The sequence below is a fragment of the Pseudomonas sp. MIL19 genome (assembly GCF_028680365.1).
GTDB classification, from domain to species: Bacteria; Pseudomonadota; Gammaproteobacteria; order Pseudomonadales; family Pseudomonadaceae; genus Aquipseudomonas; species Aquipseudomonas spirodelae.
Map to the genome: position 1 here is coordinate 54,191 of NZ_JAPPVG010000009.1, position 54,763 is coordinate 108,953.

Sequence of the window (54,763 nt, forward strand, 5' to 3'; positions counted from 1 at the left end):
ACCGGTGAGCGTGAGATCAAGTCGCTGGTGCTCGGTGAGTTGGTCATGGGGGAGCTGCAGAAGCTCGATGAAGTGGCCTATATCCGCTTCGCCTCGGTATACAAACGCTTTCAAGACCTCAACGAGTTCCGCGAGGAAATCGACCGTCTGTCCCGCGAGCCCATCAAAGGTTGATGATGAATTCCGATCACGCCTTTATGGCCCGTGCACTGGAGCTGGCCCGTAAAGGCCTGTACTCCACCCACCCCAATCCCCGTGTTGGCTGTGTAATCGTTCTGGATGGGCGCATCGTCGGTGAAGGTTGGCATGCCCGTGCGGGCGAGCCGCATGCTGAAGTGCATGCGCTGCGCCAGGCCGGTGACAAGGCCCGTGGTGCAACGGCCTACGTCACGCTGGAACCCTGCAGCCATCACGGGCGCACGCCGCCCTGTGCTGATGCGCTGGTCAATGCCGGTATCGCTCGTGTAGTGACGGCCATGCAAGACCCCAATCCACAAGTCGGCGGCAATGGTCTGCTGCGGCTGATGCATGCGGGTATCGCGGTGCAGAGCGGCGTGCTGGAGGTTGAGGCGCGCGCGCTAAATGCCGGCTTTATCAAGCGTATGGAGACCGGCCTGCCGTTTGTGCGGGTCAAGCTGGCAATGAGCCTGGACGGGCGTACTGCCATGGCCAGTGGCGAGAGCCAGTGGATTACCGGCCCTGCGGCGCGGGCGGCGGTACAGCGATTACGCGCCCGCTCCAGCGTGGTGCTGACGGGTGCCGACACGGTGCTGGCTGATGAGGCCCGCTTGACCGTACGCCCCGATGAGTTGGGCCTCGGCGCTGAGCTAAGCGCTTTGGCGCAGGCGCGGCCGCCGTTGCGCGTGCTGGTTGATGGCCGTTTGCGGGTTCCGCTGAGTGTGCCGTTCTTCCAGGCAGGCGCGGCCATGGTGGCGACCTGTGCGGCGGCGTCTGCGCGAGATCGCTATCTCGACGATGGACACGAACTATTGGCCGTGCCGGGCAGCAACGGGCATGTTGACCTGCGCAAGCTACTTGTTGAATTGGCTGCGCGTGGTGCTAACGAGGTGTTGGTTGAAGCCGGTCCGCGTTTGGCCGGGGCGTTTGCCCGCTTGGGGCTGGTGGATGAGTATCAACTGTTCGTCGCGCCCAAACTGCTCGGCTCCAGCGCGCGGCCGCTACTTGACCTGCCGTTAGCGCGGATGGCCGATGCGGCTGCGCTGAAAATTGTCGAGATGCGTGCCGTCGGTGATGACTGGCGAATTATCGCGGTGCCGCAGCCGGCAGCGTGATGAGTGGCCCTTGATGATGGCCCGTGATTAGCCATGGCACGCCATTCAGGCTGTCGCTTAGCCATGCAGGGTGGCGGCAATTGTGGTAAAACGCGTCTCGGCTACGCAGGTGGTCGTAACGTTCTCAGGGCGGGGTGTAATTCCCCACCGGCGGTAATGACGCGCAAAGTGTCTAGCCCGCGAGCGCTTGTCCAAGGCGGTATAAGCCCCGGGACAAGGTCAGCAGACCCGGTGTGATTCCGGGGCCGACGGTTAAAGTCCGGATAAAGAGAGAGCGGGATTGCCTCAATAAGGCGCATTTAGGTGCGCCTTGAAATCCCTATCGATCAAACACGCCCTGTTTTTTATAAAACAGGAGTTGGTCTAGATGTCTGATTTATTTTCCGTGCCACGCGCATCTGGCGTTTTCCGCCAGTGCTGTGCCGTGGGCGCTAAACAGGGGGTGGCATGTTTACCGGCATAATCGAAGCCATTGGCAGTATTCGCGCATTGACGCCCAAGGGCGGCGATGTGCGGGTGTATGTAGAAACCGGGAAGCTTGACCTCGGCGACGTCAAACTGGGCGACAGCATTGCGGTTAACGGCGTATGCCTGACCGCTGTTGAGTTGCCAGGCGATGGTTTCTGGGCTGATGTCAGCCGCGAAACCCTAGCGCGTACCGCGTTTATCGATTTCAAGGCTGGCAGTAAGGTCAACCTGGAAAAGGCCCTGACACCCACCAGCCGTCTAGGTGGCCACCTGGTCAGCGGGCATATTGACGGCGTCGGCGAGATCGTCTCGATGGCGGAAAATGCCCGTGCTTGGCAGTTCACCATCCGCGCCCCGCGTGAGTTGGCCAAGTACATCGCCCATAAAGGCTCGATCACCGTCGATGGCACCAGCCTGACGGTCAACTCGGTCAACGGTGCTGAGTTCGAGCTGACTATCGTGCCGCATACCTTGGCCGAAACCATCATGGTCGATTACCGCCCCGGCAAGCAGGTAAACCTTGAGGTGGACCTGCTGGCCCGTTACCTGGAGCGTCTGTTGCTCGGTGACAAGGCTGCTGAGCCCGCTGCCTCGGGCATGACCGCAAGTTTTCTCGCCGAACACGGCTACCTGAACAAATAAGGAATCGCCCGCATGGCTCTTAACAGTATCGAAGAACTGGTCGAAGACATCCGCGCCGGCAAGATGGTCATTCTGATGGATGACGAGGACCGCGAGAACGAAGGCGACCTGATCATCGCCTCCGAGTGTGTCACCGCCGAGCACATCAACTTTATGGCGCGTTTCGCGCGCGGCCTGATCTGCATGCCGATGACCCGTGAGCGCTGCGAAACGCTCAAGTTGCCGCTGATGGCGCCGCGTAACGGTTCCGGTTTTGGCACCAAGTTCACCGTCTCCATCGAAGCCGCCGAGGGCGTCACGACCGGTATCTCCGCCGCCGACCGCGCGCGCACCGTGCAGGCAGCGGCCGCGAAGAACGCTCAGGCCGACGATATCGTCAGCCCAGGCCATATCTTCCCGCTGATGGCGCAAGCCGGCGGCGTGCTGGCGCGTGCTGGCCATACCGAGGCCGCTTGCGACCTGGCGCGTATGGGTGGCTTTGAGCCGAGCGGGGTGATCTGCGAGATCATGAATGACGACGGCACCATGTCGCGTCGCCCTGAGCTGGAAGTGTTTGCCGCCGAGCACGGCATCAAGATCGGCACCATTGCTGACCTGATCCACTACCGTTTGATGCACGAGCGCACGGTTGAACGTGCCAGCGAGCAGGTGCTCGACACCGAGCTGGGTCAGTTTAACCTGGTGACCTACCGTGATGGCGTGGAAGACACCGCGCACATGGCCCTGACACTGGGCACGGTGTGTGCTGAAGAACCGACCTTGGTGCGCGTGCACAACATGGACCCGCTGCGCGACCTGTTTCTGGTCAACCAGCCGGGCCGTTGGAGCCTGCGTGCGGCCATGGCCGAGGTGGCTAAGGCCGGTAGCGGCGTGGTGCTGCTGCTGGGCAATCCGCTGACTGGGCCAGAACTGCTGGCGCTGCTGGATCGTCAGCAACCGGCCAGCCCGGCCACGTACAGCACGGTCGGTGCAGGCTCGCAGATTTTGCGTGACCTCGGCGTGCGTAAGATGCGCCTGATGAGCTCACCAATGAAGTTCAATGCGATATCCGGCTTTGACCTAGAAGTTGTAGAATACCTGCCCGCTGAATAACGACTGCCGCGCTATGCGCTGTTTCGTTGGGCTATTCATTTTTTGCCCCTGGCTCTTTAACGCTATATGAGAATTGTTCCATGACCCTGAAGACCATCGAAGGTACTTTCATCGCCCCGCAAGGCAAATTCGCCCTGGTCGTCGGCCGCTTTAACAGCTTTGTTGTCGAAAGCCTGGTAAGTGGCGCCGTTGACGCCCTGGTTCGCCATGGCGTGAAGGAAGACGACATCACCATCATCCGTGCGCCGGGTGCCTTCGAGATCCCGCTGGTGGCACAGAAAGTCGCCCAGCGTGGTGACTTTGACGCGATCATCGCCCTCGGTGCAGTCATCCGTGGCGGCACCCCGCACTTCGAATACGTGGCGGGCGAATGCACCAAGGGCTTGGCCCAGGTGTCCATGGAGTTCGGTGTGCCGGTCGCCTTTGGCGTACTGACTGTCGATTCCATCGAGCAAGCCATTGAGCGCTCCGGCACCAAGGCCGGTAACAAAGGTGCAGAAGCTGCATTGTCTGCCCTGGAAATGGTTAGCCTGCTGGCGCAGTTGGAGGCCAAGTGAGCCAGACCGACGGTAACGGGCAGCCACCGCAAGCGCCGAAAAAAGGCCCTAGCACCAAGACCCTGGCACGCCGTCAGGCGCGCACGCTGGCCATGCAAGCACTGTATTCCTGGCACATGGCTGGGCAGCAGTTGAACGAAATCGAAGCGCAGTTCCGCGTCGATAACGACTTCACGGCAGTCGACGGTGCTTACTTTCACGAGATTCTGCACGGCGTGCCGCGGCAGAAGAGTGAGATCGACGGGGCTTTTGCGTCGTTGCTGGATCGCCCGCTGGATGAAATCGATCCGGTTGAGCTTTCGATCTTGCGTCTGTCGACCTTCGAGCTGAAAAACCGCATCGATATCCCTTATCGCGTGGTGATCAACGAAGGCATCGAGTTGGCCAAGGTGTTTGGTGCAACCGACGGGCACAAGTTCGTTAACGGCGTGCTGGACAAGCTGGCGCCGCGTTTGCGGGCCGATGAAGTTCGCGCCCACAAGCGCTGATCTGGCTTGAGTGCCTTGGGTGAGTTCGAGCTGATCCGTCACTACTTCGCCGCTGCGTCCTGTGCGCAGGCTGGCGAAGGCGTGGCTTTAGGTATTGGCGACGACTGTGCCCTGCTGGAGTTGCCAGCTGGCGAACAGCTGGCCATCTCCACTGACACCCTGGTTAGTGGGGTGCATTTTCCCCTATCACCTGACCCTTATCTGCTCGGCCAACGCGCGCTGGGTGTCTCGGTCAGTGATTTAGCAGCGATGGGCGCGACGCCTGTCGGCTTTACCCTCGCCTTAACCTTGCCTGGCGCCGAGCCCGATTGGTTGCAAGCTTTTGCTCGCGGTTTGGACCACATGGCGCAACGCTGTGCGATTCGACTGATTGGCGGCGACACCACTCGCGGTCCGCTGAGCCTCACCCTGACGGTTTTCGGCCGTGTGCCTACCAGTATGGCGCTGACGCGAAAGGGCGCCCAGGTTGGCGATCTACTCTGCGTGGGCGGCGAACTGGGCGATGCTGCGGGTGCGTTGCCGCTGGTGCTGGGGCAGCAGCAGGCTGAGCCAGCAGTGGCCGCTGCGCTGTTGGCGCGTTACTGGTCGCCCATGCCGCAGCTTGAATTGGGCCTGGCCCTGCGCGGCAAGGCCAGCGCCGCGCTGGATATCTCCGATGGTTTACTCGCTGATTGCGGGCATATTGCCGCCGCGTCTGGCGTGGGGCTGATTATCGAGCAGGCGCAGGTGCCGCTTTCCGCCGCCTTGCGGGCCTTTGCCGGAGAGTCGGTGGCGCGTCAGTGCGGTTTAAGCGGCGGCGATGATTATCGGCTGGCCTTTACCTTGCCGGCGCACTATCTCCCTGAGTTACAGCAGACCGGCTTGCCGGTGCAGGCGATTGGCCGGGTCGTGGCCGGCCAGGGCGTTACCCTGCTGGATCCACACGGTCAGCCCGTTCAGCTGCCCCGTAGCGGCTATCAACATTTTGGAAGTGTCCGTGACTGATCATCCCAAGCAAGTTCCTGCCGAGTTCGTACCGCCTTCGGTGTGGCGCAATCCCTGGCATTTCCTGGCCTTCGGTTTCGGCTCTGGCACCTTGCCGAAAGCGCCGGGTACCTGGGGCTCGCTGGTGGCATTGCCGTTTATCCCGCTGCTTCAGTTACTGCCGGACTGGGGTTATTGGCTGATGCTCGGCCTTACCATGCTGTTTGGCTTCTGGCTGTGCGGCAAGGTGGCCGATGACCTGCGGGTGCATGACCATGAGGGCATCGTCTGGGACGAAATGGTCGGCATGTGGATTACCCTTTGGCTGGTGCCGGACGGCTGGGGCTGGCTGCTGCTAGGCTTTCTATTGTTTCGCCTGTTCGACATTCTCAAACCATGGCCGATTCGCTGGATCGATCGGCATGTGCATGGTGGTGTTGGCATCATGCTCGATGACGTACTCGCGGGCGTATTCGCCTGGTTGGCGCTGCAACTGATTGTTTGGGGGTGGGCCAACGGGTTGGCTGCTGCGCTGGGTTGGTGACGCGTAAGAGGTAGGGCAATGGAGCGCTGCGTTTATTGGATGCTGTGGGCTGTAATCAGCGTTGCCAGTACATTGGCCAGTGCTGTCGAGCTGACGCAGGTACGCATTGCTGCCGAATCTTGGCCGCAGCACACCGATGCCGATGGTGGCGGGCTGGCTTGGGATATCCTGCGTGCGGTCTATGAGCCGGCAGGCGTAGAGCTGCAGATACACAGCGTGCCCTATACACGCTCGATTGGTCTGGTGCAGCGTGGCGTAGCCGATGCCTGGGTAGGCGCCTACCTTAATGAAATCGCTGACCGTGTGATTTACCCGCGTTGGCACTATGACGCCGACAAGATTGTGGCGCTGGGGCTGGCCAGTACGCCTGCGCCGACCCTTGAAAGCATCGGCTCGTTTCGCCTGGCGTGGGTGCACGGCTATGAATACCAACGTTATCTGCCAAATTTGCACCAGTACCGCGAAGTGCTGCGCCGCAGCGGTATCCTCGGCATGCTGGATCAGGGGCGCACGGATTTCTATCTCGATGCTCAAGATGAAATTACATTTATTTTGCGTGATGCCCGCGTGCCGTCGCGTTACCGCGTATCCCCGTTGATTGATCTGCCGCTGTATTTGGGCTTTGGCGATAACCCGCGTGGCCGTGCCCTGGCCGAGCTGTTCGATAAGCGCATGGACGAGATGGTCGCAGATGGCCGTTTGCGGCCGATATTCATGCGCTGGAAGCAGCCTTACCCGTTTGATTAACCTGTGCGAGGCCGTCCATGTACGCCCTGAAATTAATCCTATTGAGCGCGCCGTTGCTATTGAGCAGCTGGGTAATGGCGGCCACTCAGGTGCGCGTCGTCGGCCTGTTCCCCGGCGCTGCAGTCTTGAATGTCGAAGGGCAGCGCAAGCTGGTCAAAGTCGGCCAGGTTGGCCCGCTTGGCGTCCAGGTGGTCAGTGCGGATAGCCGTGGCGCGGTGTTGCGTGTCGACGGTATTGAGCGCAGCTATAGCCTCAGCCGTGAGTACAGCAACGGTTTTGCCGAAGCGCAGAAGAAACAACTCAGCGTGGCCAAAGGTATCGGCGGGCATTACTGGGTCGCCGGCTCGGTGAACAGTCAGTCCATCCAGTTTCTGGTCGATACCGGCGCCACCTCGGTGGCACTTAATGATGAGCATGCCCGCCGGTTGGGTATCGATTACCGGGTTACCGGCTCACCTTTGCAAGTCAGCACCGCCAGTGGTACGGCACGCGGCTGGCGCGTGACGCTTGATCGGGTCAAGGTCGGTGAGCTGGAAGTATTGGGCGTTGATGCCGTGGTGCTCGAAGGCAGTTCGCCTCGCGAAGCCTTGCTCGGCATGAGTTTTCTCAGCCGGGTTGGCTGGAAGGTGGAGCAGGATATGCTGGTGCTGGAGTCCAAGTACTAAGCGCTTGCTAACGGCCTGCTGCGCGTCGGCCCTACGACGTTAAAAATAGGACCCCAGCTCGTAAGAACAGAAACAAATGCTAGGCGGCTCGATCTTTATCATCAGTAATTCAGGCTGACCGGCTGCTGGGGCCTGCTGTTACAATGCCGGCCTGATTATTCCCTGCCCATTTCCTTTAGGAGTATCCGGTGTCCGTCGTGTTTGTCGCCGCCTCCCAGTTGCCTACGCCTTTTGGCCTCTTCACCATGCATGGCTTCCTCGAAGAGGCTACCGGTAAGGAACACGTTGCCCTGACCTTTGGCGATGTCGCCGATGGCGCCCCCGTATTGGGCCGCTTGCACTCCGAGTGCCTGACCGGCGATGCGCTGTTCAGTCTGCGCTGCGACTGCGGCTTCCAGCTGGAAGCGGCGCTGCGCGCAATTGCGGATGAAGGCCGTGGTGTTCTGCTCTATCTGCGTCAGGAGGGTCGTGGTATCGGCCTGCTGAACAAAATTCGCGCCTATGAGCTGCAAGATGGCGGTGCTGACACGGTCGAGGCCAACGAGCGCCTGGGCTTCGGCGCCGATCAGCGTGACTACGCAATCTGCCTGCCGATGCTCGACCATCTGGGTATCAGCCAGCTCAAGCTGATGACCAACAACCCGCGCAAGGTTAAGGCGCTGGGCGATATGGGCATCAATGTGGCAACCCGTGTGCCGCTGCAGATCGGCCACAACCCGCACAACAAAAAGTACCTGGCGACCAAGGCTGGCAAACTCGGGCATATGCTCGGCAGCCTGCACCAGGGCGAGGTTGAGGAAAGCCTGTGACACGCAGCGAAGTGCGCCGGCGGCTGGCGCTGGAGTGGTGGCGACAGCTGGCCGTGACCCTGTTGCCGTTGTTCGTGCTCAACCTGCTATTTGGGGCTGAGCAGCAGACCGGCTTGCTGACTATGCCGCTGTTTATCGCCGGCCTGGCGTCAATGTTTGCCAGCTTGCCCCTGTTCAGTCGCTATAAACGCGCCTTGGTGGCCACTGAAAAAGCCCTCGATACAACTGCCGAACACGATGCCTGGCTTGAGTTGGCGCGCGTCCGCCGTCTTGGGTTTCTGGGGGCGGCCGCGCCGGCCTGGATTGCCGCCGTTGCGGTGTTCGCCGGGCTGGAAGCGATTCCGCTGATCCTCCTGGCGATTTCCAGCGTCGTGATGCTCTACCTCTACCGCATCCCCCGCCAACTCGGCTAATGCGCGCGCTTGTTGTGGCCCTGCTGGCCCTGCTGGCCTGGCCGGCAGTGGGCGCCGAGCGGCTGATTAGTCTGGGCCCCTCTGTAACTGAAATCGTGCTTGAGCTCGGAGCTGTCGACCTGCTGGTTGGCGTGCTGGATGCGGGCCCGCGTCCGCCTGCGGCCGCGCATGTGCCTTCCGTCGGACGCTACGGGCAGCTGGAGATGGAGCGCGTTATCAGTCTGCAGCCTGACTTGGTGTTGCTCTTGCCTGAAAGCATTAGCCGGGCGCAGCGCCAGCAGTTGCAGGCCTTTGGCATCCCGATGTTGGTCGTTAAACCGCGCAAGCTAGCCGACCTGGCGCAGCAGTTTGTCGAGATCGGTACGCGTATCGGTCGTGCCGAACAAGGTTTGCGCCTGCAGCAGCAATTTCTGCAAGGGATGGCTGGTTTAGCTCAGCGCTATCAACGTCCACAGCCACTGCGGGTGTTTTATCAGGTTTGGGATGTACCGCTGTATACCCTTGGCGGCCAGCAGATTATTAGCGATGCCCTGCGTGTCTGTGGCGCCGAAAATATCTTTGCCGACCTGAGCCTGCCGGCTCCGCAAGTGAGTGTCGAGGCCGTCTTGCAGCGCAACCCCGAGGTGATTCTGGCCGGCACTCAGACGCAACTGGAGGCCTGGCGTAAGTGGCCAGTGGTGCGCGCTGTCGAGTTAAAGCAACTCTGGTTAGTGCCCGACGAGGGCCTGGAGCGACCAAGCTTCCAGATGTTGGGGGCGATGGAGAAACTGTGTGAGCAGTTGGCAGCGGCCGAGTGAGTCGTGAAAGCAAGAAGGCCGCCCAATAGGCGGCCTTCTTGTAGGTGCTGCGTGGCTAGAAACGGTAGCCGACGCTTAGCTGTACCTGTTCTTCTGGAGCCGGGTAGCGGCTGTTGATAAAGCCAAAGGCATCATATTGCTTACCGGTGAGGTTATTAACCCGCAGCTTGCTATTGAATTGCCTGTAGTCGTAGCTGAGCGCGGCGTTGAGAAGGGTGTAACCACCGGCTTTTTGCTGGCTGTTGGCATCATCGCCTGAGTAGTAGCGATTCCCGGTGTATACCGCTTCCACATAGCTTTTCAGCCCTGGCAGGATTTCATAGCTCAGGTGAGCGCTAGCGCTATGCGGCGCAACCCAGGGCACGTCGTTACCTTTGAAACTGCCCGCGCGGTACTGCGCATCGGTAAAGCTGTATTGGCCGCCAATGCTCAAGCGCTTAGTTAGTTGGCGCTCTGATTCCAATAGCAGTCCGTCGCGGCGAGTCTTGTCCAAGTTAATGTTTGCGCCGCGGCCACCAAAAATACTATTTGGGTTTGTAATCATTGAGTCGTACATCAGCTCATCTTGTAGATCCATTCGATATAGCGTCGCTTGGTAGCGCTGGACGCCGTCTTGCCACTCGATGCCGCTTTCCCACGAGACGCCGGTTTGTGGTTTAAGAAAGACGACGTCAGGCAAGGTAAAGGCATTGTCGTTAACGTTGGCCCAGCGCAGTACATCCTCGCGCTTGATAAACACGCGGGTCTGTTGATTAGCTTGCCAGCTCAAGCCAATGCTGGTGCTGTCTTCGTTATCGCGATGTTTGAGTTGTTCCGATTTATTGTTGTCGTCGGCTTCGCTGTTGCGATAGCCCAGGGTCAACGTCAGATCATTACCGAGGCTCTGGCTGAGTTGGGTGTACCAGTCACGTTGTGTCTGCCGCGCGACGGTATTACTCCAGCTGGTCTTATTTTCGTAGTCACTGGTGATGTGGTCATGACCTAGCAGCCACTCTGCATAACCTAGCGGTGAGTCAAAACGTGCGGTCAGGCGTGGGCTGAAGGTCTTGATGCGGGTGCCTTGAACGAACTCAGATCCTGGGCCAAAACTTCCCACACCGTCTTGGTCACTGTCGCTGTAGTCGAGGTTAGTGGACCAGATATCGCTTAGCTGTTGTTCAAGCGCAAAGCGGTGAACCTGGGTTTTACTGTCATTCCAGCTTTGCGAGGTGCTTTGCTTTCGATCCGCGCGACGTTGGGCAAGAGACAAGCTGTCCGGATACAACAGCTCATCATCCACCGTCTGGTATTCGTATAACGCATGGCCGCTGTCATGGTCATAACGTAAGCGGGCAAAGGCGTTGCTGTAGTTGGCGTTGTTGTGGTCGCGGTAGTTATCGGTGTTGCGGGTTTCGCCGCTCGCATACAACGAGAAGCCGGCGCCCAGTTGTTGGCTGATATGGCCGCGGTAGGCTTCGAGGTCGTGACTGCCGATGTTGCTCTCGATATAGGCTTCATTGCTAGAGGGCGTGCGGGTAATGATGTTGATCACCCCGCCGACGGCTTGGTCACCATAAAGCACCGTCCCCGTCCCGCGAATGATCTCGATGCGCTCAATGTTGGCCAGTGGCACGCTGTTAAAGTCTGGCCCTGCCTGTGAGGGCTGGTTGAGGCGACGCCCATCAACCAGCACCAATGTGTTGTTCGCCGCGTTCTCGCCAAAGCCGCGCAAACTTAGAGCGGCTCGGTTGCCGTCGCCCATGGTGTCGCGTATCTGCAAGCCGGCTTGAGCCCGTAGCACATCAATAAGTGATGAAGCCGCAGTTTCTTCAATCTGCTTGCGATCAATGACCTTAACACTGGCCGGTGCCGGCGCTTTTAGCGCAGTGGCGCGGGTGATCACCAGCGGCGGCAATTCATAGCTGCTGGTATCGCTAGCAGCCAAGGCGAGATTCGGCGCTAGCACCACAGCCAGGGCAAGGCGGGACAATTTCACGTAGAGAATCCTCAAAAGGTCGAAAGACTTTTGAGGAGGGCAGGGGCAAGAACGGGCGCGCGGGCGCAGCCTGAGCTTGACGGTGATGCCCTCCGCAACACCAGTCACATCCAGCAAGGCCGGTCTCCGGACTCTCGACGTGCGTGGCCTCGTCCTTCCCAGATTGCTCCAGTGGCACGTGTGAGGCGACGTGCAGATTCGCTCTGCGGTCGATTACCGTTGCGGGGGCAGCGCCGGAATAGCTCTTTATGAGTGCACCGGCTTCCCGTTTAACGCCGCTTTACGGATAAAGGGCGCACCTTGGCGGAAGTAAAACGCCGCGCACCTTAATGCGCGGTTAAATCTATTACAAGCAAGCTAGGTTCAGCGCGGGATGAGCGGTACTCATACAGCCTGAAGTGCGAGCCGGGCGCGTATGGCCGCTTCGATACCGGCGGCATCCAGCCCGCATTCGGCGAGCATCTGCGTGGGCTTGGCGTGCTCGACGTAGTAGTCAGGCAGGCCGAGGTGCAGCAGCGGTTTGAGGATGTTCTCGCGGGCAAGGAACTCGCTGACCGCACTGCCGGCGCCGCCCATCACGCTGTTCTCTTCAATCGTCACCAGCAATTCATGGCTGGCGGCCAGTTCGCGTACCAGGGCTTCGTCCAGCGGCTTGACAAAGCGCATGTCGACCACAGAGGCATCCAGCGCTTCGCCGGCCTTGAGCGCCTCACTCAGCTGTACGCCGAACACCAGCAGGGCGGCTTGCTTGCCCTGACGGCGGATAATGCCTTTGCCGATTTCAAGGGGCTCAAGGCCTGGCTCGATGCTCGCATTTGGGCCCGTACCGCGTGGGTAGCGCACGGCTGCCGGGCCATCGAACAGGTGACCGGTGGTAAGCATGCGGCGCAGTTCGTTTTCATCACTCGGGGTCATCACCAGCATGCCGGGGATGCAGCGCAGATAGGAAATATCGAAGCTGCCAGCGTGGGTCGGACCGTCTTCGCCAACCAGCCCGGCACGGTCGATGGCGAACAGCACGTCGAGGTGCTGCACGGCGACATCGTGAATCAGCTGGTCATAGGCACGCTGGAGGAAGGTCGAGTAAATCGCCACCACCGGCTTAACCCCGTCGCAGGCCATGCCGGCCGCTAGGGTGACCGCATGCTGTTCGGCGATGGCGACGTCGAAATAGCGCTCGGGGTAACGTTCGCTGAACGCCACCAAATCCGAGCCTTCTTTCATCGCCGGAGTGATGCCGACCAGGCGTGGGTCTTGCGCGGCCATGTCACACAGCCACTGACCGAATACGCTGGAATATTTCGGGCCGGTGGGCTGCTTGGCCACGGGCGGGGCGTTGATGGGCTCCAGCTTGGTGATCGCGTGATAGCCAATCGGGTCGACTTCAGCGGGCGCAAAGCCCTTACCTTTCTTGGTCACCACATGCAGGAACTGCGGGCCGTCGAGGTCACGCATATTGCGCAGGGTGGCGAGCAGGCTTGGCAAGTCGTGGCCGTCGATCGGGCCGATGTAGTTCCAGCCGAGTTCTTCAAACAGGGTGCCGGAGACCAGCATGCCCTTGGCATGCTCTTCAGTTTTACGGGCAATCTCCCAGGCACCGGGCAGTTTGGACAGAACTTTTTTGCTGCCTTCACGCATATTGGCGTAGGTGCGGCTGGAGAGGATCTTGGCCAGGTAGGTGGACAGGCCGCCGACATTTTTCGAGATCGACATGTCGTTGTCGTTGAGCACCACCAGCATATTGGCTTTGACGTCGCTGGCGTGATTTAGCGCCTCGAAGGCCATGCCGGCGGTCAGCGCGCCATCACCGATCACCGCGACTGATTTGCGCTTGCTGCCCTGCATGCGCGCCGCAATGGCCATGCCGAGCGCCGCGCTGATGCTGGTGCTGGAGTGGCCGACGCCGAAGGTGTCGTATTCACTTTCCGAGCGGCGTGGGAAGGCGGCGATGCCGTCCTTCTGGCGCAGGCTGCCCATCTGCTCGCGACGGCCGGTGAGAATCTTGTGTGGGTAGGCCTGGTGGCCCACATCCCACACCAGGCGGTCGTCCGGGGTGTCGAAGACATAATGCAGCGCCACGGTCAGCTCGATCACACCGAGGCCCGCGCCGAAATGTCCACCGGTCTGCCCGACTGTATACAGCAGGTACTGGCGCAACTCGTCGGCCAGGGTTTCCAGCTCGGCTTCACCCAGGCGGCGCAGCTCGTCCGGCGTATTGGCGCGGTCTAGAAGGGGCGTCAGCGGGCGCTCACGGGGAATCTCGTGGAAGGTCGTCGGCATCGGGCAGATCGTTATAGGAGCAAAAGATGCGGCAGTTTACCCGAAGCGCCGGAAACTGCCCAAACATGCTTCGGTTCAACGCAGCCGTTGCCCGGAATGCATCCGGGCAACGGTCAGTGGCTACCAGGTATCGACTGTGCGCTTCTTGCCGGTGCGCGACGTGGGCTTTGGCGCTGCATTCAGGCCGCGCAGCAGCCAGGCGCGAGTTTCCACGGGGTCGATCACCGCATCGATCTCCAGGAAGCTGGCCATATTGATGCCCTTGCCGTTTTGGTAAGCCTTGGCCACCAGCTTGTCGAATAATTGCTGGCGCGCGGCGGACTCTTCGATAGCTGCCAGCTCCTTGGCAAAACCCAGACGCACCGCACCTTCCAGGCCCATTGCGCCAAACTCGGCGCTGGGCCAGGCGATGGTAAACAGCGGCGAATGGAAGCTGCCGGCGGCCATGGCTTGCGCGCCGAGGCCGTAACCCTTGCGTAGCACCACGGTGAAAAACGGCACCGTCAGGCTGGCGGCCGCCACGAACATGCGCGACACATGGCGCACCGTGGCCTGTTTTTCTGCCTCTGGGCCGACCATAAAACCGGGTGTATCGCACAGCGACAGCAGCGGGATATCGAAGGCATCGCACAGCTGCATAAAACGCGCGGCTTTGTCGCCGGCCACGGCGTCGATGGCGCCGCCCAAGTGCGCGGGATTATTGGCCATCAAACCGAACGGTTTACCTTCAATGCGGATAAATGCGGTGATCAGCCCCGGGGCAAACTGGCGGCGCAGTTCCAGCACCGAGTCGCGGTCGGCCAGGATGGCGATGACCTGGCGGATGTCATACACGCGCAGGCGGTTCTCCGGGATGACATGCCGCAGCTCGCGCTGATCGGCGCATTGCCAGTCGCTGAGCGTGCCCTGGAAGTAGCTCAAGTATTGCTTGGCGACCTGCACGGCCTCAGTTTCATCTGCCACCAACACATCGATAACGCCATTGGGCCCCTGCACGCTGACCGGGCCGACTTCTTCCGGTTTGAAGCTGCCGAGGCCGCCGCCTTCGATCATCGCCGGGCCGGCCATGCCGATGGTGGCGTTGTCGGTGGCGATAATCACATCACAGCAACCGAGCAGGGCGGCGTTGCCGGCAAAACAGCGCCCGGATACCACGCCGACCAGCGGCACCAGCCCGGAGAGTTTGGCCATGCCAACAAAGGTGTGGCAGTCCAGCCCGGCGACGCCGACAAAATCAGTGTCCCCCGGACGGCCGCCACCGCCTTCGGCAAACAGCACCAGCGGCAAGCGCCACTGTGCGGCGAGGCCGAGCATGCGGTCGGTTTTCTTGTGGTTCATCACGCCCTGGGTGCCGGCGAACACCGTGTAGTCGTAGGCGATGGCCATGCAGCGCGCGGCTTCGCTACCGAATGTCTCAGCGTTAACGGTGCCAATACCGGCGACCAGGCCATCAGCCGGGCTTTGTTCGATTAGTTCTTCCAGCGAGCGTCGGCGGCGTTGCGCGGCAATCGCCAGCGCGCCGTATTCGCTGAAACTGCCGTCATCCAGCAGCTCGGCGAGGTTCTCGCGCACCGTGCGCTGGCCGGTTTTGCGCCGCTTGGCCACGGCCTGCGGGCGGCGTTCGTCAAGTGTGATGGAATGGCGTTCGAGCACTTCGGCCAGGTCCGCACGAATGTGCTCCAAATCCAGGCTTTGCTCGTGTTGGTGGGTGGCGGCATCGACCTCGGCGGGTTCGATAAACAGCAATGCTTGGCCTTCATTCATCGCGCTGCCGACCTGCACCGCCAGTTGGCGGACGATACCGCTGTGGCGGGCGCTGACCACGAACTCCATCTTCATCGCCTCCAGTACGGCGATGGTTTGGCCGACGGCAACCGCATCGCCTTCGGCCACCTCCAGGCTGACCACCACGCCGCTGCTATGGGTGTGCAGCGCAAGGCAGCCCGGCGGGGCGTCCTGTACGTGATGGGTGGTTTGGCGGGTTGCCTGGATATCGGCAAAGAAGTGATGCGGGTGGGGCTGGGGTTGTGCCGCCAGCAGCTCGCCCAAGTGTTTTTCGACAAAGCGCGTGGTCAGTCGATAGCTCGCCACTTGCGGTAGGCGCAGCAGGTTTTGCAGCAGGTGCAGGTTGCTTGCCACGCCTTCCAGGCGGAACTCGCATAGCGCGCGGTAGGCGCGGCGCAGGGCTCTGGGGTAATCCGCCGCGTGGGCGATTAGTTTGGCCAGCAGCGAATCGTAACTGGGGCTGACCGGATAGCCGGCGTAGCCGTAACCATCCACACGCAGGCCGGGGCCGCTGGGTGGTTGGTAGGCACTCAGGGTGCCGGCGGCCGGGCGCGTGCTGCCATCGGCGTTCATGCTTTCCAGGTTGATGCGCAGCTGCACGGCGCAGCCATTGACGGGCGGCGGTTGCAGCAGGCCGAGGTCGGCGAGTGACTGGCCGGCAGCGAGCTTGAGCTGGGTGTGCAGCAGGTCGACGCCGGTGATCTGTTCGGTGACGGTGTGTTCGACCTGAATGCGCGGGTTGGCCTCCATAAAGTAGAAGCGCTCGGGCTGCTCGGCATCCAGCAGAAACTCGAAGGTGCCCAGGCCCTGGTACTTTGTCGCTCCGGCCAGCTTTAGCGCGCAGGCGATCATGCGCTCGCGGGTGGCGGCGGGCAGGTCCGGGCTGGGGGCGATTTCCACCAGCTTCTGCTGACGGCGTTGCAGGCTGCAGTCGCGCTCCCATAGGTGGCTGACCGCGCCCGTGCTGTCGCCCAGCACCTGAATTTCGATATGCCGGGCCTGGCTGACCAACTGCTCGATATACAGCGCGTCGTTGCCAAAGGCGGCGCGGGCTTCCGATTGGCAGCGGGCAAAGGCCGCGTCCAGTTCGCTGGCGGCAAATACCGGGCGCATACCACGGCCACCACCGCCGGCCAGGGCTTTGAGCATGACTGCGCCATGTTCGGCGAAGAACCCGTGGGCTTCGGCAAGGCTGATCGGCCGATTGATCCCCGCCACCAAAGGTACCGCGCAGCGTTCGGCTAATTCCCGCGCAGCGGCTTTGTCGCCAAACAGTTGCAGCACTTCGCTGCTGGGGCCAACAAAACACAAACCGGCGGCCTGGCAGCGGCGGGCGAATTCGGCGTTTTCCGCAAGAAAGCCATAGCCCGGGTGCACGGCATCGCAGCCTTGAGCTTGAGCGATGGTGATCAGTTGATCCATGTCCAGATACGCCGCTACGCCACGGCCGCTGAGGGCGACGGCGCTATCGGCCTGGCGCACATGCAAGGAGGCGGCGTCATCTTCGGCGTACACGGCCACGGAGCGGATGCCCAGTTCGCTGGCGGCGCGGGCGATACGGATGGCGATTTCGCCACGGTTGGCGATCAGCAGGGCGGTAAAAGGCGCGCTCACAGTAGGCTCTCCAGTTCGTTCTTTTTCACCTTGCCGGTGGCCGTCATGGGCAGTGCCGCGACCACGCGCAGTTCCGGGACCTTGTAGCTGGCCATGGCCGCCTTGCACCAGGCGTGCAGGCTGTCGGCGTTCTCCTGGCTACCGGCCTTGAGCACAACAAAGGCCACCGGACGTTGGCCACTGCTGGTATCTGCGCGCCCGATCACTGCGCTGGCGAGCAAGGCAGGGTGCTGGCCGAGCATGGCTTCCAGCTCGCTGGGGAATACGCTCATGCCGTTGACCTTGAGCATCTCCTTACGCCGGCCTAGGTAGCGGATAAAGCCCTGCTCGGTGATCTGACCAAGGTCGCCAGTGTGCAGCCAGCCGTCCTTGAGCACTGCCGCAGATTCTTCCGGGCGTTGCCAGTAACCGTGCAGCAGCGAAGGGCTGCGCACGCACAGCTCGCCTTCGCTGCCCAGCGGCAGTAGCTCGCCGGTGTTGAAGTCGCAGACCTTGAATGCGGTGCCGGGCACCGGCAGGCCGACGAAGGTCGGGGCGCTGTTCAGGTCAAAGTCGTCATCTTGCAGGCCGTAGGTAAAGGTGTCGCAGGTATGGGTTTCGGTCATACCAAAGCTGAATTCGAACAGTGTGCAGCCGGTCAGTGCGCGCCAGCGCTGGCGGTAGTCGCGGGTCAGCTTCTTGATAAAAGAAATGCTGCCAGTGCGTTGCAAGGAGTCCAGGCGGTAGGTGCCGGCTTCGGGGTGTTCGAGCACCTCGACGGCGCTGTCGACCAGCAGGCCGCAATGGCTGACCCGGTAATGCTCGACGGCGGCCATAAACGCCAGCGCGTCCCAGCGCGCCAGGAGTACCAGGCGACAACCGCTGAATACCGGAAACAACAGCCCGGCGTTTTCTCCGGCAATCCAGAACTCCGGCAAGAAGTTGAGCATCACGCTGTCAGTGTGTAGCCCCAGCGCGACGGGCACAAAGCTGGCACAGGTGTAGAGCATGTCGCCGTGGGTGTGCACGCAGCCTTTCGGCAGGCCGGTGGTGCCACCGGTGTAATTGAGCGCGGCGATATCCTCCAGCTGCGGGCGGTGGCTGGGCGTGGCGTGCTGGCAGTGCTCTAGCGCCGGGAGAAAGTCGATGGCGTCATCGGCCTGAACCTTGGGCGCGAGCAGCAGGTCGGCCACCGGGATGCTGGGCACGCTGGGGCGCAGTTCCGACAGGCTGGTGCTCAGTACCTGGCTGAGCGCGCATTCTTCGCGCACCGCCCGAACCACGGGTAGCAATTGGTCAAAGCAGAGGATGACGTGCGCGCCGCTGTCCTTGAGTTGGTAGGCCAGCTCCATCGGCTTGCTCAGCGGGCTGACCGGCGCATACACAGCGCCACATTTGAGAATGCCGTAGAAAGCAATGTGCAGTTGCGGGCAGTTGGGCATAAATACCGCTACCCGATCCCCCACCTTGACCCCTAGCTCGACCAACAGGGCGGCGCAGCGGTCGGACAAACGGTCCAGTTCAGCCCAGGTGATGCTATGGCCGTAAAAATCCAGTGCCGGGCGGTCGGGCTGCTGCTTCGCCCAGGCGCGCAGGTACTCGCTGAGCGGTTGTTGGCCGTGTGGGTACTGCGCTTCGCGTGGGGCATTGGCAGGCCAGGCGGCGGCTTGCAGGCGGGACAGTTGGTCGAGGTAAGCGTTTTCAAGCATGGCAGAAGAGGCCTCGGTGTTCTTGTTTGCGGGCATCTTAGGCAGCCTTGCTGGGGCGGTAGAACTGATGCTTATGCATCGTTATCCATGAGCCGCATTCATGGTTTGTTCTGTGTGCATGGCTGTTAGGCTGCAGCGATGTGCTCTTGCAGGGAATAACCATGAATCAGCAGCATGAATGGTCGAAGATGGATCGCATCGACCTGAATCTGTTTCGAGTGTTTGAGGTGATTTACCGTGAGCGCAACCTGACCCGCGCGGCGGTTTTGTTGCACCTCAGTCAGTCCGCGGTCAGCCATGCGCTTAATCGTCTGCGCGAGCAGCTGGGTGATCCACTGTTTGTCCGCGAGGGGCGTGGCGTCGCGCCGACACTGTTGGCCACGCAACTGGCCCCGGGTATTCAGGCGGCGCTGGCCGGCTTGCTGCGCAGCGTGACGCGCGAGCAAGACTTTGACCCGTTGCGTGACCGGCGCACCTTTACCTTGAACATGCCTGAGCAGATGGAACCGGTGGTGCTGCCGAGCATTGTCGCTCACCTGCGTGAGGTGGCCCCGCAACTGGAGGTGCGTTGCAGCAGCGTGCATTGGGCTGAGTTGCAGCGTGAATTAAGCGCGGGGCGGGTCGATCTGGCCATTGAAATTGCCCGCTCAACGGACCCAGAGCTGCGACAGCAACTGCTCTTGAGTGATCCGTTGTGCGTAGTCGCGGGGCCGGCGTTTAGTGGGGAGTTGAGTGCGGCGCGTTATTTGGCCGCCGAGCATATTGCGGTGACGTCACGGCGGCGCGGGATCTGCGTGGAAGACCTGGCGTTAGCGCGGCAGGGGTTGGTAAGGCAAGTGCGGCAGCGTTGCCAGCATTACCTGTCGGCGGCTCTATTGGTGGCGCAGAGTGAGTGGTTGCTGACTATGCCGAGGCGTTACGCCGAGTTGATTAATGCCGGGTTGCCCAATCGGTTGCTCGATTTGCCGTTGGCACTGGTGCCGGTGAACCTCAATCTTTATTGGTCCATGCAGGTGGAGAACCAGGCGGGACATCGTTGGTTGCGTGAGCAGATGCTGACACTGGCAGGCAGCCGCTCGGGGATGGATCAGCTACGCCGTTCGACGATATAACGGGCCAGCTCTCGCAGTGGCTCGGCGGCTTGGTCGAAGGGGCGCAGAGCATGCAGCGCCTGTTCGCACAGCTCTTGGGCATAAGCTTTGGCGGCGTCGAGACCGAGCAGGGCGGGGTAGGTGGGTTTGTCGTGGGCCTGATCCTTGCCTTGGGTCTTGCCCAGGGTTGCGGTGTCGCTTTCCACGTCAAGGATGTCGTCTTGCACCTGAAACGCCAGGCCAATCGCGCGGGCATAGCTGTGCAAGGCTTTCAGGGCATGTTCGTCAGCCAGGCCGCTGGCTAGCGCGCCGAGCTGCACGCTGGCCTCGATCAGCGCGCCGGTCTTGTGCCGGTGCATGGTTTCCAGGGCGTTTTGGTCGAGTGCTTGGCCGACCGAGCCGAGGTCGATCGCCTGGCCGCCCACCATGCCCGCGGGGCCGGCTGCACGCGCCAGCGCGCTGAGCATGGCCAGGCGCAACTGCGCGTCGTGCGGGTTGTGCGTGGCGTCGGCGAGCACTTCAAAGGCCAGGCTCTGCAGACCGTCACCGGCAAGAATTGCGCAGGCTTCGTCGAAGGCTTTGTGGGTGGTTGGTTGACCGCGGCGCAGGTCGTCATCGTCCATCGCCGGCAGGTCGTCATGCACCAGGGAATAGGCGTGGATCAGTTCTACGGCGCAGGCGGCCGCATTGGCGCGTTCCGGCTCGCCGCCAAGGGCTTCGCAGGCGGCGTAGGCGAGTAGCGGACGTACGCGTTTGCCGCCATTGAACAGGCTGTAGCGCATGGCGGCATACAGGCGTTCCAGCTCCGGGCGTGGGCTGCTCAGGAGGGTTTCCAGGGCGCTATCGACGCGCCGTTGGCAGTGGCTCTGGTAGGTCGCGATCATGCCTGCTGATCCGCGTCGAAAGGGGCTTCCTCCAGCGCGCCGTCACGTTCCATGAGGATTTGCACTTTCTGTTCGGCCTGAGCCAATGCCGTTTGGCAATCGCGGGTCAGGCGTACGCCTTGTTCAAAGGCAGTCAGCGAGTCTTCTAGCGACAGCTCGCCGTTTTCCAGACGTTCGACCAGGTTCTGCAGATCGGTCAGGGATTGCTCGAAGTCGAGCGCGGCTTTTTTACGGGCGGCCATGGCGAATTTCTCGGGGGCGGATCGGCGGAATCGGGGGATATGCAACCGCGCGACACTAGCAGAGCGGGGCCGTACGGGCAAATCAGCGGGCGGTATCTGGACGTGTAGGAGGCGCTTTAGCGGAGAGCGACTATCGCGGCTAAAGTCCCTCCCGCAAAACGGTTGCTTAATTAGCCAGCAGTCAGCTGCTTACGCCATAGCCGCGGGCCATCAGCACCGCCAGTAATGGGATCACCAGTAGCAACAACAGTTCCAGGCGAATCACCCCAATCACCAGGCGAGCCTGGCGACTGCTGACCTGTGGCACTTCGCCGGCCTTGAGGCTGTTGCGCCAGTTGAGGAAAACAAAGGTCGGCAGCACGGAAATCAGCCCGATGAGAATAAACAGGCCGACTTTGGCGTGAAACAGGCTGTTGCCCAGGTAGTAGTCCAGGCCCTTGCCATGCCAGAGCACCCGCGCCAGGCCGCTGAATAACACCAGCCCGGCACTCACGCCGTAGGCGATGTCGGTGATGATCAGGCCACGTGCCCGGCGCAGATCCAGCGGCAATTTAAATTGCACATGTTCGATGCTGAGCAGGGCGAACAGCAGGAAGATCGACAGGTAATGCAGGTAGGCAACAAGTGCTTGGCCCATGCTGGCGTCCTTTCACAGAGGGGATTCAGTTAGCGAATTCGACCCGGTTACGGCCATTGCCTTTGGCCTGATACAGCGCCTGGTCGGCGCGCTTCAGGGCATCGTTCGGCGCATCTTGAGCGGTACGCAGGGTGGCGCCGATGCTGATGGTCAGCTTGATGTGCAGGCCATCGATATCCAGCGGCGTATTGCTCATGGCACTGCGAATGCGTTCGGCAATCTGTAGTAGTTCTTGCTGGTCGTGCACCTGCAGCAGCACCACGAATTCTTCGCCGCCGCTGCGTGTGACTACGTCCTGCGGGCGCACGGCGGCGCTGATGCGTCGCGCGGTTTCCCATAGCACCTGGTCGCCAGCGGCGTGACCATGGCTGTCGTTGATCTTCTTGAAGTAATCCAGGTCGCAAAACAGCACGCCCAGTTGCAGGTCAAGGTCGTCGGCCTGTTGCTGGTGCCTAGGCAGAAAGTGGTTAAGGCCGGCACGGTTCCACAGCTGGGTCAGGGGGTCGAGCATGGCCTTGCGTTGTTCACGGCTTAGCGCCGCGCGTAACTGTACGGTTTGCTCACTGTCGTTACGCAGTTTCAGGTAGCCCTCGACCAGTGCGGCCATGTCGATAAACAGGCTTTGTTGTTTGGCCGTGAGTTTCTGTGGCTGCGGGTCGATCAGGCACAGGGTACCCAGTGCCTGGTTTTCCGCGGAGAATAGGGGGTGCCCGGCGTAAAAGCGGATATTGGGGTTGTTGAGCACCAGCGGGTTGTCGTTAAAGCGCGGGTCGTTATGGGTGTCTTCGACAATAAGTGCCTGGGTACCCAAAATTGCGTGACCGCAGAAGGAGATGGCGCGTGGTGTCGCGTCTGCTTCCAGGCCGATGCGCGCTTTAAACCATTGCCGATCATGGTCGATCAGGCTGACCAATACGGTCTTGACCGCAAATACCTCGCGCACCACCCGCACCAAGGTGTCCAGGTAAGGGTCGGCCGGCGTGTCGAGTAACTCGTTATCGTCCAAGGCCTGCTGGCGCAGCGCTTCATCACTGGGTATTTCAGGGCTGAGCATGGGGAGCTCCTGATGGGCTGGGGGCGAACCATTGATCGGCCTTGGTCAGACGGTAAGCATAGCCCCCAAGGCACAGGCTGCGCAGCGCCATAAAACTGAGAAAGGCCAACCACAAGCCCTGGTTGCCCAGCGGTTGCAGGGCCCAGGCCAGCGGCAGACTGAGCAGCAGCGCCAGGAGCATGGCGTCGCGCATTTCGCGGGCGCGGGTGGCGCCGATAAACAGGCCATCGAGCAGGTAGCTCCAGACCGCGATCAAGGGGAGCAGGGCGAGGTACGGCAGGTAGATGAATGCCGCTTCGCGCACCGCGTCGATATTGGTTTGCAGTTGAATAAACCACTGCCCGCCGAGCAGAAAGAACAGCGCGAAACCGCTGCTGGCGAGTAGCGACCAACCACCGGCCACAATCAGCGTGCGCCTCAACGCACTGCGATCACGCGCGCCCAGTGCATGCCCGCACAGGGCTTCCAGGGCATGCGCCAGGCCATCAAGGGCGTGGGCGGTCAGTAGCAGGCCGTTGAGCAGCAGGGCGTTGGCCGCCACGGTGGCATCGCCCAGGCGCGCACCCTGCACGGTAATCAGGAAGAACACCGCCTGCAGCGCCAGGGTGCGGATAAAGATGTCGCGATTGACGGTCAGCAACGGTCGCCAGTTCAGCCAGCGGCGCAGCGCGGCCCAGTCCAGCGTGCCGGCATAGGCCCGCAGGGCGCGCCGCGCCAGGAACAGACCGAGCAGCGCGCCGCTCCATTCGGCAATCACCGAGGCCCAGGCGGCGCCCGCCACGCCCCAGTGCAGGCCGAGCACAAACAGCAGGTCGAGGGCGACGTTGAGCAGGTTAGTGGTCAGCAGAATGGCCAGCGGGCCACGGGCGTTCTGCGTACCGAGCAACCAACCGACCAGGGCGTAGGTGGTCAGCGCGGCGGGCAGGCCGAATAGGCGGATATGCAGGTAGTTGCGCGCCAGCTCATCGAGTTGCGCCGAAGGGTTCATCAGGCTCAGTGCGGCGCTGCTCAGGGGGATGGCCAGGCTGATCAGCAGGGCGGCCAGCAGCACACCAAGTAGCAAACCCTGCACCAATACCTGGCGCAGCGCACCGCCATCCTTGCGCCCGGCCGCCTGAGCACTGAAGCCGGTGGTGCCCATGCGCAGAAAGCCCACCGCCCAGGTCAGCAGGGTATACAGGCTGCCGCCCACGGCCACTGCGGCCAGTTGGTGAGCATGCGGCAAATGGCCAATCACCGCACTGTCGACCAGCGCCACCAAGGGCACGGAGAGGTTGCACAGGATCATCGGTGCAGCCAGCGCCCAGACTCGATGATGGGTGGGGGCGTGCTGCCAGGCATCGCGTACGGCGTTTATCAATGCGCTTCTCGGTCTGAAAATTAAAATGCCTGCAACTCAATGCGCGAGCGTGTGTCACAGACGGGCTATTAAACACGTATCGGCCGGCGCGCGCTGCTGAGCCGTTTTGCGTGCGCAGGCTTAGTTGTGGGTGAGTGCCTCGACTATAGTGTCAGGCCTGTGCATCTACCCCTGTTGGAGCCCGCAATGCCGAAGAATGGACTGCTTCTGGCACTTGTTCTGAGCCTGCTCAGTGCCTGTGATTCATCCACCCCTGGGCCGGCCGAAGTGACGGCCAGCCAAACCCCGCCGGTGATTAGTCAGGCGGCCAAGCCTGAGGTTGACCGCGCGGCGCTGGCCGAGCGTTACGCCGGTCGCGAGCTGAGCGTGGTGGATGTCTCGGAAGTGCAGCTGGACGGGGCGAGTACCTTGTCGATCAGCTTTTCGGTGCCGCTCGACCCCGAGCAGAAGCTCGCCGAGCGTTTGCATCTGGTCGATAGCAAGAGCGGCAAGGTCGATGGCGCCTGGGAGCTCAGCGACAACCTGATGGAAGTGCGCCTGCGCCACCTGGAGCCGCAGCGCAAGCTGGTGCTGACGGTGGATGCCGGGTTGCTCGGGCTGAATGGCAAGAAGCTCGCCGCCGAGCAGGTCACGCGTTTGGAAACTCGCGACCTGCAGGCCAGTGTCGGCTTCGCCAGCCGTGGTTCCTTGCTGCCCACGCGCCTCGCCGAAGGCCTGCCGGTGATTGCGCTGAACGTCGACAAGGTGAATGTCGAGTTCTTCCGCATCAAGCCCGAATCGCTGCCGGCTTTTCTCAATCGTTGGGGCCGTTCGAGCAACCTGGATACCTGGGAGGCGCGCAGCCTGTTGCCGATGGCTGATCTGGTCTACGGTGGGCGTTTCGACCTCAACCCCGCGCGCAATACCCGTGAAACCCTGTTGCTGCCGATTGCCGGCCTAGAGCCGTTCAAGCAACCCGGCGTTTACCTGGCGGTGATGCGTGAAGCGGGCAGTTACGCCTATTCGCAGCCGGCCACGCTGTTCACCCTGAGCGATATCGGCTTGTCTGCACGGCGCTACCAGAACCGTATCGATGTCTTCACTCAGGCCCTGGCCGGCGGCGATGCCCTGGGCGATGTACGCCTAGAAATCCTCAATGGTGAAGGCCAGGTGCTGGCCGAAGGCAAGACCGACGGCGCCGGCCACGCGCAGTTGCCGCTGCCGCCCAAGGCCGAGGTGTTACTGGCCCATCAGGCGCAGCAGACCAGCCTGCTGCGCTTAAACGGTTCGGCGCTGGACCTGGCCGAGTTTGATATTGCCGGCCCCGCCGCCCATCCCCTGCAGTTCTTTGTATTTGGCCCGCGTGACCTTTATCGTCCGGGCGAAACCGTGCTGCTCAACGGCCTGCTGCGCGATGCCGATGGCCGCGCGGTGAACGCCCAGCCGGTGAATGTTGAAGTGCGCCGCCCGGACGAGCAGGTCAGCCGCAAGTTCGTTTGGCAGGCCGATGACGCTGGCCTGTATCAGTACCAGCTGCAACTGGCTGACGAAGCCCCGACTGGGCGCTGGCAGCTGCTGTTTGAGCTGGGTGATGGCAAGCCGCAATTGTATGAATTCTCTGTGGAAGACTTCCTGCCAGAACGTATGGCGCTGGAAATAAAAGGCAGCGAAGAACCCTACACCCCGGTGGAAAATGCCCAGTTCGAGGTCACCGGTCGCTACCTGTACGGCGCGCCGGCGGCGGGTAATCGCCTCAGCGGTCAGCTCTATGTGCGGCCGCTGCGTGAGGCGGTGGCCAGCCTGCCGGGCTACCAGTTCGGTTCGGTCACCGAAGAAGAACTAAGTGAAGACATCGAACTGGATGAAACCAGCCTGGACGAGCAGGGCAAGGCCAGCCTGGATATCGAAAGCCGCTGGGCCGATGCCAAATCGCCGCTGCGTCTGATTCTGCAAGCCAGCCTGCAGGAATCCGGCGGCCGGGCGATTACCCGGCGAGTGATTCAACCCGTATGGCCGGCCGAGCGTCTGCCTGGCGTGCGTGGGCTGTTTGATGGCGAGGAAGTGGATGCCGACAGCCTGGCTGAGTTCGAAGTGCTGGTGGCTGATGCGGCCGGTAACAAGCTGGCGGCTGATCAACTTAGCGTGCGCCTGATTCGTGAGCGCCGTGACTACTTCTGGAACTTCTCCGAGAGCGATGGCTGGAGCCATAACTACACCGAGAAATTCCTCACCCTCAACGAGGAAACCCTCAAGGTCGCAGCCGGCGGCACCGCCAAGATCAGCTTCCCGGTGGAGTGGGGCCCGTACCGCGTTGAAGTGATTGATGCGCAGACTGGCCTGCTCAGCAGCCTGCGCTTCTGGGCCGGCTACCGCTGGCAGGACAACGCCGACGGCGGCGCGGTACGGCCGGATCAGGTCAAGCTGGCGCTGGATAAACCGGCGTACGCCGATGGCGACACCGCCCAGGTAACCGTTACCCCTCCGTCTGCGGGCAAGGGCTACCTGATGGTGGAGTCCAGCGAAGGGCCGCTGTGGTGGCAAGAGATCGAGGTGCCGTCTGAGGGTAAGACCTTCGACATTCCGATTGCCAGGGAGTGGGCGCGGCATGACCTGTATGTCAGCGCGCTGGTGATTCGTCCCGGCGAGCGCAAGAGCAACGCCACGCCTAAACGCGCGGTCGGCCTGCTGCATCTGCCGCTGGAACGTGCTCCGCGCAAGTTGGCGCTGACCCTAACCGCTGCGGAGAAGATGCGCCCCAATCAGCCGCTCAACGTCAAGGTGCAGGCGCGCAACGCCGATGGCAGTATCCCGAAACAGGCGCAGGTGCTGGTAGCCGCCGTGGATGTCGGCATCCTCAATATCACCGAGTACGCCACGCCTGATCCATTCGCCAACTTCTTCGGCCGCAAGGCCTATGGCGCGGATCAGCTGGATATCTACGGGCAGCTGATCGAAGCCGGCCAAGGCCGAGTGGCCAAACTGGCCTTTGGTGGTGACGCCGCGCTGGCCGCTGGCGGTAAGCGTCCGGATACCAGCGTGCTGATCGTTGCACTGCAAAGCCAGCCGCTGATGCTGAACGAGCAGGGCGAAGGCGAAGTCAGCCTGGCTATCCCTGACTTCAACGGCGAGCTGCGCCTGATGGCGCAAGCCTGGACTGACGAGCATTACGGCATGGGCGAAGGCAAGACGGTGGTCGCCGCGCCGCTGATTGCCGAGCTGTCGGCGCCGCGCTTCCTCGCCGGTGGCGATGAAACCACTCTAGCCCTGGACCTGAGCAACCTGTCCGGACGTGAGCAGAAGCTGGATGTGCAACTGAGCGCCGAAGGCCAGTTGCGTCTGGCGCAGAACCCCGGCACGGCGGTGGCGCCGATCACCTTGGCCGATGGTCAGCGCAGCATTCTGCGTATTCCTGTGGTGGCGATGGGCGGCTACGGTCAAGGGCGCTTTACGGTCAAGGTCAATGGCCTGGTTCTGCCCGGTGAAGACCTGCCGCCGTTCAGTCGTGAATGGCAGCTAGGTATCCGCCCGGCCTATCCGGCGCAGTTGCAGCACTTCCGTGCGGTGCTCAAAGACGAGCCCTGGTTGCTGCCGGCCGATGCCCTGAGCGCCTTTGAAACAGCCGGCCTGGAAGCACGTCTGGCGATTTCCAGCCGTCCACCGCTCAACCTGGGCGAGCAGATCCGCGCACTCAAGGCTTATCCCTACGGCTGTCTGGAGCAGACCACCAGCGGCCTGTATCCATCGTTGTACGCCGATGCGGCAACCCTGAAGCGCCTGGGTGTTGAGGCCGAGCCGGATGAGCAGCGCAAACGCGCCATCGAGCTGGGTATCGAGCGTCTGCTGAGCATGCAGCGCTACAACGGCAGCTTCGGCCTGTGGAGTGCCGACGGCGATGAGGAGTACTGGCTCACCGCGTATGTCAGCGACTTCCTCCTGCGTGCTCGCGAGCAAGGCTTCGGCGTACCGGAAGAGGCGCTGAAAAAGGCCAACGAACGCCTGCTGCGCTATTTGCAGGAGCGCCAGCTGATCGAGGTCAACTACAGCGATAACGCCAACCACAGCCGCTTTGCCGTGCAGGCTTACGCCGGATACGTGTTGGCGCGCAGCCAGCAGGCGCCGCTGGGTGCCTTGCGTAGCCTGTATGAGCGACGCAGTGATGCGTTATCCGGCTTGCCATTGGTGCACCTGGCCGTGGCCCTGCAGAAAATGGGTGATCAGCCGCGAGCCGATGAGCTGCTGAGCGCAGGCTTGGCCCGTGGGCGCGAGCTCAATACCTGGTTGGCGGATTACGGCAGCCCGTTGCGTGATCAGGCGCTGGTTCTGGCGCTGCTGGAAGAGCATGACCTGGCGAAAAATCGCCGTGAAGAGCGCCTGTTCAGCCTGGCCGATGAAGTGGCCAGCCAGCAGTGGCTGTCGACCCAAGAGCGTAATTCGCTGTACCTGGCCGGGCGGAACCTGCTGAGCAAGCCCGAGCCGAACTGGAGCGCGGACCTGCAAAGTGGCAGCCTGGCCTTCGAGCTGAGCAATGCTCAGTCAGGTCTCAAACTTGATAGTGGTGATCTGGCGGCGCCGCTGAGCATCAGCAACTCGACGGATAAACCGGGCGATACGCCGCTGTATCAGCAGCTGACCCTGTCTGGCTATCCAAGTCAGGCGCCGGCGGCTGGCGGTGAAAACCTCAGCATCTACCGCGAATACTTAGGCATGGACGGTGAGACGCTGGACCTGAGTAACCTGCAAAGCGGCGAACTGGTGCTGGTGCACCTGGCCGTATCCGCCAAGCAGCGGGTGCCGGATGCGTTGGTGGTCGATCTGCTGCCGGCGGGCCTGGAGCTGGAAAACCAGAACCTGGCACAAAGCTCGGCCAGCCTGGACGACGCCAGTAGCGCGGTGAAAGAGTGGCGTGAGTCGATGCAGAACGCGGCAATCAAGCACCAGGAGTTCCGGGGTGATCGTTACGTCGCCGCGCTGGATGTAAACGGCTATGGCACCACCCACCTGCTGTACCTGGCCCGCGCGGTTACCCCCGGCAGCTACCGTGTACCGCCACCGCAAGTGGAGTCGATGTACCGGCCGAACTGGCAGGCGCTGGGTACCACGCCTGGTCGCCTGGTCGTTAAGGAGCGCTAGAACGCACAAGGCCCGCCAAGTTGGCGGGCCTTGTTGTTTAGTCTGTGTGTCCTAGCTGATCAGACCACTGAGCAGCCACAATCCCAGCACTAGCCAACTCATGCCGGCAATGATCGAGCGGCGGATAAAGGCGCGTACTGCGATGTACAGCAGCCAGAGGCCGGCTATCAGAACCACAATGCTGAGCAATGACGGCGTTACCCCTAAGGCCTTGGACATGCCCGCGATAAAGCTGCTGACCGCACCGCCGAGCATGCCGAAAAAGCCGCCCAGGCCCTCGACGATAAAGCGAATCACCGAGCCAACTGCCTCGCCCAGGGATTCAAAAAAACCTTCTACACCCATAATTCCCGTTCCACTCGACTCGGCTTTGATTGCTGCTGCGCGCCAGTGTGCCAGTCATTTGGCAGAATGGCAGCGCTGTTGGTTAGGCACGTCGCTAATTAGCAGAACACGTTCGCGATGCAAGGAATGGATCAGCGCATGACCCGCGTTAAGCCGCTCTACCTTTTGGTTCTGTCTGTTTGGCATAACCGCGTGTGGCCTTTGCTGCGCCGCCCTTGGCTGTGGCTGCCGCTGTGTCTGCTGTCAGTGCTGGCGCTGGCTGATCGACTATTGCCGCTGCCTTTGCCGGTCGATGACCTGGCCCGCGTGGTGCTGGCCGAGGATGGTACGCCGCTGTGGCGCTTCGCCGACCATGACGGTGTATGGCGCTATCCGGTGCGCCCGGATCAGGTGTCGCCTTATTACCTGGAAGCGCTGCTGACCTATGAAGACCGCTGGTTTTATCAGCATCCCGGGGTCAACCCGCTGGCGCTGGGCCGTGCGGCTTGGCAAAACCTGCAAGGCGGGCGGGTGCTCTCGGGTGGCAGCACACTGTCTATGCAGGTGGCGCGCCTGCTGGATCCGCATGCGCGCAGTTACAGAGGCAAGCTCAAGCAGCTGTGGCGCACGCTGCAGCTGGAGTGGCACCTGTCCAAGGACGAAATTCTCACCCTCTACCTCAACCGCGCGCCCTTTGGCGGCACCTTGCAGGGCGTGGCAGCCGCCAGCTGGGCTTATCTGGGCAAATCACCGAGCCAACTGACCCGCGCCGAAGCCGCGTTGCTCGCGGTGCTGCCGCAAGCCCCCAGCCGCTTGCGTCCGGATCGTCATCCCGAGCGCGCGCAGGCGGCGCGTGACAAAGTGCTGAAACGGTTGGCCGACTTTAATGTGTGGCCGCAGTCGGCGATCAGCGATGCGCTGGAGGAACCGGTGCTGCTGGCGCCGCGCCAGGAGCCGCGTCTGGCCCCGCTACTTGCACGGCGGCTGAATACGCGCAGCAGTCCGCCGCTGATTCACACCACGCTGGATGCCGCCTTGCAGCGCCGCCTGGAAGACCTGCTGCTCGGCTGGCGTGCGCGCCTGCCGGAGCGCACCTCGGCGGCGATTTTGGTGGTTGAGCAGCCGAGCATGGCGGTGCGGGCCTACCTGGGCTCGGTGGATATCAGTGATGCCAAGCGGTTTGGCCATGTTGATATGGTTCGCGCGGTGCGCTCGCCGGGCTCGACGCTGAAACCCTTTCTCTATGGTATGGCCCTGGACGAGGGGCTGATTCACTCCGAGTCCTTGCTGCAGGATGTGCCCCGGCGCTATGGCGATTACCGGCCAGGGAATTTTGCCAGTGGGTTCAGCGGCGCGGTGTCGGCCAGCCAGGCGTTGGCCACCTCGCTCAACCTGCCCGCTGTGCAGCTGTTGGAAGCCTACGGGCCGAAACGCTTTGCCGGTGAGTTGCGTAGCGCCGGGGTGCCGTTGTTGTTGCCGCCCTTGGCCGAGCCCAACCTGGCGTTGATTCTCGGCGGTGCCGGCAGTCGCTTGGAAGAGCTGGTCAGCGGTTACAGCGCTTTTGCCCGCGGCGGCATGGCTGCGCGTCTGCGTTTTCAGCCGCAGGATGGGTTGCATGAGCGGCGTTTGTTGTCGCCCGGCTCGGCGTGGATAGTGCGGCGAATTCTCAGCGGTCAGGCGCGCCCGGACCGTGACCCGCGTGCGCAGCTGGTGCAGCGCCCGACCCTCGCCTGGAAGACCGGCACCAGCTACGGCTTTCGTGACGCCTGGGCGATTGGTGTGGCGCCGCGCTACCTGATCGGTGTCTGGATTGGCCGGCCGGACGGTACGCCGGTGCCGGGACAGTTCGGGTTGGCCTCGGCCGCGCCCTTGCTGCTGCAGGTGCATGATCTGCTGGTCAACCGTGACAGCCAACGCGGGATTGCCCAGCCGCTTGATCCGCAACCGGCTGAAGTGGGCGTGGCGGCGATCTGCTGGCCACTGGGGCAACCCATGGACTCACACGACCCCAACTGCCGCCGCCAGCGCTTTGCCTGGACCCTGGCGGGTACCACACCACCGACCTTGCCGGCGCCGGATCAGCCATTGGGCTTGGGGCTGCAGGAACGTATCTGGACCAATGCCGCCGGCTTGCGCGTGGATGCCAGTTGCCCTGGCGCCACGCAGCAGCGCCTGGCCTTGTGGCCGGCCCCGCTGGAGCCCTGGTTGCCCCGGCGTGAGCGGCGCAGTGCGCGCATGCCAGCGGTTGATCCGCAGTGCCCGCCGCAGCATGTGCCCGCCAGCGCACCGCTGTCGATTGTCGGCGTGCGTGAGGGCGATCGTTTACGTCGCCCAGCCGGCAGCGCTGAGCCGCTACGCTTGCGTCTGTCGGCCCTGGGCGGCAGTGGCCGACGCTGGTGGTTTGTGGACGGTCAGCCGGTTGCCGAAACCAATGCCGACGCGCTGATTAGCCAAAGTTTTGCGCGTGCGGGGCGTTACCAGCTCAGCGTGCTCGATGAAAGCGGGCAGACCGCCCAGCTGAGCTTCAGCCTGCAGAACTAACGGCGAGCCTTTATGGCGCAGGTCATGCTGCTCTAAGCCTGTTCAGCCTGGCCTGCGCCGTCTTTGCGGCGGCGATTAAAGCCGGCACGCCGGCTGGGCGATAGCGGTTATATGTCGGGATGAAATTGAATTTGTATACAAAATTGTATTCAATTGTTTTCTTCCAATAATAACTAAAAGGTAACCTCCATGGGCTTGTGGAAACGCAGCATCCAGTGGCAGCTGATTCTCAGCATGGGCGCGGCCCTGCTGGTCAGTATTCTGATCGTAGTAGGCGTCTACTCCGCGGTGGTTAATCGCCTGAGTGAGCGCTTTTTGGTTGAAGAGGCCTTGCCGGCCAAGGTACTGGCGATTCGCAACGATCTGGAGCGCGTGCTAACGGCCCCGATCACGGCCAATGCCGGGATTGCCGCCAACGTATTTATTCAGGACTGGCTGGGCGCGGGCGAAGACCCTGGGCTGCGTGATGTGGTGGCGCGTTACCTGGAGGGGGTGCGTCAGCAGCAAGACGCCATGACCACCTCGGTGGCCGTACTGGCCAGCGGCAACTACTTCACTGGCGATGGTTTGAGTCGGGTGATCAATCGTAATCAGCCCGAGAATCAATGGTTCTACCGACTGGTCGATGGCAGCCGCGATCAGGTGATGGAGGTGGATCTCGATAAGGCCACGCGCTTGCCGACCCTGTTTATCAACCAGCGCATCAAGCAGGACGGCAAAGTGCTTGGCGTGGCTGGTCTGGGCTACAGCCTGAAGGCTATGTCTGAAATGATTCGTGACTTTCGCTTTGGCGAGCGCGGTCAGGTATTTCTGACCGACGCCAAGGGTGCGATCAAGGTGCACCCGCAGGCTGAACTGAGTGGCAGTGGCAGCCTTGCTGCGTTATTCGGCCAAGAGCCGGCCGAGCAACTGTTGAGTGCTGAGGGCAAGGCGGTGCGCTTCGAGCGTGACGGTGAGGTCTACCTGGCGCTGACGCAGAAGCTTGGCAGTATCGACTGGCTGCTGGTGAGTGAAGTGCCGGAGGCGGAAATCTATGCCGAAGCGCGCCAGGCGCTGTTTATGACCAGCGCCATCGGCGCGGCGGTGGCGTTATTTTGCCTGGGCCTGGTGGTGCTGCTGGCGCGGGGTTTGGTGCGGCCGATCCGCCAAGTGACCACCGGCTTGGTGGAAATTGGCGGCGGCGGCGGTGACCTGACTCGGCGTCTGGATGAGTCGCGTGAGGATGAACTGGGTGACCTGGCGCGTGGCTTCAACCGCTTTATTGGCGGCCAGCGCAACTTGATCAGTGCTGTGCTGGCCACCAGTGAGCGCCTGCGTGCTTCGGTCGGTCAGGTGGCGCAGGTGGTCGATAACACGGCCGCGCGCTCCAGTCAGCAGCAGGAAATGACCGACATGGTGGCCACCGCGGTTCACGAAATGGGCCTCACCGTGCAAGAGATCGCACGTAATGCCAGCAGTGCCGCCCAGGCCTCGCAAACCGCACGTAGTGAGGCGCAGGGCGCGCGTAAGGAAGTCGGCCAGTCGATTGGCCATATCGAGAGCATGTCCACCGATATTGGCGAGGCGGCGGCTGCCGTGAGCGAGTTGGCCGAGCAGGTGGCATCGATTGATCAGGTGTTGGCGGTGATTCGTGGCATTTCCGAGCAAACCAATCTGCTGGCCCTCAACGCCGCTATCGAAGCCGCGCGTGCTGGAGAAATGGGTCGTGGCTTTGCCGTGGTGGCCGACGAGGTGCGCACCCTGGCTAGCCGTACACAAAGCTCCACCGATGAAATTCAGCAGATGATTCAGCGCCTCAAACAGGGCGCGGAAACCGCCGTGAGTTCCATGCATGCCGGGCAGCATGCAACCGGTACTGGCGTTGCGGCGAGCCAGCGCACTGGGCAATCACTCAGTGCCATTACCGAGCAGATTGAACGCATCAGTGACATGAACACCCAGGTGGCCACCGCGACGGAAGAGCAGTCCTCGGTAACCGAAGAGATCAACCGTAACGTGCAGGGCATTGCCGACTTGGCGCATGCCACCGCCGGTGAGGTTGGGGTGTGTAAAGAGGACTGCAAAACGCTGCGCGGCCTGGCAGATGACCTGGCTCAACAGATGGGCAGCTTTCGCCTTTAAGCAGGGGCGCGAATCGAGGCCGATAGGCGCATCGCGGCAAGGCTCGGTGGCTCATCAGTAAGGGCGGGCCCGGGAGAGGTTGCCTTAAGCAACATCCTCCGGCCTGCCTATGCTGTCGGGTTTAGGCCAGGTTCAGGCGGTTGCGACCTGCCGCCTTGGCTTGATAGAGCGCATCATCGACCCGCTTGAAAAACCCCTCCGCGCTGTCGTCGCGGTGTGTGTCGTAACAGCCCACGCCCAAGCTGGCGGTCAGCGGCAGGGTGGCGCCTGGAACATCAAAATCTTCCCGCTCCAGCGCCTGACGGAACTGCTCGGCCAGCACGCGCGCCTGCTCCAGCGGGGTGTTGGGCATCAGGATGCCGAATTCTTCGCCGCCCAGGCGCAGCAACGTATCGCTGTCGCGGCGGAAATTCTGCCGCATGCGTTCGGCAAACACGCTCAGGCAGCTATCGCCACAGGCGTGGCCGTACATGTCATTGATCCGTTTGAAGAAGTCGATATCCAGCAGTACCAGGGATAGCGGTTGGCTCTGCCGTTGGGCGTTGGCCACCATCACCGGAAACAGGCTGTTGAATTGGTAGCGATTGCCCAGTTGGGTCAGGCTGTCGGTGCGGCTGAGCTGGTCGAGGCGTTCCTGCTGGTCGAGCAATTGCAGCTCCAAGGCCAGGGTGTTGTGGTACTCGCGGTGGCTGCGGTTGAGGGCCAGCAGCAGATAGCTCAGATAGATCGCCAGGGTAATCACCATGGCGTGATGGGTCTGCCAGTCCAAGGCCAGGCCAATTAACCCGGGCAGGTATAGCAGCAGCAGGGCCAGGGTCGCGTGGCGTTTGCGCATCGAGAAGGTGAACACCAGCGCAGTGCTGAAGGCAATGGTGCTGAGGGTGGCGATGATCGTCGAACTGCTGAACGCCAGGTGCGTTTGCGCCAGCGCATGGGCCAAGCCCCAGAGCAGCGCGGTGCTGAGAATCAGCAGCCAGTGGTGGTTGAGCCAGCGCTTTAGCGTCGCGGGCGTTTGCTCGTCGGGTAGGCGGTGGAGCAGGCGCAGCGCCAGCAGTAGGGCGAAAATGGCGATGCCAATCAACCCGATAGGCAGCTGCTGCAGCGGGTTGTTGCTGAACCCCCACGTGAGCAGCCAGGCCAGCAGGTAGTAAATGCCCCCCAGCGGTGTACGGGTGCGGGTGTCTTGGGCTTCACGCCAGAGTGAGAAAGCCTGCGGCTGGTGGGGAACGTGGGACTCAGTCATAGGGTGTGATCACAAAAACAACGTCACTGCAGCATAGCGCGTTAATCGTGAAAAAACTGTCAGAGTGCCACTATGCCGTGCAGGACGCGACGAGGGGCGTTAACGCAGAATCAGCAGGGCGCTGGTGGTGCCTGGGCGGCCGAGGATGTTAAAGAATCAGGTGTTTTTCAGGCCTTGGAGCATCGTCGGTTGAAAGGGCTGGAGCCCATAGGTACAGGCAAGGGCAGGGCGGAGCGGCGAATAAAAACTGGGTGCGTCGAACTTAACGCAGCCCACAGGCCCGTTCGCATAAGCGCGGGCTTGTGCGGGGGTATGGCCTAGCCGCGCCTGATTAGCCAGATACCGGCGATGATCAGCAGCAGGCCGCCAAGCTTGCCGGCGGTAATGGGAGCTTCGCGAAAACCCGCCCAGCCGAAGTGGTCCAGGGTCAGGGCCATACTCAGTTGCCCTGCGATCACCAGGGCCATAAACAGCACCGCGCCGACCTTGGGGCCAGCAAAGGCGGCGGTGGCGATAAACATCACCCCCAACAGGCCGCCGCTCCAGTGCCACCAAGTCAGGCCTTTCAATGCGCCGAGGCTGGGGAATTCGCGCTGAGCCAGTACCAAAATAAGCAGGGCCAGGGTGCCTATGGCAAAGGAAATCAATGACGCAGCCAATACACTGGACACCTGTTTGGCCAATTGACCGTTGATCCCGGCCTGCAGCGGCAGGCACGCGCCGGCAACAAAGGGCAGGGCCAGTAACCACCAGATTGGGGCAGGCATGGGGTGTCTCCAGGCAGGTACAGGGCGAGCGATTATGCCGTAAAAGCAGCTTGTCCCGTTTGTTGTGGGCGGCCGCGTCAGCGTTGAAGCGCCGCGACGTTAACGCGGCGGGTATTGGCTTAAGACGTTGGCCACGGTGCTGCGGATCGACGCTTCGCGCTCGCTGGGGCTGGGCTGAGAGCTGCGCAGTACCTGTTCGGCACTGCCGCGCCAGACCAGCTTGCCATCCTTGCCGTCGAGCAAGTCAACCTGCAGGGTGCCGACCTGGTAGTCCACGGTGCGGGTTTCCACGTAGCTCGGGCCTCCCCAAAAGCCGCCACCCCAGGGGTTGCCCCAGGCGCCGCCCATTTGCGTGCTGACCTGCTGTTGGCGGTTGTCGACGATCACCCAGACCTGCACCTTAAGGTCGCCAGTAGTGGCTGCAGTTGCAGCGCGGAGGCCGCGTTGTTCGAGTTGCTCGCTTACCGCTGCGCGAATGCGCTGGCTGGTCAGGTCGCTGTTGATGCGCGGGTCATTGGGCTTGAACTGTACAGCGGGTTCCTCCCAGCTCCAGCTGCGGTAGGCCGCAAAGTCTCGGCTGGGATCGAAGTCGCGCTGCAGCCGTGGCGTTTGGCAGGCGCTCAACAGCAGTAGCAGGGGCAGTAACAACAGTGATGTACGCATGAGTGTTCTCCTTGGGGCCGCAGTCAGTTCGGTGGATAGGCTGCCAGTGCTTGCTGTAGTGCATTGCGTAGGGCGGCCGCGCGTTCACTCTGGCTGCCGCTGCTGAGGGCTTCGGCACTGGCGCTCCAGATCGGCTGGCCGTCCTTGCCATCGAACAACTCGATGCGCACCACCATCACCTCTTCGGTATAGCTGCGCACCAGCGGCGCGCTGCCCCATAACCCGTATTGATTGCCATAAGGGTTGTGGCCGTAATAGCTGCCGTAGCGCTCTGTCACTTGGCGAATGCGTTGCTCCAGGCGTAGCTCGGCGCTGACCTGTAGATCAGCCGTTGCGCCGCTACGGTGCGGGCGCAGGCCGCGCTGGTCGAGAGCATTGCTCAGCGCTTCCTGAACCTGCTCGGAGCTGGCCCAGGCGGTGCCGGCGGGCAGGCGTTGCCAGCGCCAGGTACGGTATTGGCCATAGTCGCGCGGTTTTGCCGGGTAGGCGCTGAGGTCCAGTTGCTGGGCCGCCTGCGCGGGCGCTGGCGGCAGTGGTTGGCTGTCGGCGACATAAGGGTTATGGCTCTGGCAGGCGGCGAGCGTGGCAAGCAGCAGTAAAACGCTGAGTTTGTGCATACGCGGCCTCCTGAGTCGTGAGCGTTAAATCAATGGGGGCGACAGATCCAGTGTAGATAACGGCCCAAACCGGCAAAGCTGGGGTGGTGGCGGTAGGCCAGTTCCATTTCCAGCAGATCAATCAGCTCGGCCTTGGCCTGAAACGGCTGCGGCATGTAGTCGTGGAACACCCGCACACCGCTCTGGCTTTCGACCTGCCAATGGGCCTCAAGTTGCGCCGCCAACTCGCGCGGATCAAGCGGCATCTGTGGCGTCAGGCTTTGTTTTTCACCGGCGAACTCGGCTTTGCGCAGTTTGCGGAAATGGCCCTTGAGCAGGTTGCGGTAGATCAGCGCGTCTTTGTTGTAGAACGCCAGCGACAGCCAGCCGCCGGGCGCGCAGAGCTGGTGCAGCACTGGCAGGATGCTGTGGGGTTCGGCCAGCCACTCCAGCACCGCATGGCAGATCACCAGGTCATAGGGCTGTTCAAGTTGGCCGAGCAGGTCCTGCCAGGGCGCCTGAATAAAGGTGGCCTGTTGCCCGGCGGCAGCAAAGCGCTCGCGCGCACCGGCGAGCATGGGCGCGGCGGGTTCTGCCAGGGTTACCTGATGGCCGCGCTCGGCCAGCCACAGTGACATATGACCAAGCCCCGCGCCGATATCCAGCACGCGCAGCGGGCGTTCGGGCAGGGCTTCGGCCAGGTCGGCCTGGAGTACGGCGAGGCGAATGGCGCCCTTGGCGCCGCCATAGATCTTCTCGGCGAAGCGGGTGGCCAGCTCATCGAAGTGCCGATCAGTCATGGTGAGGGGTTCCTAGAAAGCGTTTTTCGTTGTCGGCTAGTTTGGCGCGCACCACCTGCTCCATATCCAACCCCAGCTCACTGCACAGCAGCACCAAATAGAGAATGACATCGCCGACTTCCTGGCCGGCGTGAGCGAGTTGCTCGGCCGGCAGTTGGCGCGACTGCGCCTCGGTCAGCCACTGGAAGATTTCCACCAGCTCGGCCATTTCCACGCTGGCGGCCATGGCCAGGTTCTTTGGGCTGTGGAATTGCCGCCAGTCGTTATGATCACGAATAGCGTGCATGCGGGTGGTCAGTTCGGCGAGGTTCATCAGGCGCTCCAATCAACAGGCGCCTAGCTTCGGGGGTTCGCCCCCGCTGTGCAAGCGGCGCTGGAGCGGCGGCCCAGTATCCGCTGTGACGTGCACTGGGGATTGGTGAATGTGACGCTGTAATGGCGCCGAAAACGCACGGTCATGCGCTCAGGCGCCGGGTTGGCACCGCCCTGATTAAGCGGCGAAATAGGTGACCCAGAAGTAATAAGCGGTCATGCCGCTGCCCACTGCGATCACCAGTGCGCGCAGCAGGTTGGCGGGTAAACGCTGGCCCAGTGCGCCACCGACATAGCCGCCGATGGTGGCGCCGACCAGCAGAATCACCAGCTCATACCAGCTGACTCGGCCGGCGATGATAAAAGTCGCCGTGGCTACGCTGTAGATCACCGCCGAGATCAGGTTTTTCAGGGCGTTGGAGCGAGCCAGCGGGTGGCCTTCGATGGAAAACGCCGCCAGTTGCAGGATGCCCATGCCTGCGCCGAAGTAGCCGCCGTAAATCGACACGCCGACGTGGGCCACCAGCGACAGTGGCGAGTGCGGTGGCTGCGCCGCCTCGCCGCGGCGCGCGGCCAACCAGCGGCTGAGCCAGGGGCTGGCGGCAAATAGCGCGGTGGCGAGCAGCAGCAGCCAGGGAATCAGCTTGGCAAATACCGCATCACCGCCCACCAGCAGGAGCAAACCGCCGAGCAGGCCGCCCGCCAGGCCGGCTATCAGCAAGGGTACTAAATAACTGCCCAAGGGCCGCAGTGAGGCCCGTGCCGCCCAGGCTCCGGCCAGGCTGGCAGGCCACAGTGCCACGGCATTGGTGGCGTTGGCCGTGACCGGCGGCAGGCCGGCGGCGAGCAAGGCCGGGAAGGAGAAAAACGTGCCGCCGCCGGCCAGGGCATTCATCCCGCCCGCCGCAAAACCGGCAAGCACCAATAGCAACATATCGGAAACAGGCATGGCTATCCCTCGCACAAAAAGGGTGCAGCATACCCAGGCCTGGACGGTTCGGCCATGTCGATCAAGGTAGTAGACGGCGACTCAGCTGAGTTTGCGCAGCACATACAGGCGCTGCATGGCCAGGCCGGGCATGAAGTCGCGGTGGCCGCTGATGTGGAAGCCGGCAGCGGTGAACTCACGCTCGATTTGCGCCCGCGCGTGAACCTGGCCGTTGCGCCGGCTGAGGGGTGTTTGGCGTACGGCTTGGAGGTTGCCATCGACCCAGACTGAAATGATCACGCAGTCGCGCGTAACCCGGTTGAATTCGCGCAGCACGAGCATCCTGCGCCGTGGGTCGTCGATGTGATGCAGGCCATACATGGAGAAAATACAGTCCACTGCATTGGCGCCCAAATCAATCGCGAACAGCGAGGTTTGCAGTGGATGCACCCTGCGGCTGAAAACCGCATGCAGCCCTGCCAGTGCTGCTGTCAGTTGCTCGGCATTGGCCTCGGCGGCAATCACTACACGGCTATCGCTGGTGCTCAGCAGCGGCCATAAACCATCGGCGGCGCAGGGTAGGTCGAGCACCAGGCTCGGCTCGCCGGCTAGTTTCAGCGCACTGTTGATCAGCTGCCCGGCCCGCCACTGAGTCACGCGCCGGGCAATGCTGCTCAGCATGCGCCCGGCGGCGGTTTGCCCACCTCGATGTGCGGTCGCTGCGGTGTGCTGTGCGGGTGGCTCGACATAGGGCTGTCCGGGTTATCTCGATCACGGCGACGTTAGGGGTTGTCTTGTGCGGCGGTCTGGCGCGTGTTGGGTTGCGTATCGCCGACCCCCGCGGTGTTGCTCAACAGGCTTTGCGTGGCGACCTGCAAAAAGGCCTGCAGGCGCGGCAGCAGGTGAGCTTGCAGCGCGGCGTTGTCGGTAGGCTGTATGCCGGCGTTCTCATGCAGCTGGTAGTCATACAAGCGCGGCGCGCCGTCACGTGGCTGGATCAGCAGGTTGCTGCCGGACACCAGGGCGACGGTTTGATCGCTGCCGGAGGGCTTGATCACGCCAATGCCCGGGTCCGCCGAGTCCAGCGCCAACAGGTCACGGCCCCAGCATTGCTGCTGCACGGGGCCGCCAAGCCGGCCCATGATGGTGGGGACGATGTCCAGCTGAGTGCCGGCAATGTCATTGCGGGTGCCGAATTGTTCTTGAACCCCGGGGGCAATCACCAGCAGGGGCACATGGAAGCGGTACAGGTCGATGTCGCTGAGCTGCTCGGGGCTGCCAAAACCATGGTCGCCGACGATCACGAACATTGTGTCTTTGAAGTAGGGCGCTTTACGCGCCTTTTCGAAAAACTGGCCCAGGGCCCAATCCGAATAGCGCATGGCCGTAAGGTGTTCGTCGTTGGAGCCGAAACCGCTGACCGGAGCGACCGGCAGTGGGTCGGGCAGGGCGTAAGGCGTGTGGTTGGACAGGGTTTGCAGCAGGGCATAGAACGGCCGCTGGCGATCGAGTTTGCGCAACTCTAGGTCGGCGCGGTCAAACATGTCCTGATCGGAAACGCCCCAGGTCGGGTCGGAAAACACCGGGTCCACGTAATCGTTGCGGCCAATGAAATTACTCATGCCCTGGTTGCCGAAGAAGCCCTTCTGGTTATCCCAGCCAAAGTCGCCGTTGTACACGTAGAGGTCGTCAAAGCCGCGATCACCCAGCAGCTGCGGCAGCCCCGAGAAGTCATGGGCGCCTTCCGGGCTCTGCATCAAATATTCGAAGCCGGGCAAGTTGGGGAAGCAGGCCATGGTGGCAAACATGCCCTGGTGGGTGTGAGTGCCGTTGGAGAAATAGCGGGTAAACAGCAGCCCTTCTTTAGTCAGGCGGTCGAAGTTGGGGGTGATGTCGCCGCCCGCACCGAGCGCGCCGACATAGTGCCCGGCGAAGCTTTCCATGAGGATCACCACCACATTGCGTACCGGTAACTGCAGGTGTGGCTTGGGTGTGCTGATCCGGCGGATCGCCGCCTCGCCGCTGTCGATCAGCAAATCCTGTGGGGTCAGCAGCATCTGCCGTACCAGAGCTTGCGCTTCGGCGCTGGGCAGGCGGGCTTTCCATTGATTGTCACGGTGGTCAGACCAACGCGCTTTGCCGGCATCGACCAGGGTCAGGGTGCCATTGAGGCCCAGTTGGTTGGCAAATACCGATTCGGTGGTGCTGGCGTCGCCCCAGCGCAGCGGTGGGCCTTGGCGCAAGGTGCCGCGCACCGCGAGTACGGCGATAAACAGGCAGAGGGTGAACACGCTGACGCGCCAGTACCAGCGCTCGCCCGCCGCCGGGCTGAGGCGTGGGTCGGCCGGCGGGACCAGGCGATGGATGGCTTGCAGGGCTTTGAACAGCAGCCAGCTGGCCAGTGCCCAGGCGATCAGGTAACGGCCGACCGGAAAGCCATGCCAAAGCATGCTCATGACCGTTGTCGGGTCTTCGCCGAGGTACTGAAACACCAGTGCGTTGAGGCGTTGGTGAAATTCGCGGTAGAAATCCAGCTCCAGCACGCCGAGAAACAGGGTCAGGCTGGCCGCGAAGCTGAGCCAGGCCAGTTGCCAGGTGCGTGCGGCCATCAAGCGCCGGCTGCCCATTACCAGCAGCAACGGCGCCAGAACAAAGACGACAACGCGCAGATCAAACCGCAGACCGTTACCGAAGGCTTCCAGCAGGTCGTTGGCCGTGGTTTCGCCAATCAGCTCATGGTTATAAACCAGCAACGCCAGGCGCAGCAGGCTGTACAGGACGATTAACAGGGCGCCGCTTAGGGCCGTGAACAGCAGGTGTTGACGCAAGCCGTTGCGGCCTGCGGCAGAGCGAGTAGACGTGGCGGGCATCAATCAGTTTCCTGTGGGTGGCGTTGCAGGCTCAGTACGCGGTTGCGGCCTTGTTCGGCCAGTAGATAGTAGCCTGGGCGCGTTTCGATCAGGGTTTGTGCCGAGCGCAGGTGTGACAAGACGGTATGCAACTGGCCATCCGGGGCCAGCCGCAACAGACGGGCCATGTGCGTGGCATCTTCGGTGATCCACAAACCCTGGTTGTTGCACAGCAGGTAACCGGGCTGGTTAAGGCCCGTCAGCACCACGCTGTCATGACCTTCAGCGTGTAGCTGAGACACCGTGCCGCTGCTCTTCTCGCTATAGAACAGGCGGCCGTCGGGGCAGGCGGTAATGGCTTCGGCTTGATCCAGGCCGGTGCGCAGTACCACGGTAGTGTCGTTGCTGGGGTCGTAGCGCAACAGGCGGCCATCGCCATGACGGTCTTCGATGGCATAGAGGTAGCGACCATCATTGGCCAGGCCCTCAACATTGCTGCCGGCAAATAGCTCGACGGTGCGCTGCGGTGTCCGCCAGAGCACGGCCTCATCGCCTTGCTCCTGGCTGAACACCACGCCACCGCGAAAACTGACCATGCCGTCTGGCTTGGACAGGCCGGCTTCCACCGGCTCAAGGCTGCCGTCGGCGCTGTAACGCAGAATGCGCCCCTCACCACTTTGCAGTTCCTCGCTGAGCAGGAGGCCGCCTTCGGCATCCAGAGCGATGGCGCTGACTTTCTCGATATCTTTGAGCAGCACCTCATAGCGCCAGCCGGTTTCTGCCACCGCCGGGTACAGGTGCCGCCAGCCCATGTAGCTGAACGTCGCCAGCAGCACGACCATCAGCACCGGCGTCAGCCGCAGCCAGCCGCTTTTGCCGCGCGGTTTGAGGCCATGCAGCACGCCGGCGTGAGTCGGCAGCGGCTTGTCGAGTAATGAGGAGGGCAGCATGGGCAATATCCATCTGTAGGCAGTGCTGCATCCTAGAAGGCCGGCATTCAATTCCATGTCAAAAGAATGTGAAAAATTCGTGAGTTCTGCGCTGCTCACAGGTGACCGAGGTGTATCCACAGCGGCGTGCTGAGCGCAGCAGCGCGGCCGTGATCACTCAACGGTTTTTCACATCCGCCCGACAGGCATTTCACATCTGCCTGAGTAGATTTGCGCCAGTCTCGTTATCTACCCAGGTGCTTTGTGCGCGAATCCATTCTTAAACGTGTGGCCGTCAGCCGTAACGGGCTGACCATGTTGGTTGCCTTGTGGCTGATGCTGACCATGAACCTGCCGTTCTGGCACAGCGTCTGGCAGGGCGTGGGCGGTATGAGCAACGACAGCCCGTTGTTCCTACTCAGCCTGCCGCTGTTTGTCTGGATCTGGCTGTACGTGCTGCTCAGCCTGCTGACCTGGGGGCGGCTGACCAAAGCGGTGCTGGCCCTGCTGGTGCTGGTGTCGGCCGGTGCCAGTTACTTTATGAGCAGCTATGGCATCGTCATCGACTACAACATGCTCACCAACATGCTGCAGACCGACGTGGCCGAAGCCACGGAGCTGTTCAATGCTCGCCTGCTGCTGTGGTTTTTATTGTTGGGCGTGCTGCCTGCGTTGTTGATCAGTCGTATGCCGACTCGCCCCCTCACGTGGCGGCGAGAGCTGGCCGGCAAGCTGGGTAGCATGGCCGTGCTGTTGGGGGTATTTGCCGTGTTGGTGATGAGCCAGTACCAGCCGTACGCCTCACTGATTCGCAACCACCGCGAAGTGCGCCTGATGTTGGTGCCGTCGAATGTGGTCGGGGCCGTGCACGGTTACCTCAAACGCGAGTTGGCCGCGCCGGCTGTGCTGGAAGTCGTCGGCGCTGATGCCCATCGCATCAGCGCAGTCAGCACCCTGCACCGGCCGCGCGTCACCCTCTTGGTGGTGGGCGAGACGGCCCGTGCAGCGAACTTCTCGCTCAACGGTTATGCGCGCCCGACTAACCCTGAGTTGGCTAAGCGCGATGTGATCAACTACCCGCAGGCGTCTTCCTGCGGCACCGCCACGGCGGTCTCGGTGCCTTGCATGTTTCAAGACGTAGGCCGGGCGGATTACCAGGACTCGATGGCCGGCAATCGTGAAGGCATGCTCGACGTGTTGCAGCGTGCCGGCGTGGATGTGCTGTGGCGCGATAACAACTCGGGTTGCAAGGGCGCCTGTGATCGGGTGCCCAACGAGGATGTTTCACACCTCAACCTTGCGCAGTTCTGCGCCGATGGCGAATGCCACGACGAGGCGCTGCTGCATAACTTGCAGGCGTACCTCGACGGCCTGACCCGTGACACCCTGGTGGTGCTGCATATGAAGGGCAGTCATGGCCCGGCCTATTACAAGCGCTACCCGGCGGCGTTTGAGCGCTTCACCCCGGTGTGCAAGGAGGTGCAACTCGATCGCTGCGACACCGCCAGCATCGTCAATGCCTACGACAACAGTCTGCTTTACACCGACCATGTGCTGGCCGCCACCATCGACCTGCTGCGCAGCAATGCGGCGCGCTTGGACACGGCCATGCTCTATATGTCGGACCACGGTGAGTCCCTCGGCGAACACGGCATGTACCTGCATGGCGTGCCCTACGCCATGGCGCCGAGCGAGCAAACCCATGTGCCGATGGTGCTGTGGTTCTCCGACGGCATGCAGCGCAGCAGCGGCATTTCCGCCGATTGCCTGCGCCAGCAAGCGGGCCAGCCGGTGTCGCAAGACAACCTGTTCCACTCGGTGATCGGCCTGATGGGCGTGCGCACGGCGGTCTATCAGCCGCAGCTGGATATCTTCCGCAGCTGCCGACCGGCTGCGGTTGCCGTGCAGAGCAAAAGCACTGAGCTACGGATCGACTGACTCAGTAAGGCCGGCCCAGTGTTCGTGCATCTAGGCTCTGGTTGCAGTCGGCCTGGCTGAGCGCCAGGCCGCCAGACTTATTTGGTCGCTTTAAGCACCACAAACTTCGGTGTGGCCGCTACCTGTTCGACGCCGCGGAACAGGCGTTTCAGTTTGGCGTGGTAGCCCAGGTGACGGTTGCCGACGATCCACAGTTCACCGCCGGTCACCAGGGCGGCACGGGCCTGCTGGAACATGCGCCAGGCGAGGAAGTCGCCGACCACTTGCTGCTGGTGGAAGGGCGGGTTGCACAGCACCAGGTCCAGCGAATCCGCCGCCTGTTCGGCCAGCCCATCGCCGGCACGGATCTCTACCGGGCGCTCGCCCAGCGCCGCTTGCCAGTTTTCAGCGGTCGATTGCACGGCCATATAGGACTCATCCACCAGCGTCAGCTCAGCCTGCGGGCTGCCCAAGGCGTAGGCGATACCGAGCACGCCATTGCCGCAGCCGAGATCGGCTACGCGCAGGCGGCTGAGGTGCTTGGGCAGGTGCGGGAGGAAGGCGCGCGTGCCGATATCCAGGTCTTCGCGGCAAAACACATTGGCGTGGTTACGCAGCTCAATCGCCGGTTTATCCAGGCGGTAGGCCGTGGGGTAGGGCGATACCGGCGCGGGTTTGGCGGCTGACGTGGCGAACAGCAGGCGGGCTTTTTTCACCGCCAGTGAGGCCTGCACCGGGCCGATGTAACGCTCCAGCAGATCACCCGCCGCGCGCGGCAGGTGTTTGACCATGGCCGCGGCAATCACCTGCGCGCCCGGGGCGAGCTGGCCGTGCAGGCGAATCAGTTGTTCCTCCAGCAGCGCCAGGGTTTTCGGCACGCGGATTAACACCAGGTCAAACGGCCCTTGCGCACACTCACTGCTCGGCACAAAGCGTACGGCCTCCGCCGGCAACTGATTGCGCTGCAGGTTGACCTGTAAACCAAGGTGGCCGAGGTGTGAGTCGCCGCTGCTGGTGACGTCGGCCCGGCCGGCCAGGCTGGCCGCCAGTGCGCCGAAGCTGTCATTCAGTACCAAGATGCGCGCTGCGTCCGGTAACCCCTGCTCATGCACATGGTTGAGCAGGTATTCATCGGCGGCATCAAACGCCTGCAGCGGCTCATGCAGTTGGTCGGGTTGGCGAATCAGGTCGAGCTGGGCGAAAGGCGTAACGAATATAGGCATATAGGCTGCTGGTGTTTGTTCGAGTCGGTTTGCGGGACACTGGGGCGACGTCACCGCAGTGGAGCCAGTATGACTGTCAGCGAAGACAAGTTCACCCAGCAAACCCTTAGCGCCATTCAGGTCTGGTCGCCCAGCCTTTTCAGCCTGCGCTGTAGCCGTGATCCCGGATTTCGCTTTACGGCCGGGCAGTTTGCCCGCCTGGGCGTGCAGAAAGCCGATGGCACGAGGGTTTGGCGGGCCTATTCGATGGCCTCGGCGCCCCATGATGAGTTTCTTGAGTTCTTCTCCATCGTGGTGCCGGGCGGCGCGTTCACCTCCGAGCTGAGCCGGCTGCAGGTTGGCGACAGCCTGTTGGTGGAAAAGCAGGCGTTGGGCTTTCTCACTCTCGATCGTTTCGCCGATGGCCGTGATCTCTGGCTATTAGCCAGCGGCACCGGTTTGGCGCCGTTTTTGTCGATTCTGCAGGGGCTTGAGGTGTGGCAGCGCTTTCAACGGGTGGTGTTGGTGTACAGCGCGCGCACGGCCAGCGAGCTGGCCTATCAGCCGTTGATTCAGGGGCTGATGCAACAGGAACATCTGCAGGAGTTTGCCGGGCGCTTTACCTATCTACCGCTGGTGACGCGTGAGCAGGTGCCCGGTTGTTTGCATGGGCGCATCACCACATTGCTGGAGAGTGGCGAGTTAGAGCGTGCAGCGGGGCTGAGCCTGGAGCCCGCAGATTCACGGCTGATGATCTGCGGCAACCCGCAGATGATCGACGACACGCGGGCGCTGCTGAAACAGCGCGATCTGCAGCTCAGCCTGACCCGACGGCCGGGACAGGTGGCCGTCGAGAACTATTGGTAGCGGTTATTCCTCGCGGATGGCCTTGATCCGATGCTCCCAGCGGCGCTTGGCAAAGCGACGCATATTCGGGATGTCGTCGGTTTCGTCGAGGATCGGCTTGCCGATGATGGTCTCCATGATGTCTTCCATGGTGACCAGGCCGCGCCAGCTGCCGAACTCGTCATACACCAGGCACATGTGCTGACGTTCTTGCATCATCTGCGTCATCAGGTTCTCGACGTTCATGCTGTCGGAGACCACCTTGAGCGGCTTGAGGATGTTGGACACTGGCGCATCATCAGCCTCGGCCGCCAGGGCGTCATAGCGGAATACCACACCCAGCGGCGACTCATTCTCACCGATCACCGGATAGCGGGAGAACTGGCTCTCTTTCACCCGGGCCTTGAACGCGCCGAGGGTGTCATCGGGGGCCGCAAACTCGCAGACAATCCGTGGCGTCATGATGTCGCGCAGCTTGATTTCGTGCAGGTCGAGGATATTGCTGATGACGCGCTGCTCATCCTCATCCAGCTTGCCGACTTCACGGCCGAGCAGGGTCAATGCTTTGATCTCTTGGCGGATGTCGTGCTCGGGTTCCTTACCGCCAAACAACCGCATGATCAGGTCGGACATGACGATAAATGGCTTGAGCAGCAGGATCATGCCGCCCAGCAGGCCAGGCAGGTACGGCGCCAGGGTGGGCCAGTAACGTGCGCCAATGGTCTTGGGCAGAATTTCCGAGAGCACCAGGATCAGCAGGGTCATGACCGCGGAGGCGATGCCCAGATAACCGTCGCCATATATCACCGTGACTTGCGCGCCGACGCCCGTAGCACCGACAGTGTGGGCCACGGTGTTGAGCGTGAGGATCGCTGCAAGGGGCTGGTCAATCTTGTCTTTCAGCCCTTTCAGCTGCTCGTAGAGCTTGGGCTTGGTGGCCTTCTGCTGGGCAATGTAGCTGGGCGTTAGGGAAAGCAACGCCGCTTCAAGAATGGAACAGATGAACGAAACGAGGATGGAGAGAGCGGCAAACGCAATTAGGAGTGTCATTGAGGGGGGTAAGTAACCAAGGGATACTCAATTTACACGAACTGGTTGCGAACGCCGCGCGCGGCCAGTGAGCAAGCTGCAACAAATCGTGTACGGGAGGGCGCTGGCCCTCCGCACGGGGGAGGGTTCAGTCTTTGCTTTGCTGAGCCTTAAGCAGGTCACGGATTTCGCTCAGTAGCTCCTGCTCCTTGCTCGGCGGCGCTGGTGCGGCCGGGGCAGCTTCTTCTTCGCGTTTGAGTTTGTTGATCACTTTGACGCCCATAAAGATGGCGAAGGCGACAATCAGGAAGTCGAGTATGGTCTGAATAAACTTGCCATAGCCCACGGTTACAGCAGCGACATCGCCTTCGGCGGCTTTCAGCACAATCGCCAGATCGGAGAAATCTACACCGCCAATCAGCATGCCCAGGGGCGGCATCACCACGTCACCGACGAAGGACGAGACAATCTTGCCAAAGGCCGCGCCGATAATGATGCCCACGGCCATGTCGACCACGTTGCCTTTGACCGCAAAGGCCTTGAATTCACTGATTATACTCATGCTGCTTTCCCTGATAGGTGAGGTTGCGCTGAGTGTAATTCAGCGCTTGCTGCTTGCCAGTCAAATTTTAGCTCGGGTAATGCACGTCCGGCAGGGACTGGAAGCCCGGTTTGGCCAGCAGATAGCCCTGGAAGAGCTCCACGCCCATGGCCTGCAATGTACGCAATTCGCCAAGGGTTTCGATGCCTTCGGCAATCACCCGGATATTCAGTTTGCGGCACATCTGCAAGGTGGCCTCGACCAGCGTCTGCCGCACGCTGTCTTGGTCGATATTGCGGATCAGTTGCATGTCGAGTTTGATCAGGTCGGGCTGAAAGTCGGCCAGCAGATTCAGGCCGGCATAACCGGCGCCGAAGTCATCAATTGCCGTCATAAAGCCTTGCTTGCGGTACGCGCGCAGGATGCCGGTGAGGTGGTCGATATCCAGCACCTGCTCCTGTTCTGTGACCTCGAAGATGATCCGCTCCAGCGGGAAGTTGAAGCGCTCTGCCGCCTCTAGCGTGGCGCGGATACAGGTCTCCGGCTTGTACACCGCATTGGGCATGAAGTTAATCGAGACCATGGCCGGCACTTGCAGCTTAGCGGCCCACTCCAGGGCAGTAACTCGGCAGGCCTGATCGAACGGGTAGAGGTTGTCTTTATTGAGCTTGCCCAAGAGGCTGCCGGCGGACTCGCCCGCCGTGCCGCGTACTAGGGCTTCGTGGGCGAATACCGTGCCAGTACTCAGGTTAACGATGGGCTGAAACGCCATGCTGATAGGGAAACCAAGTCCCTGGCCGTCGCGGCAAGCCGCGCATCCGGTTGTTGTACCCATTACCTGTTCTCTGATTTTTTGCAGATGATGCTCACGATAGCAGAAGTCGCTTTGCAAGCCTCAATTCAACGTGTCGCGGCAGAGCCTGCGGGGCTGAACTAGGCTCTATTTAACTCCACGCCTGAGGATGCCGTTATGCCCCTGGAACATCACCCACTGAACCGCGAATTTTCCGAGTTCAAGACCCAGTTACACGCCTTGCTCTCCAGTGACGGGCACTTTGTGCGCTTGGCTAATGAGTACGAAGAGCTTGATAAACGCATCTATGAGGTGGAAAGCGGGCGGGTGGCCATGGATGAGGTTCTGCTGCTCGGTTTGAAGATGCAGCGTGTCAGCCTTAAGGACGAACTCTCCGCCTATCTGCACAAAGCCTGATAGCTGTGCTGGCTTGATCCGGGTCAAGTGCTCAGCCCGGGGCAGGGGATAGGCTGCAGGCAGTGACTATCCCCTTAGGAGTGCCAGCATGCACGTAGAACACCATCCGCTAATCAAAGACTTCCCCGAACTACGCGGCGCCCTGAATGAGTTGCGTCTGGCTGACAGCAACTTCGCGCGCCTGGCCGATAACTACGAAACCCTGGATAAGCGTATTTGCCGTATTGAAGCCGGCAGCGAACTGCTGGCGGATGATGCCCTGTTGACACTCAAGCAGGAACGCGTCGGCCTCAAGGATGAGCTGGCGCGGCAGCTCAAGCGGGCGGCGGGGCAGTGTTGTGGATGCGGCAATGGCTGCAAAGCCTAAGAGGCTGCTGACGCTCTGCGGCGCATTGGACCGGCTGCGTTAAAACAGGCTCGTCGGACTTGAGCGCGTCAGAGGCGGAGCCGGTGCTGTATTCATTTAACTGTAAATATATCCAGCTATTTCGTATGATCCGGGCTCAGTTTTTATAGGAGTCCGGCATGGCCAAGGCTAAGCGCATGTATGGCTGCACCGAGTGCGGCGCAACCTTCCCCAAATGGGCCGGCCAGTGCGGCGAGTGCGGGGCGTGGAACACCTTGGTCGAGACGCTGCTCGAAGCCAATGCGGCCACCCCCAGCGGGCGTGCCGGCTGGGCTGGCGAACAGGCGCAGATCAAAACCCTGGCCGAGGTCAGCGTCGCCGAAGTGCCGCGCTTTTCCACTGCCTCCGGCGAGCTGGACCGGGTGCTCGGTGGTGGCCTGGTGGATGGTTCAGTGGTGCTGATCGGCGGTGATCCTGGCATCGGCAAATCGACCATCCTGCTGCAGACCCTGTGCAATATCGCCACGCGCTTTCCTGCGCTGTATGTCACCGGCGAAGAGTCCCAACAGCAGGTGGCCATGCGCGCCCGGCGTCTGGGGTTGCCGGAAGACAAGCTCAAGGTGATGACCGAAACCTGCATCGAAACCATCATCGCCACTGCGCGCCTGGAAAAACCCAAGGTGATGGTGATCGACTCGATCCAAACCATCTTTACCGAACAACTGTCCTCGGCTCCTGGCGGCGTGTCCCAGGTGCGTGAAAGTGCGGCGCTATTGGTGCGTTTCGCCAAACAGAGCGGTACGGCAATCTTCCTGGTCGGCCACGTAACTAAGGAAGGTGCCCTGGCCGGGCCGCGCGTGCTTGAGCACATGGTCGACACCGTGCTGTATTTCGAGGGTGAGTCCGATGGCCGCCTGCGTCTGCTGCGCGCGGTGAAGAATCGCTTTGGCGCGATCAACGAACTCGGCGTGTTCGGCATGACCGACAAAGGTTTGAAGGAGGTCACCAATCCTTCAGCCATCTTCCTCACTCGCGCCCAGGAAGAAGTGCCCGGCAGTGTGGTCATGGCCACCTGGGAAGGCACCCGGCCGATGCTTGTGGAAGTGCAGGCGTTGGTCGACACCAGCCACATGGGCAACCCACGGCGCGTGACCCTGGGCCTGGATCAGAATCGCCTGGCCATGCTACTGGCGGTATTGCACCGTCATGGTGGGATTCCCACCTATGACCAGGACGTTTTTCTTAACGTGGTCGGCGGGGTCAAGGTGTTGGAAACCGCCTCTGACCTGGCATTGATGGCGGCGGTGATTTCCAGCCTGCGCAACAAGCCGCTGCCGCATGATCTGCTGGTGTTTGGGGAGGTCGGCCTGTCTGGCGAAATTCGCCCGGTGCCCAGTGGGCAGGAGCGGCTTAAGGAAGCGGCCAAGCACGGTTTCAAGCGCGCCATCGTACCCAAGGGCAATGCCCCGAAAGATTCGCCGCCGGGTTTGCAGGTCATTGCCGTAACGCGCCTGGAGCAGGCGCTGGATGCGCTGTTCGAGTAATCGATCAGATGTGTATGGAAAAGGAGGCCTCGGCCTCCTTTTTCGTTACTGGTCTTCGCCGAGTGCGGCGAGTTCGCGTTCGAGCAAACTTTCATCGCCGAGGTTGAGCTCCACCAGGCGCCGCAAGTGGCTGATCGAGTCGAGGTCGATATGCCGGCAGACAAACCCGAGCAGGTCCGCTTGGGTGCGGGTCAGCACCACTTCCATCTGTACGCGGGTGTCACCGGCCAGTTGGATGTTGGCCTCAAACGGTAGGTTGGGATCACCGTTCCAGCCGGCTGGGCGCTTGATCAGTAGGCCCTTCAGCGAAACGTCATGCAGTTCGACTGCCCAGCGTCGTTCGCCTTGCACAATCTCGGTGGGCGCGTCGAAAGCGATGCGGTGAAAGCGCCGACGCTCATTGGCTGTTTCGCTCATGCAAACAAACTCCTGCGAGGTTTCATCCACTATAGCCAAGGCTGTTGCCAATGGCTTGGTTTTATCTGCGCCAGCGACATCGCATCGTGGCGGCCAGAAACAACGGCTGCCTTAAATGGCAGGCATAAAAAAGCCGGCTTGTGGGCGGCCTTATATGTAGTTAAGTTTTTGAATTTGTTTGCTTTTAATCTTTATAAAAAGGCTTGTCCCCCCACCTGTCCCCCCACCAAAATGTGCATAAAAAGCGGAATATGACCGGCTTTATTTCACTTGAATGGGGTGTTTCTGCACCTTGTGGAGTCGATGCAATCTTCGCCCCGTTGTTGCGAACGTACAGATTGATGAAGAGGCTCATGGACGTCTACACACCGTCATAAATTGGCGCCTGGAAAAGGCACCTATCGCTGTTCAATCAATAGAGCAGCCAAGCCAGTTCGTGCCGGTTGGCTGCAGCGCTTGAGTCTTCCCCGAGGCATGGTTATCAGCGCTGGAAGCCCCTACAATTGCAGCCCTTTTAAATCCGCCTGGCACGCGCTGCCTGCCGGTCAAGCTTCTAACGGATTAGCCTCCCATATGCCCCAACCGACTAGTCATCTTGAGCGATTCCTGCTTGTCGCCACCCTCATCGTTCTGGTTTTTCTTCCTTTACCGTTAGGCAGCAATCGTGACTGGTCCATGGGCGTGTTTGTGTTGCTTATGGGCGGGCTGGGTAGCATCTGGGCGATTAGTCAGCTGCGCAGCGGGTCCACCCAAGCCAGTCAGCTCAAGTCGGTAAGAGCTGGGCTGCCCTTGCTTGGGCTGCTGCTGCTGACGCAAGCCTGGGTTGCTATCCAGTGGCTGGCCGGGTTGACGGTCGATAACGGCGCTACCTTCCAATACCTAATGCTTGGGTTGGCTTACAGCCTGCTGTTCTTGCTTGTGGTAAGCCTATTCCACACGCGTAAACGACTGAGCCTGCTGCTCGGCACGCTGGTGGTCAGTGGGGCCCTGCAAGCTTTTTGGGGCGCATTCATGACCCTGTCCGGGGTTGAGTGGCTGCTTGTCGGCCCCAAAAGCACTTACATAGGCGACGCCACTGGCACCTTCGTTAACCGCAATCACCTGGCCGGCTACCTGGAAATGACCCTGGCCTGCGGCATCGGCCTGCTGCTGGCCCTGCGCGATAACCGTCCCTTTAGTTGGGTCAACCTGCTTGAGCTGCTGATGGGGCCCAAAGCACGCCTGCGCCTGGCTCTGGTGGTGATGGTGATTGCGCTGGTTATGACGCACTCGCGCATGGGCAACACCGCGTTTTTCGTCAGCTTGCTGCTGGTCGGCGGTTTGTTTGTGCTGCTGGAAAAAGAGCACCGCCTGCGCAATAGCCTGATTCTGGCCAGCATCATCCTTATCGACGTGTTGGTGATCAGCCAGTACTTCGGCCTGGAAAAACTCAAAGACCGTCTACTCAGCACCCAGTTGAACGATGTAGTGGTCAATGGCGAAGTGGTGCAGCAGGCCAACGAAGTGCGCGACGACGTGTTCGGCTACGCCATCCCACTGCTGCAAGCGCGGCCACTGGTAGGGCAGGGCGCGGGGAGCTTCGAGGCCGTCTTCCCGCAGTACCCCGGCGAAGACATTCGCCTGCACTTCGACCACGCGCACAACGACTACCTGCAATTCGCCATCGAGTTCGGCGTACTCGGCAGCCTGCCGTTGGCCGCCTTCATCCTGCTGGCGTTGTGGCATGCACTAAAGGCGCTGTGGCGCCGCGAATCGGTGTACCGCAGCGGCGTCGGCTTCGGGGCTGCTATGGGCATCATCGCCCTGCTGATTCACTCCAGTACCGACTTTAATCTGCAAATCCCGGCCAACGCCGCCACCCTGGTGGTGCTCTGTGCGATTGCCGTGCTGGCTGGCAGCCACAGTAAGCCGCGCGTTCGCAAAAGCCGCACAGTGCAGGACTGACCAAGTTGCCGGCTTAACAATCGTCGAGGGTTTCCCTGCCCGGGTGCCAATCGCCCTCGAACGTATGGCGCAGCGCGTGCGGCAGGCAGAATGGGTATCAATCGCGCAGCACGTGCAGCACGCACACGCCATTGGCGCAGCGCAACAAGCCAAAGCCCTCGGCGCCGGGTTGGTAGTCGATGTGTTCGACCAAATGCACATGGATCAGCACATCGTCACGCACAGGTTCAGGCGGGGCGGGGCGGGGTGGCTTGCACCGCCAGGCAGCAACAACACAAACGCCAATGCCGGCAAGCAGGACACCACGCGAAAGCGGTTCAATAAACAGCGGCAGCCGTGAGCCCTAGCCGCTGACCACGGCGAAGCGGCGCTCGGCGAGCCGGCGCGGTGCAATATCCATGGCAAATAAGCACGTTGGAACGTATCCGTCCGGCCAACACACCTTCCTGGCCCCGACGCCAAAGGCGATGGTGTCCACCTGATTTAAGTGGACACCAT

49 protein-coding genes, 1 pseudogene and 2 riboswitches (1 of these 52 only partly in view) are annotated in these 54,763 nt (G+C 61.7%); of the genes and pseudogenes, 24 read left to right on the plus strand and 26 right to left on the minus strand.

The window, feature by feature from the left end; genetic code table 11:
* The 13 genes from nrdR to N1078_RS08485 all read left to right on the plus strand — a co-directional run.
* Positions 1–174: the final stretch of a transcriptional regulator NrdR gene (gene nrdR / locus N1078_RS08425; RefSeq protein WP_167376767.1), read on the plus strand. 291 nt of this gene lie to the left of the window's left edge; only the last 174 of its 465 coding nucleotides appear in the window; its start codon lies beyond the left edge, outside the window; the stop codon is at positions 172–174.
* Positions 174–1,292 carry a bifunctional diaminohydroxyphosphoribosylaminopyrimidine deaminase/5-amino-6-(5-phosphoribosylamino)uracil reductase RibD gene (ribD, locus tag N1078_RS08430; RefSeq protein ID WP_274087734.1) on the plus strand — a complete coding sequence of 373 codons (1,119 nt, stop codon included), beginning with the start codon at positions 174–176 and terminating at the stop codon, positions 1,290–1,292. The genes nrdR and ribD overlap by 1 nt, the downstream gene beginning before the upstream one ends.
* A 116-nt stretch (positions 1,293–1,408) precedes the next feature.
* Positions 1,409–1,572: riboswitch (FMN riboswitch) on the plus strand.
* Positions 1,573–1,739: 167 nt separating this feature from the next.
* Positions 1,740–2,402 carry a riboflavin synthase gene (locus tag N1078_RS08435; RefSeq protein ID WP_274087735.1) on the plus strand — a complete coding sequence of 221 codons (663 nt, stop codon included), beginning with the start codon at positions 1,740–1,742 and terminating at the stop codon, positions 2,400–2,402.
* A 12-nt stretch (positions 2,403–2,414) separates the two neighbouring features.
* Positions 2,415–3,494 carry a bifunctional 3,4-dihydroxy-2-butanone-4-phosphate synthase/GTP cyclohydrolase II gene (ribBA, locus tag N1078_RS08440; RefSeq protein WP_274087736.1) on the plus strand — a complete coding sequence of 360 codons (1,080 nt, stop codon included), beginning with the start codon at positions 2,415–2,417 and terminating at the stop codon, positions 3,492–3,494.
* 80 nt (positions 3,495–3,574) lie between these two features.
* Entirely contained in the window at positions 3,575–4,051 is a 477-nt protein-coding gene (ribH, locus tag N1078_RS08445) for a 6,7-dimethyl-8-ribityllumazine synthase (protein ID WP_090243179.1), read from the plus strand.
* Complete coding sequence (nusB, locus tag N1078_RS08450; RefSeq protein ID WP_274087737.1) at positions 4,048–4,539, plus strand: transcription antitermination factor NusB; 492 nt, start codon at positions 4,048–4,050, stop codon at positions 4,537–4,539. Before ribH ends, nusB begins: the two co-directional genes overlap by 4 nt.
* Positions 4,540–4,554: 15 nt before the next feature.
* Positions 4,555–5,523: a thiamine-phosphate kinase gene (gene thiL, locus N1078_RS08455; RefSeq protein WP_274087779.1), complete on the plus strand. Its 969-nt coding sequence runs from the start codon at positions 4,555–4,557 to the stop codon at positions 5,521–5,523.
* Positions 5,516–6,046, plus strand: a complete 531-nt coding sequence (locus tag N1078_RS08460) for a phosphatidylglycerophosphatase A family protein (protein WP_274087738.1) — start codon at positions 5,516–5,518, stop codon at positions 6,044–6,046. Before thiL ends, N1078_RS08460 begins: the two co-directional genes overlap by 8 nt.
* 18 nt (positions 6,047–6,064) lie before the next feature.
* On the plus strand, positions 6,065–6,793 hold the full coding sequence (locus N1078_RS08465) for a substrate-binding periplasmic protein (RefSeq protein ID WP_337993314.1): 729 nt from the start codon (positions 6,065–6,067) through the stop codon (positions 6,791–6,793).
* A gap of 17 nt (positions 6,794–6,810) precedes the next feature.
* Complete coding sequence (locus N1078_RS08470; protein ID WP_274087739.1) at positions 6,811–7,458, plus strand: retropepsin-like aspartic protease family protein; 648 nt, start codon at positions 6,811–6,813, stop codon at positions 7,456–7,458.
* 188 nt (positions 7,459–7,646) lie between these two features.
* A complete protein-coding gene (ribA, locus tag N1078_RS08475) occupies positions 7,647–8,267 on the plus strand; it encodes a GTP cyclohydrolase II (RefSeq protein ID WP_274087740.1) in 621 nt (206 codons plus the stop codon).
* The gene (locus N1078_RS08480; RefSeq protein WP_274087741.1) at positions 8,264–8,680 is read left to right on the plus strand and encodes an MFS transporter; all 417 of its coding nucleotides are present in this window, start codon (positions 8,264–8,266) and stop codon (positions 8,678–8,680) included. Before ribA ends, N1078_RS08480 begins: the two co-directional genes overlap by 4 nt.
* Entirely contained in the window at positions 8,680–9,477 is a 798-nt protein-coding gene (locus N1078_RS08485) for a cobalamin-binding protein (protein WP_274087742.1), read from the plus strand. The genes N1078_RS08480 and N1078_RS08485 overlap by 1 nt, the downstream gene beginning before the upstream one ends.
* A 55-nt stretch (positions 9,478–9,532) precedes the next feature.
* Here N1078_RS08485 and N1078_RS08490 read toward each other — a convergent pair whose 3' ends face one another.
* The 4 genes from N1078_RS08490 to N1078_RS08505 all read right to left on the minus strand — a co-directional run bounded on the left by N1078_RS08490 (position 9,533) and on the right by N1078_RS08505 (position 18,855).
* Entirely contained in the window at positions 9,533–11,452 is a 1,920-nt protein-coding gene (locus tag N1078_RS08490; RefSeq protein ID WP_274087743.1) for a TonB-dependent receptor family protein, read from the minus strand.
* Positions 11,453–11,552: 100 nt separating this feature from the next.
* Positions 11,553–11,770: riboswitch (cobalamin riboswitch) on the minus strand.
* Between the two features lie 66 nt (positions 11,771–11,836).
* Positions 11,837–13,732, minus strand: coding sequence for a 1-deoxy-D-xylulose-5-phosphate synthase (gene dxs, locus N1078_RS08495; protein WP_274087744.1), 1,896 nt, complete (start codon positions 13,730–13,732; stop codon positions 11,837–11,839).
* A 120-nt stretch (positions 13,733–13,852) separates the two neighbouring features.
* A complete protein-coding gene (locus tag N1078_RS08500) occupies positions 13,853–17,131 on the minus strand; it encodes a carboxyl transferase domain-containing protein (RefSeq protein ID WP_274087745.1) in 3,279 nt (1,092 codons plus the stop codon).
* Positions 17,128–18,855 carry an AMP-binding protein gene (locus N1078_RS08505; RefSeq protein ID WP_274087746.1) on the minus strand — a complete coding sequence of 576 codons (1,728 nt, stop codon included), beginning with the start codon at positions 18,853–18,855 and terminating at the stop codon, positions 17,128–17,130. The genes N1078_RS08500 and N1078_RS08505 overlap by 4 nt, the downstream gene beginning before the upstream one ends.
* 125 nt (positions 18,856–18,980) lie before the next feature.
* On the opposite strand from N1078_RS08505, the gene N1078_RS08510 reads away from it, so the two are divergent.
* Positions 18,981–19,931 carry a LysR family transcriptional regulator gene (locus N1078_RS08510; RefSeq protein ID WP_274087747.1) on the plus strand — a complete coding sequence of 317 codons (951 nt, stop codon included), beginning with the start codon at positions 18,981–18,983 and terminating at the stop codon, positions 19,929–19,931.
* On the opposite strand, the gene ispA is transcribed toward N1078_RS08510, so the two are convergent.
* The 5 genes from ispA to N1078_RS08535 all read right to left on the minus strand — a co-directional run bounded on the left by ispA (position 19,907) and on the right by N1078_RS08535 (position 24,084).
* The gene (ispA, locus tag N1078_RS08515; RefSeq protein ID WP_274087748.1) at positions 19,907–20,794 is read right to left on the minus strand and encodes a (2E,6E)-farnesyl diphosphate synthase; all 888 of its coding nucleotides are present in this window, start codon (positions 20,792–20,794) and stop codon (positions 19,907–19,909) included. The genes N1078_RS08510 and ispA overlap by 25 nt on opposite strands.
* On the minus strand, positions 20,791–21,036 hold the full coding sequence (locus N1078_RS08520; RefSeq protein ID WP_274087749.1) for an exodeoxyribonuclease VII small subunit: 246 nt from the start codon (positions 21,034–21,036) through the stop codon (positions 20,791–20,793). The genes ispA and N1078_RS08520 overlap by 4 nt, the downstream gene beginning before the upstream one ends.
* Positions 21,037–21,217: 181 nt before the next feature.
* Positions 21,218–21,673 (minus strand): DUF2214 family protein, encoded by a 456-nt coding sequence (locus N1078_RS08525; protein WP_274087750.1) that lies wholly within the window; start codon positions 21,671–21,673, stop codon positions 21,218–21,220.
* 25 nt (positions 21,674–21,698) lie between these two features.
* Positions 21,699–22,727: a sensor domain-containing diguanylate cyclase gene (locus N1078_RS08530; RefSeq protein WP_274087751.1), complete on the minus strand. Its 1,029-nt coding sequence runs from the start codon at positions 22,725–22,727 to the stop codon at positions 21,699–21,701.
* Positions 22,714–24,084 (minus strand): MATE family efflux transporter, encoded by a 1,371-nt coding sequence (locus N1078_RS08535; RefSeq protein ID WP_274087781.1) that lies wholly within the window; start codon positions 24,082–24,084, stop codon positions 22,714–22,716. The genes N1078_RS08530 and N1078_RS08535 overlap by 14 nt, the downstream gene beginning before the upstream one ends.
* A 189-nt stretch (positions 24,085–24,273) precedes the next feature.
* Here N1078_RS08535 and N1078_RS08540 point away from each other — a divergent pair, with 189 nt between their 5' ends.
* Complete coding sequence (locus N1078_RS08540) at positions 24,274–29,196, plus strand: alpha-2-macroglobulin family protein (protein WP_274087752.1); 4,923 nt, start codon at positions 24,274–24,276, stop codon at positions 29,194–29,196.
* A gap of 51 nt (positions 29,197–29,247) precedes the next feature.
* Here the strand turns inward: N1078_RS08540 and N1078_RS08545 are convergent, their stop codons facing one another.
* Positions 29,248–29,541: a hypothetical protein gene (locus tag N1078_RS08545; protein ID WP_274087753.1), complete on the minus strand. Its 294-nt coding sequence runs from the start codon at positions 29,539–29,541 to the stop codon at positions 29,248–29,250.
* 138 nt (positions 29,542–29,679) lie between these two features.
* Here N1078_RS08545 and pbpC point away from each other — a divergent pair, with 138 nt between their 5' ends.
* From pbpC to N1078_RS19655, 3 genes and pseudogenes are all read left to right on the plus strand, one after another.
* Positions 29,680–32,061: a peptidoglycan glycosyltransferase PbpC gene (gene pbpC / locus N1078_RS08550; RefSeq protein WP_274087754.1), complete on the plus strand. Its 2,382-nt coding sequence runs from the start codon at positions 29,680–29,682 to the stop codon at positions 32,059–32,061.
* Positions 32,062–32,295: 234 nt separating this feature from the next.
* Positions 32,296–33,312 (plus strand): annotated as a pseudogene (locus N1078_RS19650) (cache domain-containing protein); the annotation flags it as partial.
* 141 nt (positions 33,313–33,453) lie between these two features.
* A complete protein-coding gene (locus N1078_RS19655) occupies positions 33,454–34,182 on the plus strand; it encodes a methyl-accepting chemotaxis protein (RefSeq protein ID WP_411912089.1) in 729 nt (242 codons plus the stop codon).
* 121 nt (positions 34,183–34,303) lie between these two features.
* On the opposite strand, the gene N1078_RS08560 is transcribed toward N1078_RS19655, so the two are convergent.
* The 10 genes from N1078_RS08560 to N1078_RS08605 form a co-directional block, all read right to left on the minus strand.
* Positions 34,304–35,425: a GGDEF domain-containing protein gene (locus tag N1078_RS08560; RefSeq protein WP_274087756.1), complete on the minus strand. Its 1,122-nt coding sequence runs from the start codon at positions 35,423–35,425 to the stop codon at positions 34,304–34,306.
* 317 nt (positions 35,426–35,742) lie between these two features.
* On the minus strand, positions 35,743–36,192 hold the full coding sequence (locus N1078_RS08565) for a DMT family transporter (RefSeq protein ID WP_274087757.1): 450 nt from the start codon (positions 36,190–36,192) through the stop codon (positions 35,743–35,745).
* A 99-nt stretch (positions 36,193–36,291) separates the two neighbouring features.
* Positions 36,292–36,855 (minus strand): DUF4136 domain-containing protein, encoded by a 564-nt coding sequence (locus N1078_RS08570; protein WP_274087758.1) that lies wholly within the window; start codon positions 36,853–36,855, stop codon positions 36,292–36,294.
* Positions 36,856–36,878: 23 nt separating this feature from the next.
* Positions 36,879–37,472, minus strand: coding sequence for a DUF4136 domain-containing protein (locus N1078_RS08575; RefSeq protein WP_274087759.1), 594 nt, complete (start codon positions 37,470–37,472; stop codon positions 36,879–36,881).
* A 29-nt stretch (positions 37,473–37,501) separates the two neighbouring features.
* Complete coding sequence (locus tag N1078_RS08580) at positions 37,502–38,251, minus strand: methyltransferase (protein WP_274087760.1); 750 nt, start codon at positions 38,249–38,251, stop codon at positions 37,502–37,504.
* Positions 38,244–38,564 (minus strand): nucleotide pyrophosphohydrolase, encoded by a 321-nt coding sequence (locus N1078_RS08585; RefSeq protein WP_274087761.1) that lies wholly within the window; start codon positions 38,562–38,564, stop codon positions 38,244–38,246. Before N1078_RS08585 ends, N1078_RS08580 begins: the two co-directional genes overlap by 8 nt.
* 177 nt (positions 38,565–38,741) lie before the next feature.
* Entirely contained in the window at positions 38,742–39,512 is a 771-nt protein-coding gene (locus tag N1078_RS08590) for a sulfite exporter TauE/SafE family protein (RefSeq protein WP_274087762.1), read from the minus strand.
* Positions 39,513–39,593: 81 nt separating this feature from the next.
* Positions 39,594–40,172, minus strand: a complete 579-nt coding sequence (locus tag N1078_RS08595) for a class I SAM-dependent methyltransferase (protein WP_274087763.1) — start codon at positions 40,170–40,172, stop codon at positions 39,594–39,596.
* Positions 40,173–40,273: 101 nt separating this feature from the next.
* Complete coding sequence (locus N1078_RS08600; protein ID WP_274087764.1) at positions 40,274–42,361, minus strand: LTA synthase family protein; 2,088 nt, start codon at positions 42,359–42,361, stop codon at positions 40,274–40,276.
* Positions 42,361–43,290, minus strand: coding sequence for a hypothetical protein (locus N1078_RS08605; protein ID WP_274087765.1), 930 nt, complete (start codon positions 43,288–43,290; stop codon positions 42,361–42,363). Before N1078_RS08605 ends, N1078_RS08600 begins: the two co-directional genes overlap by 1 nt.
* Positions 43,291–43,533: 243 nt before the next feature.
* Here N1078_RS08605 and N1078_RS08610 point away from each other — a divergent pair, with 243 nt between their 5' ends.
* Positions 43,534–45,207, plus strand: a complete 1,674-nt coding sequence (locus N1078_RS08610) for a phosphoethanolamine transferase (protein WP_274087766.1) — start codon at positions 43,534–43,536, stop codon at positions 45,205–45,207.
* Between the two features lie 77 nt (positions 45,208–45,284).
* Here the strand turns inward: N1078_RS08610 and N1078_RS08615 are convergent, their stop codons facing one another.
* Positions 45,285–46,409, minus strand: a complete 1,125-nt coding sequence (locus N1078_RS08615) for a methyltransferase (protein WP_274087767.1) — start codon at positions 46,407–46,409, stop codon at positions 45,285–45,287.
* A 69-nt stretch (positions 46,410–46,478) separates the two neighbouring features.
* Between N1078_RS08615 and N1078_RS08620 the strand changes: the two genes are divergently transcribed.
* Entirely contained in the window at positions 46,479–47,255 is a 777-nt protein-coding gene (locus tag N1078_RS08620; protein ID WP_274087768.1) for a ferredoxin--NADP reductase, read from the plus strand.
* A 3-nt stretch (positions 47,256–47,258) separates the two neighbouring features.
* Here N1078_RS08620 and N1078_RS08625 read toward each other — a convergent pair whose 3' ends face one another.
* The 3 genes from N1078_RS08625 to N1078_RS08635 all read right to left on the minus strand — a co-directional run bounded on the left by N1078_RS08625 (position 47,259) and on the right by N1078_RS08635 (position 49,639).
* Positions 47,259–48,284 (minus strand): CNNM domain-containing protein, encoded by a 1,026-nt coding sequence (locus N1078_RS08625; protein ID WP_274087769.1) that lies wholly within the window; start codon positions 48,282–48,284, stop codon positions 47,259–47,261.
* A gap of 127 nt (positions 48,285–48,411) precedes the next feature.
* A complete protein-coding gene (gene mscL / locus N1078_RS08630; protein ID WP_274087770.1) occupies positions 48,412–48,825 on the minus strand; it encodes a large-conductance mechanosensitive channel protein MscL in 414 nt (137 codons plus the stop codon).
* Between the two features lie 67 nt (positions 48,826–48,892).
* The gene (locus N1078_RS08635) at positions 48,893–49,639 is read right to left on the minus strand and encodes an EAL domain-containing protein (protein ID WP_274087771.1); all 747 of its coding nucleotides are present in this window, start codon (positions 49,637–49,639) and stop codon (positions 48,893–48,895) included.
* A 135-nt stretch (positions 49,640–49,774) separates the two neighbouring features.
* Between N1078_RS08635 and N1078_RS08640 the strand changes: the two genes are divergently transcribed.
* From N1078_RS08640 to radA, 3 genes are all read left to right on the plus strand, one after another.
* Positions 49,775–50,014, plus strand: coding sequence for a YdcH family protein (locus N1078_RS08640; protein ID WP_274087772.1), 240 nt, complete (start codon positions 49,775–49,777; stop codon positions 50,012–50,014).
* Between the two features lie 88 nt (positions 50,015–50,102).
* Positions 50,103–50,381 (plus strand): YdcH family protein, encoded by a 279-nt coding sequence (locus tag N1078_RS08645; protein ID WP_274087773.1) that lies wholly within the window; start codon positions 50,103–50,105, stop codon positions 50,379–50,381.
* A 158-nt stretch (positions 50,382–50,539) separates the two neighbouring features.
* Positions 50,540–51,904, plus strand: coding sequence for a DNA repair protein RadA (gene radA, locus N1078_RS08650; RefSeq protein WP_274087774.1), 1,365 nt, complete (start codon positions 50,540–50,542; stop codon positions 51,902–51,904).
* A gap of 45 nt (positions 51,905–51,949) precedes the next feature.
* On the opposite strand, the gene N1078_RS08655 is transcribed toward radA, so the two are convergent.
* Complete coding sequence (locus tag N1078_RS08655) at positions 51,950–52,321, minus strand: PilZ domain-containing protein (RefSeq protein ID WP_274087775.1); 372 nt, start codon at positions 52,319–52,321, stop codon at positions 51,950–51,952.
* A 573-nt stretch (positions 52,322–52,894) separates the two neighbouring features.
* Between N1078_RS08655 and N1078_RS08660 the strand changes: the two genes are divergently transcribed.
* The gene (locus N1078_RS08660) at positions 52,895–54,265 is read left to right on the plus strand and encodes an O-antigen ligase family protein (RefSeq protein ID WP_274087776.1); all 1,371 of its coding nucleotides are present in this window, start codon (positions 52,895–52,897) and stop codon (positions 54,263–54,265) included.
* 97 nt (positions 54,266–54,362) lie between these two features.
* On the opposite strand, the gene N1078_RS08665 is transcribed toward N1078_RS08660, so the two are convergent.
* Positions 54,363–54,488, minus strand: a complete 126-nt coding sequence (locus N1078_RS08665) for a hypothetical protein (RefSeq protein WP_274087777.1) — start codon at positions 54,486–54,488, stop codon at positions 54,363–54,365.
* Positions 54,489–54,763: the final 275 nt, after the last annotated feature.

What these genes read in the sequence shown, in the direction of transcription:
- N1078_RS08575 (WP_274087759.1), bottom strand. Translation starts at nt 37,472, where the DNA reads ATGCACAAACTCAGCGTTTTACTGCTGCTTGCCACGCTCGCCGCCTGC.
- ribD (WP_274087734.1), top strand. Translation starts at nt 174, where the DNA reads ATGATGAATTCCGATCACGCCTTTATGGCCCGTGCACTGGAGCTGGCC.
- N1078_RS08510 (WP_274087747.1), top strand. Translation starts at nt 18,981, where the DNA reads ATGAATCAGCAGCATGAATGGTCGAAGATGGATCGCATCGACCTGAAT.
- N1078_RS08435 (WP_274087735.1), top strand. Translation starts at nt 1,740, where the DNA reads ATGTTTACCGGCATAATCGAAGCCATTGGCAGTATTCGCGCATTGACG.
- N1078_RS08620 (WP_274087768.1), top strand. Translation starts at nt 46,479, where the DNA reads ATGACTGTCAGCGAAGACAAGTTCACCCAGCAAACCCTTAGCGCCATT.
- N1078_RS08470 (WP_274087739.1), top strand. Translation starts at nt 6,811, where the DNA reads ATGTACGCCCTGAAATTAATCCTATTGAGCGCGCCGTTGCTATTGAGC.
- N1078_RS08540 (WP_274087752.1), top strand. Translation starts at nt 24,274, where the DNA reads ATGCCGAAGAATGGACTGCTTCTGGCACTTGTTCTGAGCCTGCTCAGT.
- N1078_RS08595 (WP_274087763.1), bottom strand. Translation starts at nt 40,172, where the DNA reads ATGCTGAGCAGCATTGCCCGGCGCGTGACTCAGTGGCGGGCCGGGCAG.
- N1078_RS08570 (WP_274087758.1), bottom strand. Translation starts at nt 36,855, where the DNA reads ATGCGTACATCACTGTTGTTACTGCCCCTGCTACTGCTGTTGAGCGCC.
- N1078_RS08640 (WP_274087772.1), top strand. Translation starts at nt 49,775, where the DNA reads ATGCCCCTGGAACATCACCCACTGAACCGCGAATTTTCCGAGTTCAAG.
- N1078_RS08520 (WP_274087749.1), bottom strand. Translation starts at nt 21,036, where the DNA reads ATGGCCGCCCGTAAAAAAGCCGCGCTCGACTTCGAGCAATCCCTGACC.
- N1078_RS08560 (WP_274087756.1), bottom strand. Translation starts at nt 35,425, where the DNA reads ATGACTGAGTCCCACGTTCCCCACCAGCCGCAGGCTTTCTCACTCTGG.
- N1078_RS08655 (WP_274087775.1), bottom strand. Translation starts at nt 52,321, where the DNA reads ATGAGCGAAACAGCCAATGAGCGTCGGCGCTTTCACCGCATCGCTTTC.
- ribH (WP_090243179.1), top strand. Translation starts at nt 3,575, where the DNA reads ATGACCCTGAAGACCATCGAAGGTACTTTCATCGCCCCGCAAGGCAAA.
- N1078_RS08545 (WP_274087753.1), bottom strand. Translation starts at nt 29,541, where the DNA reads ATGGGTGTAGAAGGTTTTTTTGAATCCCTGGGCGAGGCAGTTGGCTCG.
- dxs (WP_274087744.1), bottom strand. Translation starts at nt 13,732, where the DNA reads ATGCCGACGACCTTCCACGAGATTCCCCGTGAGCGCCCGCTGACGCCC.
- N1078_RS08590 (WP_274087762.1), bottom strand. Translation starts at nt 39,512, where the DNA reads ATGCCTGTTTCCGATATGTTGCTATTGGTGCTTGCCGGTTTTGCGGCG.
- N1078_RS08580 (WP_274087760.1), bottom strand. Translation starts at nt 38,251, where the DNA reads ATGACTGATCGGCACTTCGATGAGCTGGCCACCCGCTTCGCCGAGAAG.
- radA (WP_274087774.1), top strand. Translation starts at nt 50,540, where the DNA reads ATGGCCAAGGCTAAGCGCATGTATGGCTGCACCGAGTGCGGCGCAACC.
- N1078_RS08505 (WP_274087746.1), bottom strand. Translation starts at nt 18,855, where the DNA reads ATGCCCGCAAACAAGAACACCGAGGCCTCTTCTGCCATGCTTGAAAAC.
- N1078_RS08585 (WP_274087761.1), bottom strand. Translation starts at nt 38,564, where the DNA reads ATGAACCTCGCCGAACTGACCACCCGCATGCACGCTATTCGTGATCAT.
- N1078_RS08660 (WP_274087776.1), top strand. Translation starts at nt 52,895, where the DNA reads ATGCCCCAACCGACTAGTCATCTTGAGCGATTCCTGCTTGTCGCCACC.
- N1078_RS08625 (WP_274087769.1), bottom strand. Translation starts at nt 48,284, where the DNA reads ATGACACTCCTAATTGCGTTTGCCGCTCTCTCCATCCTCGTTTCGTTC.
- N1078_RS08605 (WP_274087765.1), bottom strand. Translation starts at nt 43,290, where the DNA reads ATGCTGCCCTCCTCATTACTCGACAAGCCGCTGCCGACTCACGCCGGC.
- N1078_RS08485 (WP_274087742.1), top strand. Translation starts at nt 8,680, where the DNA reads ATGCGCGCGCTTGTTGTGGCCCTGCTGGCCCTGCTGGCCTGGCCGGCA.
- N1078_RS08525 (WP_274087750.1), bottom strand. Translation starts at nt 21,673, where the DNA reads ATGGGCCAAGCACTTGTTGCCTACCTGCATTACCTGTCGATCTTCCTG.
- N1078_RS08465 (WP_337993314.1), top strand. Translation starts at nt 6,065, where the DNA reads ATGGAGCGCTGCGTTTATTGGATGCTGTGGGCTGTAATCAGCGTTGCC.
- pbpC (WP_274087754.1), top strand. Translation starts at nt 29,680, where the DNA reads ATGACCCGCGTTAAGCCGCTCTACCTTTTGGTTCTGTCTGTTTGGCAT.
- N1078_RS08615 (WP_274087767.1), bottom strand. Translation starts at nt 46,409, where the DNA reads ATGCCTATATTCGTTACGCCTTTCGCCCAGCTCGACCTGATTCGCCAA.
- N1078_RS08530 (WP_274087751.1), bottom strand. Translation starts at nt 22,727, where the DNA reads ATGCTCAGCCCTGAAATACCCAGTGATGAAGCGCTGCGCCAGCAGGCC.
- ribBA (WP_274087736.1), top strand. Translation starts at nt 2,415, where the DNA reads ATGGCTCTTAACAGTATCGAAGAACTGGTCGAAGACATCCGCGCCGGC.
- N1078_RS08635 (WP_274087771.1), bottom strand. Translation starts at nt 49,639, where the DNA reads ATGGGTACAACAACCGGATGCGCGGCTTGCCGCGACGGCCAGGGACTT.
- N1078_RS08600 (WP_274087764.1), bottom strand. Translation starts at nt 42,361, where the DNA reads ATGCCCGCCACGTCTACTCGCTCTGCCGCAGGCCGCAACGGCTTGCGT.
- N1078_RS19655 (WP_411912089.1), top strand. Translation starts at nt 33,454, where the DNA reads ATGGTGGCCACCGCGGTTCACGAAATGGGCCTCACCGTGCAAGAGATC.
- ispA (WP_274087748.1), bottom strand. Translation starts at nt 20,794, where the DNA reads ATGATCGCGACCTACCAGAGCCACTGCCAACGGCGCGTCGATAGCGCC.
- N1078_RS08645 (WP_274087773.1), top strand. Translation starts at nt 50,103, where the DNA reads ATGCACGTAGAACACCATCCGCTAATCAAAGACTTCCCCGAACTACGC.
- mscL (WP_274087770.1), bottom strand. Translation starts at nt 48,825, where the DNA reads ATGAGTATAATCAGTGAATTCAAGGCCTTTGCGGTCAAAGGCAACGTG.
- N1078_RS08565 (WP_274087757.1), bottom strand. Translation starts at nt 36,192, where the DNA reads ATGCCTGCCCCAATCTGGTGGTTACTGGCCCTGCCCTTTGTTGCCGGC.